The 55,586-nt window shown below is 68.9% G+C and carries 52 protein-coding genes (1 of these 52 running past the window's edge); 20 read left to right on the forward strand and 32 right to left on the reverse strand.

Features of this window, described 5'->3' with window-relative positions; genetic code table 11:
- Window positions 1–212: 212 nt before the first annotated feature.
- The 6 genes from pdeM to HFL01S_RS10985 form a co-directional block, all read right to left on the reverse strand.
- Complete coding sequence (gene pdeM / locus HFL01S_RS10960) at window positions 213–893, reverse strand: ligase-associated DNA damage response endonuclease PdeM (RefSeq protein WP_066258314.1); 681 nt, start codon at window positions 891–893, stop codon at window positions 213–215.
- Window positions 871–1,494 carry a glutathione S-transferase family protein gene (locus HFL01S_RS10965; protein ID WP_066258318.1) on the reverse strand — a complete coding sequence of 208 codons (624 nt, stop codon included), beginning with the start codon at window positions 1,492–1,494 and terminating at the stop codon, window positions 871–873. Before HFL01S_RS10965 ends, pdeM begins: the two co-directional genes overlap by 23 nt.
- Window positions 1,495–1,579: 85 nt before the next feature.
- Complete coding sequence (locus HFL01S_RS10970) at window positions 1,580–4,084, reverse strand: ABC transporter permease (protein ID WP_066258322.1); 2,505 nt, start codon at window positions 4,082–4,084, stop codon at window positions 1,580–1,582.
- Window positions 4,068–4,793 (reverse strand): ABC transporter ATP-binding protein, encoded by a 726-nt coding sequence (locus HFL01S_RS10975; RefSeq protein WP_066258324.1) that lies wholly within the window; start codon window positions 4,791–4,793, stop codon window positions 4,068–4,070. Before HFL01S_RS10975 ends, HFL01S_RS10970 begins: the two co-directional genes overlap by 17 nt.
- A 53-nt stretch (window positions 4,794–4,846) precedes the next feature.
- Complete coding sequence (locus HFL01S_RS10980) at window positions 4,847–7,393, reverse strand: ligase-associated DNA damage response DEXH box helicase (protein WP_066258326.1); 2,547 nt, start codon at window positions 7,391–7,393, stop codon at window positions 4,847–4,849.
- 94 nt (window positions 7,394–7,487) lie between these two features.
- On the reverse strand, window positions 7,488–8,393 hold the full coding sequence (locus HFL01S_RS10985; protein ID WP_066258327.1) for a DMT family transporter: 906 nt from the start codon (window positions 8,391–8,393) through the stop codon (window positions 7,488–7,490).
- Window positions 8,394–8,458: 65 nt separating this feature from the next.
- Between HFL01S_RS10985 and HFL01S_RS10990 the strand changes: the two genes are divergently transcribed.
- Complete coding sequence (locus tag HFL01S_RS10990) at window positions 8,459–9,385, forward strand: LysR family transcriptional regulator (RefSeq protein ID WP_066258329.1); 927 nt, start codon at window positions 8,459–8,461, stop codon at window positions 9,383–9,385.
- On the opposite strand, the gene HFL01S_RS10995 is transcribed toward HFL01S_RS10990, so the two are convergent.
- Window positions 9,373–11,037 carry an ATP-dependent DNA ligase gene (locus HFL01S_RS10995; RefSeq protein ID WP_066258330.1) on the reverse strand — a complete coding sequence of 555 codons (1,665 nt, stop codon included), beginning with the start codon at window positions 11,035–11,037 and terminating at the stop codon, window positions 9,373–9,375. The genes HFL01S_RS10990 and HFL01S_RS10995 overlap by 13 nt on opposite strands.
- Complete coding sequence (locus HFL01S_RS11000; RefSeq protein WP_066258332.1) at window positions 11,034–12,092, reverse strand: ligase-associated DNA damage response exonuclease; 1,059 nt, start codon at window positions 12,090–12,092, stop codon at window positions 11,034–11,036. The genes HFL01S_RS10995 and HFL01S_RS11000 overlap by 4 nt, the downstream gene beginning before the upstream one ends.
- A 150-nt stretch (window positions 12,093–12,242) precedes the next feature.
- Between HFL01S_RS11000 and HFL01S_RS25070 the strand changes: the two genes are divergently transcribed.
- The 3 genes from HFL01S_RS25070 (at window position 12,243) to HFL01S_RS25395 (ending at window position 13,838) form a co-directional block, all read left to right on the forward strand.
- On the forward strand, window positions 12,243–12,869 hold the full coding sequence (locus HFL01S_RS25070; RefSeq protein ID WP_157538844.1) for an ankyrin repeat domain-containing protein: 627 nt from the start codon (window positions 12,243–12,245) through the stop codon (window positions 12,867–12,869).
- Between the two features lie 71 nt (window positions 12,870–12,940).
- The gene (locus HFL01S_RS11010; protein WP_066258334.1) at window positions 12,941–13,318 is read left to right on the forward strand and encodes a VOC family protein; all 378 of its coding nucleotides are present in this window, start codon (window positions 12,941–12,943) and stop codon (window positions 13,316–13,318) included.
- A 265-nt stretch (window positions 13,319–13,583) separates the two neighbouring features.
- Window positions 13,584–13,838, forward strand: a complete 255-nt coding sequence (locus HFL01S_RS25395) for an energy transducer TonB (protein ID WP_169802330.1) — start codon at window positions 13,584–13,586, stop codon at window positions 13,836–13,838.
- 15 nt (window positions 13,839–13,853) lie between these two features.
- Here HFL01S_RS25395 and HFL01S_RS11020 read toward each other — a convergent pair whose 3' ends face one another.
- Complete coding sequence (locus tag HFL01S_RS11020) at window positions 13,854–14,993, reverse strand: NAD(P)/FAD-dependent oxidoreductase (RefSeq protein WP_066258338.1); 1,140 nt, start codon at window positions 14,991–14,993, stop codon at window positions 13,854–13,856.
- Window positions 14,994–15,007: 14 nt separating this feature from the next.
- Here HFL01S_RS11020 and HFL01S_RS11025 point away from each other — a divergent pair, with 14 nt between their 5' ends.
- Entirely contained in the window at window positions 15,008–15,586 is a 579-nt protein-coding gene (locus tag HFL01S_RS11025; RefSeq protein WP_066258339.1) for a flavodoxin family protein, read from the forward strand.
- A gap of 21 nt (window positions 15,587–15,607) precedes the next feature.
- Here the strand turns inward: HFL01S_RS11025 and HFL01S_RS11030 are convergent, their stop codons facing one another.
- The 9 genes from HFL01S_RS11030 to HFL01S_RS11070 all read right to left on the reverse strand — a co-directional run bounded on the left by HFL01S_RS11030 (window position 15,608) and on the right by HFL01S_RS11070 (window position 24,211).
- Window positions 15,608–15,946, reverse strand: a complete 339-nt coding sequence (locus HFL01S_RS11030; RefSeq protein WP_066258341.1) for an L-rhamnose mutarotase — start codon at window positions 15,944–15,946, stop codon at window positions 15,608–15,610.
- Window positions 15,947–15,964: 18 nt separating this feature from the next.
- Complete coding sequence (locus tag HFL01S_RS11035) at window positions 15,965–16,741, reverse strand: L-fucose dehydrogenase (RefSeq protein WP_066258342.1); 777 nt, start codon at window positions 16,739–16,741, stop codon at window positions 15,965–15,967.
- Between the two features lie 32 nt (window positions 16,742–16,773).
- Entirely contained in the window at window positions 16,774–17,658 is an 885-nt protein-coding gene (locus HFL01S_RS11040) for an L-fucono-1,5-lactonase (protein ID WP_066258344.1), read from the reverse strand.
- The gene (locus tag HFL01S_RS11045; protein ID WP_066258346.1) at window positions 17,655–18,944 is read right to left on the reverse strand and encodes an L-fuconate dehydratase; all 1,290 of its coding nucleotides are present in this window, start codon (window positions 18,942–18,944) and stop codon (window positions 17,655–17,657) included. The genes HFL01S_RS11040 and HFL01S_RS11045 overlap by 4 nt, the downstream gene beginning before the upstream one ends.
- Window position 18,945: 1 nt before the next feature.
- On the reverse strand, window positions 18,946–19,800 hold the full coding sequence (locus HFL01S_RS11050; RefSeq protein ID WP_066258348.1) for a fumarylacetoacetate hydrolase family protein: 855 nt from the start codon (window positions 19,798–19,800) through the stop codon (window positions 18,946–18,948).
- Window positions 19,801–19,864: 64 nt separating this feature from the next.
- Window positions 19,865–20,806: an ABC transporter substrate-binding protein gene (locus HFL01S_RS11055; RefSeq protein WP_066258350.1), complete on the reverse strand. Its 942-nt coding sequence runs from the start codon at window positions 20,804–20,806 to the stop codon at window positions 19,865–19,867.
- A 93-nt stretch (window positions 20,807–20,899) separates the two neighbouring features.
- Window positions 20,900–21,901: an ABC transporter permease gene (locus HFL01S_RS11060; RefSeq protein ID WP_066258352.1), complete on the reverse strand. Its 1,002-nt coding sequence runs from the start codon at window positions 21,899–21,901 to the stop codon at window positions 20,900–20,902.
- 22 nt (window positions 21,902–21,923) lie between these two features.
- Window positions 21,924–23,447, reverse strand: a complete 1,524-nt coding sequence (locus HFL01S_RS11065; RefSeq protein WP_066258353.1) for a sugar ABC transporter ATP-binding protein — start codon at window positions 23,445–23,447, stop codon at window positions 21,924–21,926.
- 2 nt (window positions 23,448–23,449) lie between these two features.
- Window positions 23,450–24,211 (reverse strand): SDR family oxidoreductase, encoded by a 762-nt coding sequence (locus HFL01S_RS11070; protein ID WP_066258355.1) that lies wholly within the window; start codon window positions 24,209–24,211, stop codon window positions 23,450–23,452.
- Window positions 24,212–24,368: 157 nt separating this feature from the next.
- Between HFL01S_RS11070 and HFL01S_RS11075 the strand changes: the two genes are divergently transcribed.
- From HFL01S_RS11075 to HFL01S_RS24690, 13 genes are all read left to right on the forward strand, one after another.
- Window positions 24,369–25,199, forward strand: coding sequence for an IclR family transcriptional regulator (locus HFL01S_RS11075; RefSeq protein ID WP_066258357.1), 831 nt, complete (start codon window positions 24,369–24,371; stop codon window positions 25,197–25,199).
- A gap of 119 nt (window positions 25,200–25,318) precedes the next feature.
- Window positions 25,319–26,038 carry a FadR/GntR family transcriptional regulator gene (locus HFL01S_RS11080; protein ID WP_066258359.1) on the forward strand — a complete coding sequence of 240 codons (720 nt, stop codon included), beginning with the start codon at window positions 25,319–25,321 and terminating at the stop codon, window positions 26,036–26,038.
- Window positions 26,035–27,048 (forward strand): L-idonate 5-dehydrogenase, encoded by a 1,014-nt coding sequence (locus HFL01S_RS11085; protein ID WP_066258362.1) that lies wholly within the window; start codon window positions 26,035–26,037, stop codon window positions 27,046–27,048. Before HFL01S_RS11080 ends, HFL01S_RS11085 begins: the two co-directional genes overlap by 4 nt.
- 43 nt (window positions 27,049–27,091) lie before the next feature.
- Window positions 27,092–28,060: a sialic acid TRAP transporter substrate-binding protein SiaP gene (locus tag HFL01S_RS11090; protein ID WP_066258364.1), complete on the forward strand. Its 969-nt coding sequence runs from the start codon at window positions 27,092–27,094 to the stop codon at window positions 28,058–28,060.
- 13 nt (window positions 28,061–28,073) lie between these two features.
- Window positions 28,074–28,685: a TRAP transporter small permease gene (locus HFL01S_RS11095; RefSeq protein ID WP_084383231.1), complete on the forward strand. Its 612-nt coding sequence runs from the start codon at window positions 28,074–28,076 to the stop codon at window positions 28,683–28,685.
- A gap of 25 nt (window positions 28,686–28,710) precedes the next feature.
- Entirely contained in the window at window positions 28,711–30,117 is a 1,407-nt protein-coding gene (locus HFL01S_RS11100) for a TRAP transporter large permease (protein ID WP_066258366.1), read from the forward strand.
- Window positions 30,114–31,637, forward strand: a complete 1,524-nt coding sequence (locus HFL01S_RS11105) for a UxaA family hydrolase (RefSeq protein ID WP_066258368.1) — start codon at window positions 30,114–30,116, stop codon at window positions 31,635–31,637. The genes HFL01S_RS11100 and HFL01S_RS11105 overlap by 4 nt, the downstream gene beginning before the upstream one ends.
- A gap of 4 nt (window positions 31,638–31,641) precedes the next feature.
- Window positions 31,642–32,727: a mandelate racemase/muconate lactonizing enzyme family protein gene (locus HFL01S_RS11110; protein WP_066258370.1), complete on the forward strand. Its 1,086-nt coding sequence runs from the start codon at window positions 31,642–31,644 to the stop codon at window positions 32,725–32,727.
- The gene (gene manD / locus HFL01S_RS11115) at window positions 32,724–33,935 is read left to right on the forward strand and encodes a D-mannonate dehydratase ManD (RefSeq protein WP_066258373.1); all 1,212 of its coding nucleotides are present in this window, start codon (window positions 32,724–32,726) and stop codon (window positions 33,933–33,935) included. The genes HFL01S_RS11110 and manD overlap by 4 nt, the downstream gene beginning before the upstream one ends.
- A gap of 8 nt (window positions 33,936–33,943) precedes the next feature.
- Window positions 33,944–35,452, forward strand: coding sequence for a mannitol dehydrogenase family protein (locus HFL01S_RS11120; RefSeq protein WP_066258374.1), 1,509 nt, complete (start codon window positions 33,944–33,946; stop codon window positions 35,450–35,452).
- A complete protein-coding gene (locus tag HFL01S_RS11125) occupies window positions 35,449–36,408 on the forward strand; it encodes a sugar kinase (RefSeq protein WP_066258376.1) in 960 nt (319 codons plus the stop codon). The genes HFL01S_RS11120 and HFL01S_RS11125 overlap by 4 nt, the downstream gene beginning before the upstream one ends.
- Before the next feature lie 14 nt (window positions 36,409–36,422).
- Window positions 36,423–37,430: a zinc-binding alcohol dehydrogenase family protein gene (locus tag HFL01S_RS11130; RefSeq protein WP_066258379.1), complete on the forward strand. Its 1,008-nt coding sequence runs from the start codon at window positions 36,423–36,425 to the stop codon at window positions 37,428–37,430.
- A 118-nt stretch (window positions 37,431–37,548) separates the two neighbouring features.
- Window positions 37,549–37,824 carry a hypothetical protein gene (locus HFL01S_RS24690; protein ID WP_245644786.1) on the forward strand — a complete coding sequence of 92 codons (276 nt, stop codon included), beginning with the start codon at window positions 37,549–37,551 and terminating at the stop codon, window positions 37,822–37,824.
- A 67-nt stretch (window positions 37,825–37,891) separates the two neighbouring features.
- Here HFL01S_RS24690 and dnaJ read toward each other — a convergent pair whose 3' ends face one another.
- From dnaJ to HFL01S_RS11195, 13 genes are all read right to left on the reverse strand, one after another.
- Entirely contained in the window at window positions 37,892–39,028 is a 1,137-nt protein-coding gene (gene dnaJ / locus HFL01S_RS11135) for a molecular chaperone DnaJ (RefSeq protein ID WP_066258593.1), read from the reverse strand.
- An 87-nt stretch (window positions 39,029–39,115) separates the two neighbouring features.
- Window positions 39,116–41,074, reverse strand: a complete 1,959-nt coding sequence (gene dnaK / locus HFL01S_RS11140; RefSeq protein WP_066258380.1) for a molecular chaperone DnaK — start codon at window positions 41,072–41,074, stop codon at window positions 39,116–39,118.
- Window positions 41,075–41,213: 139 nt separating this feature from the next.
- Window positions 41,214–41,777 carry a nucleotide exchange factor GrpE gene (gene grpE, locus HFL01S_RS11145; protein ID WP_066258382.1) on the reverse strand — a complete coding sequence of 188 codons (564 nt, stop codon included), beginning with the start codon at window positions 41,775–41,777 and terminating at the stop codon, window positions 41,214–41,216.
- A gap of 313 nt (window positions 41,778–42,090) precedes the next feature.
- Complete coding sequence (locus tag HFL01S_RS11150; RefSeq protein ID WP_066258384.1) at window positions 42,091–42,441, reverse strand: winged helix-turn-helix transcriptional regulator; 351 nt, start codon at window positions 42,439–42,441, stop codon at window positions 42,091–42,093.
- Window positions 42,442–42,566: 125 nt separating this feature from the next.
- Window positions 42,567–43,097 (reverse strand): MarR family winged helix-turn-helix transcriptional regulator, encoded by a 531-nt coding sequence (locus HFL01S_RS11155; RefSeq protein WP_066258386.1) that lies wholly within the window; start codon window positions 43,095–43,097, stop codon window positions 42,567–42,569.
- A 44-nt stretch (window positions 43,098–43,141) separates the two neighbouring features.
- Window positions 43,142–44,851 (reverse strand): acyl-CoA dehydrogenase family protein, encoded by a 1,710-nt coding sequence (locus HFL01S_RS11160; RefSeq protein WP_066258388.1) that lies wholly within the window; start codon window positions 44,849–44,851, stop codon window positions 43,142–43,144.
- A gap of 34 nt (window positions 44,852–44,885) precedes the next feature.
- Entirely contained in the window at window positions 44,886–45,569 is a 684-nt protein-coding gene (locus HFL01S_RS11165; protein WP_066258391.1) for a flavin reductase family protein, read from the reverse strand.
- Between the two features lie 32 nt (window positions 45,570–45,601).
- Complete coding sequence (locus tag HFL01S_RS11170) at window positions 45,602–47,380, reverse strand: tannase/feruloyl esterase family alpha/beta hydrolase (protein ID WP_066258393.1); 1,779 nt, start codon at window positions 47,378–47,380, stop codon at window positions 45,602–45,604.
- 41 nt (window positions 47,381–47,421) lie between these two features.
- Window positions 47,422–48,417, reverse strand: coding sequence for a Bug family tripartite tricarboxylate transporter substrate binding protein (locus HFL01S_RS11175; protein ID WP_066258395.1), 996 nt, complete (start codon window positions 48,415–48,417; stop codon window positions 47,422–47,424).
- Between the two features lie 58 nt (window positions 48,418–48,475).
- Window positions 48,476–48,895, reverse strand: coding sequence for an acyl-CoA thioesterase (locus HFL01S_RS11180; protein ID WP_066258399.1), 420 nt, complete (start codon window positions 48,893–48,895; stop codon window positions 48,476–48,478).
- 107 nt (window positions 48,896–49,002) lie between these two features.
- Window positions 49,003–49,767, reverse strand: coding sequence for an SDR family NAD(P)-dependent oxidoreductase (locus HFL01S_RS11185; RefSeq protein ID WP_066258401.1), 765 nt, complete (start codon window positions 49,765–49,767; stop codon window positions 49,003–49,005).
- Between the two features lie 24 nt (window positions 49,768–49,791).
- Entirely contained in the window at window positions 49,792–51,648 is a 1,857-nt protein-coding gene (locus HFL01S_RS11190; RefSeq protein ID WP_066258403.1) for a feruloyl-CoA synthase, read from the reverse strand.
- A 34-nt stretch (window positions 51,649–51,682) separates the two neighbouring features.
- Window positions 51,683–52,471 carry a crotonase/enoyl-CoA hydratase family protein gene (locus HFL01S_RS11195; protein WP_066258405.1) on the reverse strand — a complete coding sequence of 263 codons (789 nt, stop codon included), beginning with the start codon at window positions 52,469–52,471 and terminating at the stop codon, window positions 51,683–51,685.
- A gap of 126 nt (window positions 52,472–52,597) precedes the next feature.
- On the opposite strand from HFL01S_RS11195, the gene HFL01S_RS11200 reads away from it, so the two are divergent.
- Both HFL01S_RS11200 and HFL01S_RS11205 read left to right on the forward strand, forming a co-directional pair.
- Window positions 52,598–53,461, forward strand: coding sequence for an amidohydrolase family protein (locus HFL01S_RS11200; RefSeq protein ID WP_066258408.1), 864 nt, complete (start codon window positions 52,598–52,600; stop codon window positions 53,459–53,461).
- A gap of 56 nt (window positions 53,462–53,517) precedes the next feature.
- Entirely contained in the window at window positions 53,518–54,546 is a 1,029-nt protein-coding gene (locus HFL01S_RS11205; protein ID WP_066258410.1) for a TRAP transporter substrate-binding protein, read from the forward strand.
- 38 nt (window positions 54,547–54,584) lie between these two features.
- On the opposite strand, the gene HFL01S_RS11210 is transcribed toward HFL01S_RS11205, so the two are convergent.
- Window positions 54,585–55,586 carry the 3' portion of a 5-methyltetrahydropteroyltriglutamate--homocysteine S-methyltransferase gene (locus HFL01S_RS11210; protein ID WP_066258411.1) on the reverse strand. The gene runs 129 nt beyond the window's last position, so 1,002 of the gene's 1,131 nt are visible here — the last part of the coding sequence; the start codon falls outside the window, past its right edge — the gene reads right to left on this strand; it ends in the stop codon at window positions 54,585–54,587.

Below are 55,586 nucleotides of genomic sequence, written 5' to 3' on the forward strand. Positions count from 1 at the left end.
TAGTGCTACGGGCATGGCTGCGAATCGGGCATGGGCGCCGCTGATCGCTGGCTAACCGCCTAAGAATGACGCGATCGCTTGAGTCGTCGGGTATGACCCCGCATTCAACGGTCAAGCTCTGCGCATATGTCGTCCAGCACGTATGGCCGACCACGCAAGGAGCGCACAAACGCCCGAACGGGCTGTGTATGTCTCAGCAGACGCCTGAGTCATCAACCCCCTGGCACTTCCCAGACCCGATCACCGCCCACTGCATGAAAGCGCCGGCCCGGCGCCGCGGGCAGCGCATACCCACCAGTGAACGCGCCAAAGGCCGGCAGCACGGCCTGGCCCGGTTCGCTCACGAAGCAGGGCAGGCGCAGCGCGTCGCGCGCGGGGCCGCTGAGCTGGCAGACCGGGTGCAGGTGGCCGGCGAGCACGAAGTGGGTGGGGTGCGTTTGTGGGTGGTGGCAGCAGGCGAAGGGGCCGAGCAGCCAGGGCTCGCCCACCACCTCGATGTGCGCCTCGGGCGGCGGGTCGCCCGCGCGGTCGTCGTGGTTGCCGCGCACCAAGGTCATCGCCAGGTCGCGGTGGCGTTCGCGCCAGTCGTGCAGGGCCTTGAGCACCGGTGGCGTGCGACCGCTGGCCGCGTGCAGGAAGTCGCCGAGGAACACCAGCCTTTCGGGGCGGTGCTGCGCGATGAGCTCGCTCAGCCGCGCGAGGTTGTCGCGCGTGGTGCCGCCGGGCACAGGCTGGCCCAGCGCGCGGTAGCTGGCGGCCTTGCCCAGGTGCAGGTCGGCGATGAACAGCGCCTGGCCCGCCGGCCACCACAGCGCGTGCGCGGGCAGCAGGTGCAGCGCCTCGCCGGCCCAGTGGACGGTGGCGTGCCCGTCAGGCGTAGTCGTAGGTGCCACCTTTTTCGAGTGCTGTCTTGTAAGCCTGGCGGGCGTGGATCTTCTTGAGCCAGGCCATGGTGGCCGGGCGGGACGGGCCGAGGCCGGCGCGCGAGACGGCGGCTTCGAGCGGGAAGCTCATCATGATGTCGGCCGCGGTCATGGCCTTGCCGGCGAACCAGGGGCGCGAGGCCAGCACCTGCTCCACATAGTCCAGGTGCACGTCCACCATGGGCTGCACCTTTTTCACCGCAATCCCGCCGATCAGCGGCACCTTGCTCATGGCCAGCATCAGCAGCAGGTTGGGCATGAGCGAGCCTTCGGCGTAGTGCATGAACTGGCGGTACTGCAGCAGCCCCTCGCCCTGGTTGGCGGGGCCGAGCTTGCCGGTCTTGTCCACCAGGTATTCGCAGATGGCGCCGGTCTCCACCAGCTTGAGCTTGCCGTCTTCCAGCACCGGCGACTTGCCCAGCGGGTGCACCTTCTTCAATTCGGGCGGCGCGAGCATGGTCGCCTTGTCGCGCTCGTAGAAGCGGATCTCGTAGGGCAGTTCCAGCTCTTCGAGCATCCACAGCAGGCGCTGCGAGCGGGAGTTGTTCAGGTGGTGGACGATGAGGCTCATGGTGAGAACGGTCCTTTGCGACGGGGCCTGTGCAGGGGCGGGTGGACCCGCATTGTGCGGGCTCCGTCTCAAGCTTGCAGCCGCCTCAGCCGCCGCTGCGCAGCAGCATGGCCGGGCTCAGGCGCATCTGCGACAGCAGGTAGCGCGCGCCCAGGGCCATGCTCAGGCCGCTGACGGCCAGCGCGGTCACGCCGCCGCTCCAGTACAGGCCGGCCGGGCTCATGTCCAGCCGCCACAGCAGCAGGCCGGTGGCCAGGGCGCTGCCGGCCAGCAGGGCGAAGCCGGCGGTGACGCTGGCGAGCAGCACGTATTCCCACACCAGCACGCCGCGCAGCAGCGAGTGGCGCGCGCCCAGCGCGTGCATCACCGTCGCGTCGTAGAGCTGGCGGCTGCGGCTGGCGGCGACCACGCTGGCCAGCACCAGCAGGCTGGCCGCCAGGCACACGCCGGCCACCACGCTCAGGCCGCCGCTGGCGCGGCCCATCAGCGCGCGGGTCTCGCGCAGCATGGACTCGGTGCGCGCGGTGGCGATGTTGGGCGCGGCGGCGGCCAGCCGGTCCTGCGCGTCCAGCGTCTGCTCGGCCGGCATCCAGGCCGCGCCCACGTGGCGGGTGATGAAGGGGTCGAGCACGCCGTCGCTGAAGATGGCTTCGAGCCACAGGCGCGACTGCATGCGCCGCTGGCTGTAGATGGCGGCCAGCTGCGCTTCCACCGGCTGGCCCAGGATCTCGAAGCGCAGGCGGTCTCCGACCTTCAGGCCCAGCTCGTCGGCCTCGCGGTCTTCCATTGCTACCAGAGGTTCGCCGCGGTGGTCGGTGGGCCACCAGGCGCCGCGGTCGATGACCACATCGTCGAAGTTGCCGCTGCGGTCACTGAGCTTGTGCTCGTCGCGCGATTCGCGGTCGCGTTCGGTGTCACCGCTTTCGCGCAGCGCCGCGCCGTTGACGGCCACCAGACGGCCCAGCACCAGCGGCGCGGTTTTCACATCCTGCAGGCCGGGCGAGGCCTGCAGCGTCTCGCGCAGCAGCGGGATCTGGTCGGTCTGCACGTCGTAGAACACCAGGGCCGGCGCCTGCGCGGGCACGGTGTCGTTCACGGTGCGCAGCAGGGTGACCACCACGAGGGTGCAGGCCACCAGCAGCGTGAGCGCCGAACCCAGCGAGAGCAGGGCGGTGCGCAGCGGCGACTGCGGCTGCTGCAGGCCCGCCAGCGCCAGTTGCAGCGGCAGGGGCAATGCGCGGTGGTGCTGCAGCCGCGAGGCCCCGCGGCGCAGGCCGCGCGTGGCCATGTCGAGCACCGCCAGCACGGCGGCGGTGGCGGCCACGAAGGCCAGGCCAAAGCGCGGGTCGGGCAGGGTGGTCACCAGCAGCGCCAGCGTCAGCACGGCGGCGCCCGCGGTGGCCTGACGCGCCCAGCGCGGCACGGTCAGCGTGGCGCCCTCGGTGCCGCGGAACAACACCGCCGGCGAGACCGACAGCGCCCGCCCCAGCGCCGGCAACGAAAACGCCAGCGCGGTCAGCACGCCGAACAGCAGGGCCACCAGCGCCGGCTGCCACAGGCCGGCCAGCAGGAAGCTCACCGGCAGCTTGTCCGCCGCCAGCTGCGCGCCGGCCAGCGCCAGCCCCAGGCCGAGCGCCACGCCCACCGCGCTGGCCAGCAGCGCCAGCAGCCCGATCTGCAGCAGCACGAAGGCGGCCAGCCGCCGGTCGCGCAGGCCCAGCGCGCGCAGCGTGGCCAGGCCGGTGAGCTTGCCCTGCAGGTAGGCCTGCACGCTGTTGAACACGCCCAGGCCGCCTATGAACAGCGCCGAAAAGCCGATCAGCAGCAGGCCCGAGCCGATCTGGCCCAGCACCTCGGCCATGCGGTCGCTGCGCTCGTCGAAGCTGCGCACCTCGGCGTCCAGCGCCGGGAAGGCAGCGAGAAACGCATCACGCCAGGCGGGGGCGGCGTCGGGCGTGCGCACGCGGTAGCGGTATTCGACGCGGCTGAGCGGCTGCACCAGGCCGGTGGCCATCGGCGCGCCCTCGGCCACCAGCACCGGCGCGGCGCCCCAGTCGGCGCGCAGGCTGCGGTCGGGCTGGCGCACCACCAGCGCGCGCACGGTGAGCGGCAGGTCGCCAATGTGAATGCGGTCGCCGGCCTTGAGGCCCAGGCGCGTGGCGAGCGAGGCGTCGATGGCAGCGCCCCAGCGGCCGTCTTGCTGCGCCAGGGTGTCGGCCAGCGCGCCGGCCGGCTGCAGCGCCACCGTGCCATACAGCGGGTAGGCGGCGTCGGCGCTCAGCAGCTCGATGAGCTGCGCGCGGCCGGCCTCGGTGCGCAGCATGGTGCGCAGCTCGATCACGCGCGAGACCGTGCCGCGCGCCTGCATCCAGGCCAGGGCGTCGGCCGGCAGCGGCGTGGGCGATTCCACCTCCACGTCGCCACCAAACAGCAGGCGCGCGTCGTGCCGCAGCGCGTCGGCCACCTGGCGGTAGAGGCCACCGCCCGCGGCCACCAGCGACACGCCCAGCACCAGGCAGGCCACGAAGATCCACAGCCGCCGGCCGCTGGCGCGCAGGTCGCGCCAGGCCAGGTCAAGCAGGAAGGGCATGGGCGCTCTCCGGCTGACGGGTCACAGGCGTCTCGTGCAGCTGCCCGTCGTGCAGGCGCAGCACGCGGTCGCAGCGGGCGGCAAAGTCCAGGTCGTGCGTCACCAGCACCAGCGTCGTGCCCAGTTCGCGGTTGAGGCTGAACAGCAGCTCGCGCACCGACTCGGCGGTCTGGTCGTCGAGGTTGCCGGTGGGCTCGTCGGCCAGCAGCAGCTGCGGCCGGTGCACCAGGGCGCGGGCGATGGCCACGCGCTGCTGCTCGCCGCCCGAGAGCTGCGAAGGCCGGTGGTGCAGGCGGTCGCCCAGGCCGACGCGGCGCAGCATGTCGGCCGCGGTCTCGCGCGCGCCGCTGGCCCCGGCCATCTGCAGCGGCAGGGCGGCGTTGTCCAGCGCGCTCAGGCTGGGCAGCAGGTGGAAGCTCTGGAACACGATGCCGATGCGCTCGCGCCGCAGGTCGGCCAGGCCGTCGCTGTCCAGGCTGGCCAGGTCGGTGCCGGCGATGCGGATGCGGCCGGCCGCCGGGCGCTCCAAGCCACTGAGCAGCAACAGCAGCGAGGTCTTGCCGGAGCCGGAGGGCCCGGCGATCGCCACGCGGGTGCCTGCTGCTATGCGCAGCTGCACGTCGCGCAGCACGGTCACCTGCCGCGGGCCGAGGGCGTAGTGCATGGAGAGGCCGTCGGCCTCGATCAGGTGTGGTGTGTTTTGGGGCATGGGCGGTGTGAGGGGCGGCGGGCGATCAAGTTCCCCGGCTTTTGCGCCGCCGCTCAGCGCGGGCGCCGGGGGCGGTGTGGCCGGCGTTCGCGTTTTCCGTCCGCGGTCTTCTTCTCCGGTGCCCCCTCGCGCCCGAAGGCCAGCGATTCGCGCACCGCGTCGGCGTCGCTGGTGGCGGCTCCGCCGGCCGCCTTCTCCAGCGGGGCCAGCATGCGCGCGATGCGGTCGGCCACGCTTTCGTTGCTGAGCTTCTCGCGCAGGCGCTCGACCAGCAGCGGGAAGGCGAACGGCGTCGCGCGTTCCAGAGCCTTGAGCACCAGGGTCTGCCGCGCCATGCGGTGCAGGGAGCTGCGCAGGCGGCCGATCTCCAGCTCCTGCGCCAGCAGCTCGGCCTCGGCCTGCTGCAGCAGTCGGTTGCCGGGGTCGTACTTGCGGAACACCTCCCAGAACAGGCTGCTGGAAGCCTGCAGCTGGCGGCTGCTTCGTTTCTCGCCGAGGTGGCCCTGAAAAATCAGACCCGAGACGCGCGCGATCTCGCGGAAGCGCCGCTGGGCCAGTTCGCTGGCGTTCAGGCTCTGCAGGATTTCGTTTAGCAGTGCATCGTCGTCGGTCTGTTCCTTCAGCAGCTCCGGCAGCAGCGCAGGCCAGTCAATCTCCGTCGCGCTCAGCAGTTCGAAGCCGTAGTCGTTGACCGCGATGGAAAACGTGTTGGGCGCCCGCTGCGCCACGCGCCAGGCGATCAGGTTCGCCAGGCCCAGGTGCGCGTGCCGGCCGGCGAAGGGGTAGAGGAAGAGGTGCGTGCCTTCGCGCGAGTGCATCACCTCGGCCAGCAAAGTGTCGGGCGAGGGCAGGGCAGACCACTGTGCCTGCAGTTCCAGCAGCGGTTTGGCGGCCTGCAGTTCGGGGTCGTCACAGTCGCCGGCCTGCACCCGCGCCAGCTGCGCCACCACCGCGTCGGCCAGCGTGGTCGAGAGCGGCATCTTGCCGCCGTTCCAGCGCGGCACGGCGGGCTTGCGGCCCGTGGCGCGTTTGACCCAGGCCGTCATGTCGTGGATGCGCACCAGTTCCAGCAGGCGCCCGCCGAAGGTGAAGCAGTCGCCGGGCTTCAGGCGCGCGGCAAAGCTCTCTTCCACGTTCCCGATCTTGCTGCCGCCCACGTACTGCACCGCCATGCTGGCGTCGCTGACGATGGTGCCGATGTTCATGCGGTGGCGGCGGGCCAGTCGAGCGTCGGGCACACGCCAGACGCCGTCTTCATCGGGCACGGCGCGGCGGTAGTCCGGGTAGGCGGCCAGCGACGCGCCGCCCTGCGACACGAATTCCAGGCACCAGCGCCAGTGGTCCTCGGGCAGCTCGGCGTAGGCGGCGGTGGTTCCGATTTCCACCAGCAGTTCGTCGGGCCTGAAGCCGCCGCCCAGCGCGACGGTCACCAGGTGCTGCACCAGCACGTCCAGCGGCTGCTTCGGCGTTTCACGCGCCTCGATCAACCCGGTCTTCACGGCGGCGCGCGCCGCCGCGCCTTCCACCAGTTCCAGGCTGTGCGTGGGCACGATGCTCACGCGCGAGGGCCGGCCCGGCGCGTGGCCCGAGCGGCCGGCGCGCTGCAGCAGGCGCGCAATGCCCTTGGGCGATCCGATCTGCAGCACGCGCTCGACCGGCAGAAAGTCCACGCCCAGGTCCAGGCTGCTGGTGCAGACCACGGCGCGCAGCTCGCCCGCCTTCAGCCCGGCCTCCACCCACTCGCGCACCGCCCGGTCCAGCGAGCCGTGGTGCAGCGCGATCAGGCCCGCCCACTCGGGCTTGGCGTCCAGCAGCGCCTGGTACCAGATCTCGGCCTGCGAGCGCGTGTTGGTGAACACCAGCGTGCTGCCGCTGCTGGCGATCTCGTGCACCACGGTCGGCAGCATGGCCAGGCCCAGGTGGCCGCCCCAGGGAAAGCGGTCCACGCGCGGCGGCAGCAGGGTGTCGATGGTCAGCTGCTTGGGCGTCTGCCCGCGCACCAGCCGGCCGGTCGCGGCGGCTTGCGGGCCGAGCAGGCTGTGAATCGCTTCGTCCAGATTGCCCAGCGTGGCCGACATGCCCCAGACGCGCAGCGCCGGGTTGAAGCGCCGCAGCCGCGCGATGGCCAGCTGCGTCTGCACGCCGCGCTTGTTGCCCATCAGCTCGTGCCACTCGTCCACCACCACCAGAGCGGTGCGGCCCAGGGTCTCGGGCGCGTCGGCGCGCGCGATCAGCAGGCTCAGGCTCTCGGACGTGGTCACCAGCACCGTGGGTAGGCGCTCGGCCTGCTTGGCGCGCTCGCTGCTGGACGTGTCGCCGCTGCGCGCGCCGGCGGTCCAGGCTGGTGCCAGGTCGGACAGCGGTTCTTTCAGTGCGCGCAGCGTGTCGGCCGCCAGCGCGCGCATGGGCGTGAGCCAGACCACGGTCAGCGGCGGCGTGCGCTTGGCGTCCGCATCGGCCAGCGCCTGCAACGCACCCAGCCACACGGCATAGGTCTTGCCGGCGCCGGTGGTGGCGTGCAGCAGGCCGCTCTCGCCGCGCGCCATCGCGTCCCACACCTCTTGTTGAAACGGGAACGGCGTCCAGCCGCGCGCGCCCATCCAGGCGGCGGCGTCGGGGCGTTGGGGGGCAGGGGCGTGGGCGGGCACGGTGCGGCCATTCTGGCAGCGGGTCCGCCCCAGCGCCCGGACAGGGTCAAGCCCGCGGCCGCGTCACCCACCAGGCCGAAGCCACGATCAGCAGGCCGCCGATCCAGCCTTGCAGCGCCATGTGTTCGCCCAGCCAGAACACCGCGATCAGCGCGCCCCACAGCGGCTCGCTGCCCATCAGCAACGCCACCCGCGAGGGGCTGGTGCGCGAGGCCGCACGGTTCTGCACGAAGAAGGCCAGCACCGTGCACAGCAGCACGAGAAAGGCCATGGCGCCCCAGAACGTGGTGCTGGTGGGCAGCGGCACCCACAGCGGCGTCTGGAACGCTGCCATCAGCAGCGCGCAGCCCAGCGTCATCACGCCCATCTGCACCGCGGTCATGGTGAGCGCGGGCAGGCCGTGGCGCTGACCATGGCGGCGCGTCAGGCAGACCATGACGCCGCGCAGAAAGGCGGCCAGCACCATCAGCGCGTCGCCCCAGGCCAGCGAGGACAGGGCGCCGCCGTGCTGGAAGGCCAGCAGCCCGGCGCCCAGCAGCGACACGGCCGCTGCCGCCAGCGTCGTCCCCGATGGCTTGTCCCCGAGCAGCCACCACTCGCACAGCGGCGTGAAGGCCACGCACAGGCTGATCAGGAAGGCCGCGTTGGACGCGGTGGTGAGCGACACGCCGAAGGTCTCGCAGACGAAGATGGCCAGCAGGTTGGCGCCCAGCAGCGCCGCACCGGCCAGCGCGGCGGGCCAGGACGGCCCGGCCAGGTGGCGCAGCGCCGGCAGCAGCAGCACGAAGGTCAGGCCGAAGCGCAGCAGCAGGAACTGCAGCACCGGCACTTCGGCGGTGGCGAGCTTGGCGGCGCTGTAACTGCCACCCCAGATGACGGCGACCAGCAGGAGCAGCCATTCGACACGGGGCGCACGGACCTTGGGGGCGAGCAGGGTGTGGGAAACAGACATGCGGCGATTGTTCGGTCAGGCCTGACAGCCGACTAGACTGGCCGGCAGAACAGGAGTTGTGCGCGGTGAGAACAGATTACGTCCTTGAGGTGATGCACGAACTGGTGGCCTTCGTCCGCGTGGCCGAGGCCGGCAGCTTTTCGGCGGCGGCCCGGCAGCATGGGCAGACGCCGTCGGCCGTCAGCCGCCAGGTGGCGCGGCTGGAAAAGTTCATGGGTGTGGCCCTGCTGCAGCGGAGCACGCGCCAGCTGCGCCTGACCGAGGCGGGGCTGGAGGTGCTGGAGCGCGGGCGCGAGATGGTGGCCGCGGCCCAGGCCACGGTGCGCGTGGCGGAGGGCCATGTGGGCGAGCCGCGCGGGCGGGTGCGCATCAGCGCCCCCAAGGCCGTCGCGCGCCAGTTGCTGCACCAGCCCTTGCTGGACTTTCTGCAGCGTTACCCCGAGGTGGATCTGCACCTGATGGTGGTGGACCGCCCGGTCGATGCGCTGCGCGAGGGCGTGGACCTGGTGGTGCGCCTGACCGACGACCCGCCGCCGGGCATGGTGGCCCGCGCCCTGATGCCGGTGCGCCAGTGCGTGCTGGCCAGCCCGGCCTACTTGGCGGGCCGCGCACCGGTGCACACGCCGGCTGACCTGATCGCCCACAGCTGCATTGCGCTGGGCGAACAGGAGCGCGACAACCGCTGGCGCTTTGTGCAGGGCGACGAGGTGGTTGAGGTGGCGGTGGGCGGCCGCTACACCGTCAACCACAGCGAGATGCGGCTGGCCGCTGTGGAGGCCGGCCTGGGCGTGGGGTGTGTGCCCGACTTCGTGGCGCGCGAGGCACTGGCCGCCGGGCGCGTGGTGCGCCTGCTGCCCGACTGGGTGTTCGACAACGCCTACCAGGGCACGGCCTACCTGCTGTTCCCCGCTTCACGGCACACGCCGCCCAAGGTGCGCGCACTGATCGACCACCTGCTGGCCGCGCTCGGCCCAGCGGCTCAGCCGGGCTGACCGGGCCCGTCCGGCAACAGGGCCGCCAGCGTCTGCAGCGTGTCGGCCTCTTCCACAGGCTTGTCCTCGCGCCAGCGCAGCATGCGAGGGAAGCGCACCGCGATGCCGCTCTTGTGGCGCGGGCTGCGCGCGATGCCCTCGAACCCAAGTTCAAACACCAGTGTGGGCCGCACGCTGCGCACCGGGCCGAAGCTCTCGATGGTGGTGGCGCGGATGATGGCGTCCACCTTCGCCATCTCGGCGTCGCTCAGGCCCGAGTAGGCCTTGGCGAAGGGCACCAGCTGCCGGCCTTCGGTGCCGGGCGGTGCGTTCCACACCGCGAAGGTGTAGTCGCTGTAGATGCTGGCCCGGCGGCCATGGCCGCGCTGGGCGTAGATCAGCACCGCGTCCACGCTCATCGGGTCGATCTTCCACTTCCACCAGGTGCCCGCGGCCTTGGTGCGGCCCACGCCGTAGGCGCTGCTGCGCTGCTTGAGCATGAAGCCTTCGGTGCCGCCTTCGCGGGCTTCTTCTCGCAGCGTTGCAAGTTCCGTCCAGGTGGCACCGGTCAGCAGCGGGCTGGCGATGAGCAGCGGGTGGTTGAGGTCTTGTACCAGCGTGTCCAGCGCCGCGCGGCGGGCGTGGAGCGGCTGTTCGCGCAGGTCCTGGCCGCCGTGTTCGAGCAGGTCGTAGGCGAGCAGGGCCACCGGCAGCTCGCGCAGGATCTTGGGGCCGAGGGTCTTGCGGCCGATGCGCTTCTGTAGATCGGCGAAGGGCTGCGGTTTCCCATCTCTCCACACCACGATCTCGCCGTCCAGCACCGTGCCTTCGGGCAGGGCCTCGCCCAGCGCGGCCAGCTCGGGGAAACGTTCGGTTACCAGCTCCTCGCCGCGCGACCACAGCCAGACCTGGCCCGCCCGCGCCACCAGTTGCGCGCGGATGCCGTCCCACTTCCATTCCACCTGCCAGTCGGCGGTGGGACCAAGCAGCTCGTCGAAGCGGTCCAGCGCTTCGTTGAACGGGTGCGCGAGGAAGAAGGGGTAGGGCTGGCCGCTGGTCTGCTGGTTCTGCTCGGTCGCGTTCTCGGGCGCCACCAGTGCCGCGTAGTCGGCGGCAGACGGCTGGGCGCCGATGTGGGTGTAGCCCATGAGCCGTTGGGCCACGCGCTTGGGGTCCACACCCGCCACGGCCGCCAGTGCCTGTGTCACCTGCAGCTTGGACACGCCGACGCGGAAGCCGCCGGTGATGAGCTTGAAGTAGACGAAGCGCTGGTCGTCGGGCAGGGCGTTCCACTGCTCGCGCAGGCGTTCGGCCAGCGCCTCGGGTGGCAGACCGCGCAGCGGCAGCAGGTGCCGGGTCAGCCACTCGGCCAGGCCACGGTCCAGCGGCGCCGTGGCCGGCGGCAGCAGCAGCGACACGGTCTCTGCCAGGTCGCCCACGGTCTGGTAGCTCTCTTCGAACAGCCATTCGGGCAGGCCTGCGGCTGCTTGTGCCAGTTCGCGCAGCGCGCGCGTGGGCACGGTCTGACGCGGTTTGCCGCCGGCCAGGAAGTACACCGCCCAGGCCGCGTCCTCGGCGGGCGCTTCGCTGAAGTAGCGCTGCAGCGCGGCCTGCTTCTCGCGCGTGGCGGTGCTGGCGTCCAGCTCGCGGTAGAGGGTGGCGAAGCGCTTCATTGAGCAGGCCCCGCAGGCGCAGCTTCAACGGCCTTGTCCGCCGCGTCCTCGTCGCCGTACTCGGTCTCGAAGGCCTGTGCGTCCAGCCCCTGCTCGGTCAGCCAGCGCACCAGCACCGGCACGCTGCCGTGCGTCACGCGGATGTGTTCGGCGCCGGTGGCTTTGATGGCGCTCATCAGCCCGGGCCAGTCGGCGTGGTCGGACATGACGAACCCCCGGTCCACGCCGCGCCGCCGCCGCGTGCCGCGCACCAGCATCCAGCCGCTGGCGAACGCGTCCACCGCGTCGGCGCCAAAGCGCTTCATCCACGGCGTGCCCTGGGCCGAGGGTGGCGCGACCACCAGCGAGCGCTGCAGCGCGGTCTTGTCGAGTTCAGTCACGCGGTGCGTCGGCGGCAGCGCCACGCCGGCCGCGCGGTACACCGCGTTCAAGGGCTCCACCGCACCGTGCACGACGATGGGGCCGATGCTGGTGTCCACCCTGTGCAGGATGCGCTGCGCCTTGCCGAAGGCGTAACACAGCAGCACCGAGGCGCGGCCTTCGTCGGCGTTGCGCCGCCACCAGGCATTGATCTCGTCGAACAGCACCGCCTGCGTCGGCCAGCGGTAGATGGGCAGGCCGAAGGTGGATTCGGTGATGAAGGTGTCGCAGCGCACCGGCTCGAAGGGCGCGCAGGTGCCGTCGGCCTCGGTCTTGTAGTCGCCCGACGCCACCCAGACCCTGCCGCCGTGCTCCAGCCGCACCTGCGCCGAGCCCAGCACGTGCCCGGCCGGGTGCAGCGACAGGCGCACGCCGTGGTGTTCGATCACCTCGCCGTAGTCCAGCGTCTGCAGGTTGATGTCCGCCCCCAGGCGCTGGCGCAGCGTGCCGGCGCTGTGGGTGTGCGCCAGGTAGTGGGCGTGGCCCCAGCGCGCGTGGTCCGAATGGCCATGCGTGATCACGGCCCGTTCCACCGGCCGCCAGGGGTCGATGAAGAAGTCGCCCGCTGGGCAGTACAGGCCTTCGGGGCGGGCGACGATGAGGTCGGCGGCAGGGGCGGTGGGGGTGGCGGCCATGGCGCACGCCAGTGTGCCGCAGGCGCCTTGCGGCGCCCTCTCGGTCCCCGCAGAAACCCCAGGGATGTCGACCTGGGGCGGGCGGGTCTCTGTCAGACTGCGCGTCGGCCGAACGCTGCGGGCCGCAACCGTCAAAAAAATAGGAGGCGTATGTCTGGGGGTGACTGGAAGGAGATGTTCAACGCCGGTTGCGCGGGCGACCTGGCGCTGGTGGAACACCATGTGAAGTCGGGCGTCGACGTGAACTACGCCCACCCGGAGTTCCTGTCCACGCCGCTGGTCGCAGCGATCCTGGCGGGGCAGGAGGCGGTGGCCCTCTACCTGCTGGACCATGGCGCCAACCCGGCCCTGCCGTCCGAGTTCGATGCCGCCACACCGCTGCAGGCCGCCCGGCAGATGGGCCTGGTGGCGGTGGAGGAGAGGCTGTACGCGATGGGCGTGCCCCGGCCGCCTGCGGACGTGGGCCTTGCGCTGGAGCGCCCGCCTTCGAGAACGCTGGCGCTCACCGGGGCGGTGGTGTACGGGGTGCTGTTCGTCGCGCTGGCGGTGGGGGTGGCCTATGGCCTGGGCCTGCGCTGCGAGGGCTTTGGCTGCATGGGTCTGGGGGTTTACTGGTTCGCCTGGTCGGTGGTGTACGCGGTGTCGGGCCTGATCGGCCTGTGGGCGCGCTCGGTCGGCCGGCGTGCGGGCGTGGCGGTGGGGCTGCTGAGATGGCTGGTCCGCCTGCACCTGCTCATGGGGCTGGCGCTGCTGGCGCTGTGGTGGTTCGCTTCCTGAGGCCGGCGGCCGGTTGACCGGCCCGCCACCGCCAGGCACAGTCACCAGCCTGTTCTTTCAAGGAGGTCACCATGTCCGCGAGTCCCCACGCCATCAGCTGGTTCGAGATTCCCGCCAACGACTTCGCCCGCGCCAAGGCGTTCTACGAGGCCGTGCTCGGCCGCCCCATCGAGACCATGACCATGGGGCCGTCCACCATGGGCTTTCTGTCCACCAGCCCGGAGGCCATCGGCGGCGCCATCGTGCACGGCGACGGTACCGCGCCGTCAAAGAGCGGCACCCTGATCTACCTCAACGGGGGTGACGACCTGGCGGTGATGCTGGCCCGGGTGGAGCCGGCCGGCGGCATGGTGGCCGTGCCCAAGACCGACATCGGCAGCGGCTTCGGCTTCTTCGCCCACTTCATCGACACCGAAGGCAACCGCGTCGGACTGCATTCGATGGCGTGACGGGCGTTTTTTCGGTACGGCGCCCCTTGGGTGGGGCGCTGGCTAAGTGGTGAAAAGGGAGTGGTTTGCCGTGTGTCTGCGACGAGATTTTTTGGGGCGAAGCCTCGTGTGGGCTGCAATGGGCCTCGGTTTGCAGGGTTGCCGATCTCCTCTGCTGCGCTATTCAATGCCTTCGGCGGCAGAGGGTGAGTTCAGTCCGTCTGAGGTGGACCGTCTCCTCGCGAAAGAGATCGAGAAGTTGTCCCCACCATCGCTCGACAAACCCTTGAAGGCCATCACCGTGCTAGCGCCAGACTACCCCCACTGGATTTCGAGAGTGCACTCCGGCAGCGTCCTGATCCGGTTCACGATCAATCCGCAAGGGCTGGTGACTGGCGTGACGCCTAGGCCGGATGACAACCCGGAGCTGGTCCGGTTGATGACCGAAGCGCTGGAGACCTGGCGGTTCGAGCCGCCGCTGCGCGACGGCAAGCCCACGTCCGTTCGCATGAACCTGCCATTCCGCTTTGCCGTGCAATGACCGTGGCCAGACGGTTCAGCCGCGCAACGTCGTCCGCGCGGGCGACAGCATCTCCTCCGTCAGCCCGCAGTCGCTGATGTGCGCAGGCAGCGGCAGACCGCGCGCCAGCGCCGCGCAGGCCTCGCCCATGGCCGCGCTGGTCTGGATGCCGTAGCCGCCCTGCGCCGCGCACCAGAAGAAGCCCGGCGCCGTCGCGTCGAAGCCTCCCACCAGCTCACCATCGGCCACGAAGGAGCGCAGCCCGGCCCAGGTGTGGGTGGGGCGTGGTGTGAGCGTGGTCCAGGTTTCGAGTGCGTGCAGGCCCAGCGCGATGTCCAGCTCTTCGGGCTGCACGTCCTGCGGGTGCGTGGGGTCCTGGTTGACCGGCGAGGCGAGCAGGGCGCCCGCGTCGGGCTTCATGTAGAAGCTCTCGTCGGCCGCCAGCAGCAGCGGCCAGTGCGCGGTGTCGGTGCCGGCCGGCGGCAGGAAGGTGAAGGCGGTGCGGCGTTTGGGCACCAGGCCGATGGGGGCCAGGCCCGCCAGCTGCGCCACCGCGTCGCACCACGCGCCGGCGGCGTTGACCAGCACGGGCGCTGCGAACTCGGCACCCGCCGCCGTGCGCACCCGCCACAGCCCGTCGCGGTGTTCGATGGCCACCACCTCGGCATCGCACACCAGCGTGCCGCCCGCATGCCGGAAGCCGCGCAGGTAGCCCTGGTGGATGGCGTGCACGTCCATGTCAAAACTGTCGGGCTCGTAGATCGCCGCGCTCACCTTCTCCGGCCGCAACGCCGGCACCATGGCCAGCGCATCGTTGGCGTCCAGGCGGCGCCCGCGCGGGCTGGTCTGCTGAAGGGTGGTCCAGGCCTCATCCAGGTGGTGCATTTCCTCCGGCCCGGCCACCGTCAGCAGCCCGCGCGCCGTGAGCAGCGGCGCCTCGGCGAAGCCCGGTGGCGGGTTCAGGAAGAAGGGCTCGCTGGCGCGCGACAGCGCCCGTACCTGCGGCGGCCCGTAGCTGGCGATGAACTGCGCCGCCGAGCGCCCGGTGCTGTGGTAACCCGGCTGGCTCTCGCGTTCGAGCATGAGGCAGCGGCCGTGTGGCGCGAGGAAGTGGCCGATGGACGCGCCCGCGATGCCGGCGCCGAGGATGAGGAAGTCGTGTGTGGTGGCGGTCATGGCAGGATGTTGCCATGACCGACCCGAAACGCTTTCTCTTCCTCGTCGCCTCCACCCGCGAACCGGGCCACGTCGGCAACACCGAGTGGCTGGCCCGACAGGCCGCGGCCAGCCTGCCCGCCGACACCGCCCAGACCTGGGTGCACCTGGCCCGCGCCGGCATCCCCGAATTCGTCGACCAGCGCCACACCGAGGGCAGCTACCCCATGCCCGATGACGGCAGTGTGATGCGCGGCCTGCTGGACCAGACCCTGGCCTGCACCGATCTCGTCTTCGTCGCGCCGGTCTACTGGTTCAGCTTCCCGAGCACGCTCAAGGCCTACCTGGACCACTGGAGCGCCTGGCTGCGCGTGCCGGGGCTGGAGTTCAAGGCACGGATGAGCGCCAAGCGCCTGTGGCTGATCACCACCAACGGCGACCGGGCCAAGGCCCAGCCCATGATCGACTCGACCGCCATGTGTGCCAAGTTCCTGGACATGCCGCTGGCCGGGGTGCTGTGGGGCAAGGGCGGACCACCCGACGCGGCGAAGGGCGACGAGCATGCAGTGGCCGCCGCTCCGACGTTCTTTCTCGGGGTGCCCGACCGCGACTGACGGCGGACCGCCCGATGGGCGTCACTGGGTCGAGAGGTCGAAGATCCGTTTCATCTCGACCCATTTTTCGCCGTCGGGCGTCCAGGGCGTGGGCGCCTGGTAGGTCCACATCAGCGTCTCCCAGCGCTGAATGTGCGGGTTGGCGAGCGAGGCCTCGGCCATCGCCTGCGCGCTGTACACCGCCGGGTCCACTTCCATCACCATGAACAGGCGCGTGCCCAGGCGGTAGATCTCCATGCCGCGCACGCCCTGGGCGCGCAGGTGGTCGCGCACCTCGGGCCAGATGCGTTCATGGGCTTTCTCGTAGTCGGCGATGCGCTGGGCATCGTCGACCAGGTCCAGTGCCAGTGCGTAGCGCATGGGGGCTCCGGGAGAGGGTCAGGTCAGGGCTCGGTCCAGATGGGTGTAGCCGCCGTCGACAAACACCCACTGCCCGGTCGTGTGCGACGAGGCGTCGGAGAGCAGGAACACGCAGGTGCGCGCCATTTCTTCCGAAGTCGTCATGCGGTGGCCCAGCGGAATCCTGGCGGTGATGGCGGCCAGCTTCTCGGCGGGGTTGTCGAAGGTCTGGATCCAGCGCTCGTACAGAGGGGTCATCACCTCGGCCGGAATCAGCGCGTTCACCCGGACGCCGTCGGCCAGCAGCGACGCCGCCCACTCGCGCGTGAGCGACAGCTGGGCGCCCTTGGACGCGGTGTAGCCGCTGGTGTTGCCCTGGCCGGTGAGCGCGGTCTTGGACGACACGTTGACGATGGCGCCTTTGGTGGCCTTGAGGTGGGGCACGCAGTAGTGCGCCATCACGTAGTAGTGGACCAGGTTGCGCTCCAGCGAGGCCATGAAGGCCTCGCGGCCTGCGTCCAGGCCGATGCCGTCGTTTACGCCGGCGTTGTTCACCAGGCCGTCGATGCGGCCGAAGCGCGCCACCGTCTGCTCCACGGCCGCGCGGCAGGCCGCGTCGTCCGAGAGCTCGACCTGCACGAAGAGGTGCTGCGCCGTGCGGGCCTTCAGCTGCGCCATGAACTCCTCCGTCATGGGGCTCTTGCCCAGGATGACGGGGATGGCGCCTTCGTCGGCCAGGGTGAGCGAGATGGCGGCGCCGATGCCGCTGGCGCCACCGGTGACGATGACAACCTTGTCTTTCAGATGCAGGTCCATGGGAGGGAATGGGGTGGGGAAGGGTGGGGCCGTCAGGCCGTGGTCGCCGGTGGGTTCAGGCCGTAACAGCGGATGGCGTTGCCACTCCAGAACGCCTCCTGTTCCGCGGCGCTCAGGCGCGAGGAAGCCCATTGCTCGGCCAGCTCGTGCACCAGGTCGTAGGGCGCCGCCAGCTGGCACACCGGCCAGTCGGAGCCGAACATCAGGCGCTGCGGGCCGAAGGCCTCCAGCGCCTGGTCGAAGCACACGAGGATGTGGTGGGCGTCCTGGCGCGTCAGGTCGGGCCGGTGCGGCCAGTCGGTCTCGGTCACCAGGCCCGAGAGCTTGCACATCACGTGCGGCATCGCGGCCAGTTCGCGCAGGCCCTGCCGCCAGGCGGGCGAGGCGGTGTCGTCCCGCCACTCGCGCAGCGCGGGTTTGCCCACGTGGTCCAGCACCAGCCAGTGTGCGTCGTGGCGGGCGCACAAGGCCACCGCGGCGGGCATCTGGTGTTCGAACACCAGCACGTCGTAGACGCGCTGGTGCCGTTGCAGGGTCTGCAGGCCTTGCCGGTGGGCCGGGGCTTCCACCCAGGCCATGGCATCGGCCTCGTCCTGCAGGATGTGGCGCAGGCCCTTGAAGGCCGGGTGGGCGCACCAGGCCTGCAGCCGTGCTTCCAGATCGGCGGCCGCCAGATCGGCCCAGCCCACCACGCCCAGCACCTCGGGGTGGCGCTCGGCCTGCTGCAGCAGGAAGTCGGTCTCGTCGGGCCGCGTGCGGGCCTGCACGGCCACCACCGCGTCCACGCCCGCCGCCCGCAGGGCCGCGCGGTTGTCCGGCGGCAGGCAGTCCCGCCGCAGGGCGGGCATGGCCTCGCTGATCCAAGGGAACTCCGGCGCGTTGTAGTGCCAGAAGTGCTGGTGGGTGTCGATCTTCATGCGGCGGCTGGCCTGAACTCGTACTGCTTCAGGGATTCAGGCTTCATCTCGATCGAGAAGCCCGGCGCCGTGGGCGGCATGTACGCGGCACCGCGGACCACGCAGGGGTCCTTGAAGTGTTCGTGCAGGTGGTCCACGTACTCGATCACCCGGCCTTCGTGCGTGCCGGCAATGCACAGGTAGTCGATCATCGACAGGTGCTGCACGTACTCGCACAGGCCCACGCCGCCCGCGTGCGGGCACACCGGCAAGTTGTACTTCGCGGCCATCAGCATCACGGCCAGGATCTCGTTCACACCGCCCAGGCGGCACGAGTCGATCTGCACCACGTCGATGGCGCCGCGCATGATGAGCTGCTTGAAGATGATGCGGTTCTGGCACATCTCGCCCGTGGCCACCTTCATCTTGCCCAGCATCGCCTCGCGGATCTGGCGGTGGCCCTCGATGTCGTCGGGGCTGGTGGGCTCTTCGATGAACCACGGTTTGGCAAACGCCAGCTCTTCGAGCCATGCAATGGCCTGCGGCACGTCCCAGACCTGGTTGGCGTCGATCATCAGGTGGCGGTCCGGCCCCAGCACCTCGCGCGCGATGCGCAGGCGGCGGATGTCGTCGGCCTGGTCGCGCCCCACCTTGAGCTTGATGTGGTGGAAGCCCGCGTCGACGGCCTCCTGCGCCAGGCGGCGCAGCTTGTCGTCGGGGTAACCCAGCCAGCCCGCCGAGGTGGTGTAGCAGGGGTAGCCCTCGCGCTGCAGCCGTGCCCGGCGCTCGTCCTTGCCCACGGCGCGCTCTTTCAGCAGCGCCAGCGCCTCCTCGGGCGTGATGCAGTCGGTGATGTAGCGGAAGTCGATCAGCTTGACGATTTCTTCCGGGCTCATGCGCGCCACCAGTTCCCACACCGGCACGCCTTCCTGCTTGGCCCACAGGTCCCACACGGCGTTGACCACCGCGCCCGTGGCCAGGTGGATCGCTCCCTTGTCGGGGCCGATCCAGCGCAGCTGGCTGTCGGAGGTGATGTGGCGCCAGAAGCGGCCCATGTCCTCGGCCACCCAGGCCATGTCCAGGCCCACCACCAGGTGGCGCATGGCCTCGATGGCGGCGCAGCAGATCTGGTTGCCGCGCCCGATGGTGAAGGTCAGGCCGTGGCCTTCCAGTCCGGGCCGGTCGGTTTCCAGGACCACATAGGCCGCGGAATAGTCCGGGTCCGGGTTCATCGCGTCCGAGCCGTCCAGATGCTGGGACGTGGGAAAGCGCACGTCCACGACGCGCAGGTCGGTGATCGTGGTCATGTCAGGCCTGCACGGTCTTCTGGGTCTGGGTTCCGAGGCCGTCGATGCCCAGGCGCATGGTCTGCCCGGCGCGCAGGTAGACCGGCGGCTTCTGCCCCAGGCCCACGCCGGGCGGGGTGCCGGTGGAGATGACGTCGCCCGGCTGCAGGCTCATGAAGCGGCTCAGGTAGCTGATCAGGAAGGCCACGCCGTAGACCATGGTGGCGGTGCTGCCGTCCTGGTAGCGCTTGCCGTCCACCTCCAGCCACATGCGCAGTGCCTGCGGGTCGGGCACCTCGTCGGCGGTCACCAGCCAGGGGCCGGTGGGGCCGAAGGTGTCGCAGCCCTTGCCCTTGTCCCAGGTGCCGCTGCGGTCGAGCTGGTACTCGCGTTCGGACACGTCGTTGACCACGCAGTAGCCGGCGACATGCGACATCGCGTCGGCCTGCTCGATGTAGCGGCCGCCTTTGCCGATCACCACGCCCAGTTCCACTTCCCAGTCGGTCTTGACCGAGCCGCGGGGGATTTCCACGTCGTCGTCGGGCCCGACGATGGCGCTGGTCCATTTGTTGAACACCACCGGCTCGGGCGGCACCGGCATGCCGCTCTCGGCCGCGTGGTCGGAGTAGTTCAGGCCGATGCAGATGAACTTGCCCACCTGGCCCACGCAGGCGCCCAGGCGCAGGTCCTGTTGCGGTGTGCCGGCCACCAGCGGCAAGCTGTTGAGGTCGAGGCCGCGCAGGCGCGCCAGGCTCTCCGGCAGCAAGGCCGCGCCGGCCACATCGGCGATCACGCCGGAGAGGTCGCGCACGCGCCCCTGGGCGTCGAGCACGCCGGGTTTTTCCTGGCCGGGGGATCCGTAGCGCAAGAGTTTCACTTTTAGTCCTTGAGGTGTTGGCTCCCCGCGCCGCGCCAGCGGTGCGGGGAGGGTGGGTGGTGGATCAGTCGTACAGAACAGCGGCGACCTTGGGGTCGTTCATGTTCGATTTGTCGTAGTAGTAGAAGCCGGTGTCGATGATCTTGGGCAGCTTCTCGCCTTTGAGCGTCTTCACCGCGGCTTCCACGGTCTTGTAGCCGATGCCCACCGGGTTCTGGGTGATGGCGCCGGCGATGGTGCCGTCGTTGATCATGTCCTTCTGGGCCTTGCCCGAGTCGAAGCCGATGATCACGAGGCCAGTCTTCTTGGCTTCCTTGATGCCCTTGCCCGCACCGATGGCGCCGGGTTCGTTGGTGCCGAAAATGCCCTTGAGCTTGGGGTGCGCCTGCAGCAGCGCCTTGGCGATCTCGGCCGACTTCAGCTGGTCACCACCGTACTGCACGTCCACCACCTTGATCTTGGGGTACTTGGCCTTGATCTGGTTCAGGAAGCCGTCGCGGCGGTCCACGCCGGTGCGGCTGGTCTGGTCGTGGGCGATCACCGCCACCTCACCTTCGCCACCGATCTTCTCGGCCATCTTGTCGGCGGCCAGGGCGGCGGCGGCCACGTTGTTCGTGGTGGCCGTGGTCACCGGGATGTCGCTGTCCACGCCGGAGTCGAACGCGATCACCGGGATCTTGGCGGCCTGGGCCTTCTTCAGCAGCGGAATGGCGGCCTTGCTGTCCAGCGCGGCAAAGCCGATGGCGGCAGGCTTCTTGGCCATGGCGGCCGACAGCATGTCGATCTGCTTGTCGACCTGCTGTTCGGTCTCCGGTCCTTCGAAGGTCACCTTGACCTTGTACTCCTTGGCGGCCTGGTCGGCGCCCTGCTTCACGGCCTGCCAGAACTGGTGCTGGAAGCCCTTGGACACCAGGGGGATGTAGACCTCCTGGGCCGATGCGAAGCTGGTGAAGCCGGCCAGTGCCAGGCCCGCGGTCAGTGCCAGCAGGGTTCTCTTGGTGTTCATGTTTGTCTCCGTTTGAAATAGCTTGGGTTGGGGGGAATCACGAAAGAGGGAAAGGGGTGCAAGGTCAAAGGCTTGTGGCGTGGTGCGGCCTCCTCATGGCTTGTTGCGGCGCAGGTTGTCGGTGTAGACCGCCAGGATGATGATCAGACCGGTGAGCACCATCTGCCACTCCTGCGCCACCGACATGATGCGCAGGCCGTTGATCAGCACGCTCATGATGAAGGCGCCGATGATGGTGCCGAGGATCGTGCCCACCCCGCCGCTGAGCGAGGTGCCGCCGATCACCACCGCGGCGATGGCGTCCAGCTCGTAGCCCTGGCCCAGCGCGGGTTGCGCCGAGTTCAGGCGCGAGGCGATCAGCAGGCCGGCGATGCCGCAGATGCCGCCGGAGAAGGAGTAGATGATCACTTTCCAGCGGTCCACGTTCACGCCCGACAGGCGCACTGCTTCCTCGTTGCTGCCCAGGGCGAAGGTGTAGCGGCCCAGGGCGGTCTTGTTCAGCACCACAGCACCGACCACGGCCACCAGGAACATGATGATCACGCCGTTGGGAATGGGCAGCGCCGGGATCAGGTCGCCCAGCAGCGAGCCCAGCGAGATCTGGTCGAAGCCCTCCGCGTCGCTGAAGTAGATCGGGCGGGTCTGCGTGATCAGCAGGGACAGGCCCTTGAGCAGCATCATCATGCCCAGCGTGGCAATGAACGGCGGCACCTTGAGCTTGGTGATGGCCAGCCCGGAGACGCAGCCCGAGAGCGCGCCCATGCCGATGGCCAGCACGATGCCCAGCGGCATGGGCAGGCCCAGGTTCACCATGAACACGCCGGCCATCACTGCGCAGAAGGTCATCAGCACGCCCACGGAGAGGTCGATGCCCGAGGTGATGATGATGAAGGTGCTGGCAATCGCCAGTACGCCGATCACCGTGGTGGACTGCAGGATGCCGATGATGTTGTCCTGCGTCATGAAGGCATCGGGCTTGAGCACGCTGAACACCACGATCAGCGCGATCAGGCTGGCAAAGGCCAGCAGTTTCTGTTTGGCCTGGCCGCCGGAGAGGCGGGCCAGCCAGGAGGGAGCGGTGTTTTTGTCGGTCATGGCGGGGTCTGGTTGTCTCTGGTCAATCGCGCCGGGTGGCCAGGGCCATCAGGCTTTCCTGTGTGGCGGCATCGCCCGGCACCTCGCCGGTGATGCGGCCCTCGCACATCACCACGATGCGGTGGCTCAGCAGCAGCACCTCGGGCAGTTCGCTGGAGATGACGATGATGGCGCGCCCCTGCGCGGCCAGCTCGTTGAGCAGCTTGTAGATCTCGCTCTTGGCGCCCACGTCGATGCCGCGCGTGGGCTCGTCGAAGATCAGCACCTCGCAGTCCTGCACCAGCCACTTGGCGATCACCACCTTCTGCTGGTTGCCGCCCGAGAGCAGGCGCGCCGTCTGCGTGAGCGAGGGCGTCTTGATGCGCAGCTTTTCCACCATCTGCTGCCCGATGGCGCGGATGGCCGGCTGGTTCAGGAACACGCCCCACTTGAGCCAGCGCCGCAGGCTGGGCAGGGTGATGTTGGACTCCACGTCCATGCCCGTGGCCAGGCCGAAGTGCTTGCGGTCTTCGGAGAGGTAGCCGATGCCCGCGCGCACCGCGTCCTGTGGCGAACGCAGCCGGATGGGCTCGCCGCGCACCCGCACCTCGCCCGAGTCGATCGCATCGGCACCGAACACGGCGCGCGCCACCTCGGTGCGGCCGGCGCCCATCAGGCCCGCAAAGCCCAGGATCTCGCCGCGGCGCACGCTGAAGCTCACGTCCCGGATGGCGCGGCCCCGGTTGAGGCCACGCACGTCCAGCAGCACCTCGCTGGCCGAGGTGTCGGGGATGTGCTTTTCCGCCTGGGTCAGCTGGCGTCCGACCATCATCGCGATCACCTCCGCCATGGGCGTGGTGGCCGGCACGGTGGCGACATAGGTGCCGTCGCGCATCACGGTGATGCGGTCGGCGATGCGCTGGATCTCGTCCATCTTGTGCGAGATGTAGACGATGCCCACGCCCTCGCTGCGCAGCTGCCGGATGATGCGGAACAGCTCCTCGATCTCGGCGTTGTTCAGCGCGGCGGTGGGCTCGTCCATGATCAGCACGCGCGACCTGTGCGACAGCGCCTTGGCAATCTCCACCATCTGCTGGCGAGCCACGGTCAGATCGCCCACCACGGTGGTGGGCGCCAGCGCCAGGTTCATGCGGTCGAACAGCACCTGCGCATCGCGGTTGAGCTGCTCGTCGTCCAGCAGCAGGCCGCCGAGCTTGCGCGGTTCGCGGCCGAGGAAGATGTTCTGGGCCGCCGTGAGGTGCCCCATCAGGTGCAGCTCCTGGTGGATGATGCCGATGGCCAGCGACTGCGCGTGCGCCGGGCTCTCGATGTCCACCGGCTGGCCGTCCAGCAGCACCTCGCCGCTGTCCTTGCGGTAGACACCGGCCAGGATCTTCATCAGCGTCGACTTGCCCGCGCCGTTCTCGCCCATCAGGGCGTGGACCTCGCCGGGGCGCAGGTCGAACTGCACCCGGTCCAGCGCCTTCACGCCGGGAAACGACTTGCTGAGGTTCTGGACCGAGATCAGGGGCGCCACGGAACGACCTGGTGGGCTGGGCCGGTCCATCGTCAGATCGTCACGCCGCCGTCGACCAGCAGCGCCTGCCCGGTCACGAAGCGCGATTCGTCGCTGGCCAGGTACACCACCATCGGGGTGATGTCGTCCACCGTGGCCAGGCGGCCCATGGGCTGGCGGGCGATGAAGTCCTTCTCGGCCTGCACCGGGTCGGCCGCGGAGGCGATGCGCCCGCGCAGGGACGGGGTGTCCACCGTGCCCGGGCACAGCGCGTTGGCGCGCAGGCCCTGCTTGACGTAGTCGGCTGCGAGCGATTTGGTCAGGCCGATCACCGCGGCCTTGGTGGCGCCGTAGGCGCAGCGGTTGGCAAAGCCCTTGATGCTCGACGCCATGGAGGCCATGTTGATCACGGACACGCTGCCGCCCTGGGTGCGGGCGTGTTCCAGCATGCCGGGCAGGAAGGCGCGCGTCATGCGAAACATGCTCTTGACGTTCAGGTCGAAGCTCAGGTCCCAGTCGGCCTCGGAACAGTCCAGCAGGCTGCCGTTGGCCACCATGCCGGCGCAGTTGAACAGCACGTCCAGCGCCGGGCTGCGCTGTGCCAGTGCCTGCACCGCGGCGTCGTCGCGCACGTCCAGCGTCACCACCTCGATGCCCGCGTGTTCGGCGGCCAGCTGTTGCAGCAGGGGCGCGTTGATGTCGGTGGCGATCACGCGCGCCCCCTCGGCGGCGCAGGCCAGCGCACTGGCGCGGCCAATGCCTTGCGCCGCGGCGGTGATGAGCACCGTTTTGCCTTTGAGTCGACCTTCATGCATGGGGTAAGTCCCGGTTGTTGAATTCACAGATAAACAGAAAATCCATGTATGAACAAAATCATAGGTGCATGTCCGCGGGGCCTGGCTCGGTACTTTCCCTAGCCGGACCCTGCGGTACAAACCAGCTCCACGCCCCATGCCCAGTGAAGAGAACCCCATGCCGACCACCACGCCCCGACCCCGCGGACGCCGCCCCAAGGCCGATCCCGCCCCCGACAGCGACGACCGCTACCGCGCCCCGGCGCTGGACAAGGGGCTGGACATCCTGGAGCTGCTGGCCACCCAGCCGCACGGGCTGACGCGGGCGGAAATCGTGAAAGAGATGGACCGCAGCGCAAGCGAGATCTACCGCATGCTCGAACGCCTGGTGGCGCGGCAGTACGTGATGCGCACGCGCTCGGGCGACCGCTACGCGCTCAGCCTCAAGCTGTTTGCGCTGGCCAACATGCACCCGCCGCTCAGCCGCCTGATCAACCAGGCGCTGCCCGTCATGGACGAGTTCACCCGCAAGGCCGAGCAGTCCTGCCACATGGGGGTGTACGACCGGGGCAACGTGCTGATCAGCGCCCAGGTCAACAGCCCCAGCGGCTGGAGCTTCGCGGTGCAGCGCGGCGCGCGCGTGGGCCTGGTGGACACGGCCTCGGGCCACCTGCTGCTGGCCCATGCCGACGAAGGCCAGTTCAACCGCATGCTGGCCGAGCACACGCCGCTGGACGGGGAGGTGCCCATCACCCTGGAGGAGCTCCAGGCCACGCTGGCCGCCATCCGGGCCCAGGGCTACCTGGAGCGCGAGAGCGCGCAGACCCTGGGCGTGGTGGACATTTCTTTCCCCATCCTCGGCCCCGACAACACCGCGCTGGCCACGCTGACCTGTCCCTACATCCGCCGGATCGACCGCCACGTCGGTCCGGACATGGCGCAGGTGCGCGAATACCTGCGCGAGGCGGCGGCCGCGCTCTCGCTGACGCAGGGCATGGGCGCCGCGTAGTCCGGGCGCCCGCCGTTCGCCGTCCGGCCGCCGACCCCGTGTAAACCCTCGGACACCTGCGGGTGCCTGCGGCCTACACTTCGGCCAAGTGGTCAGACCAATTTACCAACTTACCAGCCATGCCCTTTCAACCCATCGAGCCGAGACGGCTGTACCGCCAGATTGCCGACCAGCTGCGCCAGCTCATCCAGAGCGGCGAGTTCGCGGTGGGCTCGCGCCTGCCGGCCGAACGCGACCTGGCGGCCAAGATGGGTGTGTCGCGCCCCTCGGTGCGGGAAGCGCTGATCGCGCTGGAAGTGCAGGGGCTGATCGAGGTGCGCGGTGGTTCGGGCATCGTGGTCGTCCGCCGCGAGCCGGTGCAGCTGCTCGACAACGCGCACGGCCCGCTGGAAATCATCCGGGCGCGGCAGCTGATCGAATGTGAACTGGCCGCAGTGGCCGCGGGCAGCGGCGACAACACCCTGGTGCCCGACCTGGAAGAGGCCCTGCGCGAGATGGAGAGCGACATCCTTGCCAGCACGCTGCCGATCAAGGGCGACCGCAACTTCCACCTGCGCATCGCCCAGGCCAGCGAAAACAGCCCCTTGCTGGCGGTCGTCACGCAGCTCTTCGACGAGCGCAACGGCCCGCTGTTTGCCCGCCTGGGCAGCCACTTCGAGCGCGAAACCACCTGGCGGCAGGCGGTGGCCGAGCACCGGGCCGTTGTCCGGGCCATCGAGCGCAACGACGCGCAGGCCGCCCGCCAGGCCATGAGCCACCACCTCGAACGTTCGCACCAGCGCTTCTCGGCCGGCTGGATGGCGCCCACTGACACCGAAACCCCCAAGAGCACCGCATGAGCCTGGCCTGCACCCTGCACGGACCCCTGCAACTGAGCGTGGAAACGCTGGCGCCGGTCGAGCCGGCCACCGGCCAGGTGCGCCTGCGCCTGGGCGCCGGGGGCATCTGCGGCTCCGATCTGCACTACTACCAGCACGGCCGCGCCGGCGCCTTCGCCATCCGCGCGCCCTTCGTGCCCGGCCACGAGGCTTCCGGGGTGGTGGAGGCGGTGGGGCCCGGGGTCACGCGGGTGCGCCCGGGCCAGAAGGTGGCCGTGAACCCGGCCCACCCCTGCGGCGTGTGCCCGGCCTGCCGCGCCGGCCGCAGCAACCTGTGCGAAAAAATGGTCTTCCTGGGCAGCGCCGCGATCTTCCCGCACCTGCCGGGCCTGTTCCGGGAACAGTTCGTGGTCGCAGAGTCGCAGCTCACCGCGGTGGACGAAGACGTGTGCCTGGGCGAGATCGCCTGCGCCGAGCCGCTGTCGGTCGGGCTGCACGCGGTGCGCCGCGCGGGTTCCGTGCTGGGTGCCACGGTGCTGGTCACCGGCGCAGGCACCATCGGCTGCATGTCGGTGATCGCCGCGCGGCTGGCCGGGGCGGGGCGCGTGCTCTGCAGCGACCCCAGCGAGCGGGCACGCGACATGGCGCTCACCGTCGGCGCCGACGATGTCCAGCCCGACACCAGCGCCTGGAAGGGCCAGGTGGACGTGGCGATCGAGGCGGCGGGGCACCCCTCCGCGCTCGCCGGCTGCCTGTCGGCCGTGCGCCGCGGCGCGCGCATCGTGCAGGTCGGCACGCTGCCGCCCGAGCTGCCGTTCCCGGCCAACGACATCATGACCCGCGAGCTCGACTACGTGGGGGCCTTTCGGGCCGACATCGAATTCGACTGGGCCGTTCAGGCCATCCGCAGCCGGCGCGCCGACGTGCGCCCGCTCATCAGTGCACAGATCCCGATCAGCGAATCGAAGGCGGCCTTCGATTTGGCTTTGGACCGCAGCCGCAGCACCAAGGTGCAGCTCATCCCCGGCTAGGCGCCGGTTGACTCACTTTTTCTACAACGACAGGAGACACCGAATGAACACCCAACGCATCACCCTGACCCTGGCCGCCGGTCTGATCGCCGCCGCCCCCGCCTTCGCCCAGACCAAGCTCAAGTGGGCCCACGTCTATGAAACCACCGAGTCCTTCCACACCGCGTCCGTGTGGGCGGCCGAGGAGATCAAGAAGCGCAGCGGCGGCCGCTACCAGATCGACGTGTACCCCGCGTCGCAGCTGGGCAAGGAAAACGACATCAACCAGGGCCTGTCCCTGGGCACGGTGGACATCATCATTTCCGGCTCCAGCTTCGCGGCCAAGGCCTTCCCGCGCATCGGCGTCACCTACTACCCCTACACCTTCCGCGACGTGGACCACCTGCTGGCCTACACCAAGAGCGACATCTACAAGGAGCTGACGGCGGGCTACGAGCAGAAGAGTGGCAACGAGATCATCGCCACCACCTACTACGGCACGCGCCACACCACCAGCAACCGGCCCATCGCCAAGTGCGCCGACATGAAGGGCCTGAAGATGCGCGTGCCCGACGTGCCGGCCTACCTGGCCATGCCGCGTGCCTGCGGTGCGAACACCTCGCCCATCGCCTTCGCCGAGGTCTACCTCGCCCTGCAGAACGGCACCGTGGAAGCGCAGGAAAACCCGCTGCCCACCATCGATGCCAAGAAGTTCTTCGAGGTGCAAAAGCACATCGTGCTCACCGGCCACATCGTGGACCACCTGAACACCGTGGTGGCCGGCGGCCTGTGGAAGAAGCTCTCCGACGCCGACAAGAAGATGTTCACCGAGGTGGCCCAGGAGGCCGCAGCCAGGGCCTCGAAGGAAGTGGCCGCCCGCGAGAAGGAGCTGGCCGCCGTGTTCCGCAGCAAGGGCGTGAGCGTGAACGAGGTCAACACCGGCGAGTTCCGCGACACCGTGCTGAAGAACGTGCCCTTCGAGCAGTTCGGCTACCAGAAGGCCGACTGGGACCGCATCCAGGCTGTGAAGTAAGGCGGAGGACGGCATGTCGCTTCAGAGCGCTCTGCCCGATGCCGTGGGTGCGTCGGCCTCGCACCCGGTGGAAACCAGCGTGGAAGCGCTGGCCGCCAGCTTCGCCGAGGCCGACCGGCACCCGGTGGACCTCTCGGGCTACGGCATCGAGGACTGGGTCTGCCTGGGCTTCTTCTGGACCATGGCCGGCCTGGTGTTCCTGCAGTTCTTCACCCGCTACGTGCTGAACGACTCGTTCGCCTGGACCGAGGAGCTGGCCGTGTACTGCCTGATGCCGGTGGTCTTCATCGGGGCGTCCATGTGCGTGCGGCGCATGCGCCACATCCAGGTCAACCTGCTGTACGGCCACCTGCCCGCATTCGCGGGCCGGGTGCTGTCCACCGCGGTGGACCTGGCGGCCATCGCCTTCTATGGCTACGCCAGCTGGCTGGTGGCGCGCTACGCGCTGGCGGTGGACAACGAGCCCATGACCACCATCGACTGGAACAAGAGCTATGTGTACTGGCTCGCCTTCGCCGGCTTCGCCCTGATGACCGTGCGCGGCGTGCAGGTGGCGGTGGAGAACTGGCGGCGCGGCTTCTCGCCGCTGCAGAACCCCGCCCACTTCGAAGACGCGACCCACTGACGCCCGCCCACACGGAATCCTCTCCATGCTCATCCTGATTCTTTCCTTCGTGGGGCTGATGCTCTGCGGTCTGCCCGTGGCCGTGGCCATGGCGGGCGGCTCGCTGATCTACATCCTGGTCTCGGGCAGCGTGCCCGACATCGTGCTGGCCCAGCGCATGATCTCCGGCATCGAGTCGTTCCCGCTGCTGGCGGTGCCGTTCTTCATCCTGGCCGGCAACCTGATGAACATCGCCGGCATCACCGGCCGCATCTACAACTTCGCGATCGCGCTGGTGGGCTGGATGAAGGGCGGCCTGGGGCAGGTCAACATCATCGGCTCGGTGATCTTCTCGGGCATGTCTGGCACGGCCATCGCCGACGCGGCGGGCCTGGGCACCGTCGAGATCAAGGCCATGAAGGAGCACGGCTACTCCACCGAGTTCGCGGTGGGCGTGACGGCCGCTTCGGCCACGCTGGGCCCGATCTTTCCGCCGTCGCTGCCCTTTGTCATCTACGGGATGATGGCCAACGTCTCCATCGGCGCGCTGTTCGTGGCCGGCATCCTGCCGGGCATCGTGCTGACCGTGCTGATGATGCTCACCGTCGCCTACTACGCCCGCCGCCAGGGCTGGGGTGGCGACGTGGCGTTCCACTGGGGCCGCCTGGGCAGCGCCGGACTGGAGATCCTGCTGGTGCTGGCCTTCCCCATGGCCGTGTGGCTGGCGGTGAAGGCCGGGGCCTCGGTGAACGTGGCGGCCCTCTCGGCCTTCGTGGTGCTGCTGGTGCTGGACTGGCGCTACAACTTCTCGGCCGTGCTGGCCCTGATGGCCCCGGTGATCCTGATCGGCGGCATGACCATGGGCTGGTTCACCCCCACCGAGGCCGCCGTGGCCGCGGTGCTCTGGGCGCTGTTCCTGGGCCTGGTGCGCTACCGCTCCATGACGCTCAAGACGCTGGCCAAGGCCACTTTCGACACCATCGAGACCACGGCCTCGGTGCTGTTCATCGTCACCGCCGCGTCCATCTTCGCCTGGCTGCTCACCACCACGCAGGCCGCCCAGGCGCTGGCCGACTGGATCCTCTCGATCACCAGCAACAAGTGGGTGTTCCTGCTGCTGGCCAACCTGCTGATCCTGTTCGTGGGCTGCTTCATCGACACCATCGCCGCCATCACCATCCTGGTGCCCATCCTGCTGCCCATCGTGCTCAAGCTGGGCATCGACCCGGTGCAGTTCGGCCTCATCGTGACGCTGAACCTGATGATCGGCCTGATGACGCCTCCGCTGGGCATGGTGCTGTTCGTGCTGGCGCGCATCTCCAGGCTCTCGGTGGAGCGCGCCACCATGGCCATCCTGCCCTGGCTGATTCCGCTGCTGCTGGGCCTGGTGGCCATCACCTACATCCCGGCCCTCACGCTGTGGCTGCCGCAGCAGATGGGCTTGCTGAAATGAACCCGGTCATCCGCATCCACCCGAACGACGACGTGGTCATCGCTCGCCAGCAACTGCTGGGCGGCACGCGCCTCGAATCCGAAGGCATCAGCGTGTCGGGCCTGGTCCCGCCGGGTCACAAGATCGCGGTGCGCGCCATCGCGGCCGGCGAGCCGGTGCGCCGCTACAACCAGATCATCGGCACCGCCACCCAGGCCATCGCGCCCGGGCAGCACGTGCACACCCACAACCTGGCCTTCAGCCGTTTCGACCGCGGCCACGACGTGGGCGGCGATGTGCGGCCGGTGGCCTATGTGGACACCCCTGCCACGTTCGATGGCATCGTGCGCAGCGACGGTCGTGTGGCCACGCGCAACTACATCGGCGTGCTGACCAGCGTGAACTGCTCGGCCACGGTGGCGCGCGCCATCGCCGACCACTTCCGCCGCGACATCCATCCCGAGGCGCTGGCCGCGTTCCCGAACGTGGACGGCGTGGTCGCACTGACGCACGGCGCCGGCTGCGCCACCGACAGCGAAGGCGAGGGCCTGCACGTGCTGCGCCGCACGCTGGCGGGTTACGCGCGGCACGCCAACTTCGCCGCCGTGCTGGTGGTGGGGCTGGGCTGCGAGACCAACCAGATCCAGGGCCTGCTGGCGCAGGAAGGTCTGCGCGAAGGCGCCCAGCTGGTCACCTTCAGCATCCAGGACACCGGCGGCACCGCAAAAAGCGTGGCGCGCGGCATCGAGGCCGTGCGGGCCCTGCTGCCCGAGGCCAATGCGGTGCAGCGTCAGCCCGTGCCCGCCAGCCACCTGGTGGTGGGCCTGCAGTGCGGCGGCTCCGACGGCTACTCCGGCATCAGCGCCAACCCGGCACTGGGCGCCGCGGTGGACCTGGTGGTGCGCCACGGTGGCACGGCCGTGCTGTCCGAGACGCCCGAGATCTATGGTGGCGAACACCTGCTGCTGCAGCGCGCGGTGTCGCAGGCCGTTGCCGACAAGCTCGAAGCCCGGCTGCGCTGGTGGACCGACTACTGCGCCCGCCACCACGCCGAGATGGACAACAACCCATCGGCAGGCAACAAGGCCGGCGGCCTGACCACCATCCTGGAAAAGTCGCTCGGCGCCATCGCCAAGGGCGGCACCACGCCCCTGGTGGACGTCTACGAATACGCGCAGCCGATCGCTGCCAAGGGTTTCGTCTACATGGACACCCCGGGCTACGACCCGGTGTCCGCCACCGGCCAGGTGGCCGGCGGTGCCAACCTCATCTGTTTCACCACCGGGCGCGGTTCGGCCTACGGCTGCGCGCCGTCGCCCTCGCTCAAGCTGGCCACCAACAGCGCGCTGTGGGCCCGGCAGGAAGAGGACATGGACATCAACTGCGGCACCGTCATCGACGGCAGCGAGAGCGTGGAGCAGCTGGGCGAACGCATCTTCCGCGACATGCTGGCCGCCGCCTCGGGCCGCAAGACCAAGAGCGAGCTGCACGGCTACGGCCAGAACGAGTTCGTGCCCTGGGCACTCGGCGCGGTGATGTGAGGCCATGACGAACACCACGATCCGCGAGCTGCGCTTCTTTGAAGCCACCTCCACCCTGTCGCGCCCCATCGCCGATGCGACGCACCAGATTCCCGCCATCGAGTTCATCGTGGCCGAGATCGTGCTGGCCAACGGCGTGCGCGGCCAGGGCTACCTGCTGGCCTTTCACTACTCGCGCGCGGCCATCCGCGGTGCGCTGCGCGACATCGAACCCCTGGTGCTCGGGGCTGACGCGGCGGCGCCGGGTGCCTTCATCGCACAGGCCGAACGTGAGCACGAGTACTTCGGCCACGAGGGCGTGCAGCGTTGGGCGGTGGGGCTGATCAACATCGCGATGTGGGACGCCTGGGCCCGCACGCTGGGCGCGCCCATGCACCGGCTGCTGGGGCAGACGCGCGCCAGCGTGCCGGTGTACGGCTCGGGCGGCTGGCTGTCCTACAGCGACGACGAGCTGCTGGACGAGGTGCGCGGCTACGTGGGCCGCGGCTTCTATGCCGTCAAGATCAAGGTGGGCTCGCCCGACGTGCAGCGCGACCTGGAGCGCCTGCGCCGGGTGCGCGAGGCCGTGGGGCCCCGGGTGCGCGTGATGATGGACGCCAACCAGGGCTGCGACCTGGCCGGCGCGCTGACCCTGGCGCGCGCGGCCCTGCCGCTGGGCATCACCTGGTTCGAGGAGCCGCTGCACCACCACGACGTCGCGGGCTACGCCACGCTGCGCCGCCAGTGCGGCATCAGCCTGGCCATGGGCGAGCGCGAGTACGACACCCGCACCCTGCAGGCCCTGATCGCCGCCGACGGCATTGACCTCTGGCAGCCCGACCTGCTGCGCATCGGCAGCGTGGAGGCCTGGCGCGCGTCGGCCGCCCTGGCCCAGGCGCACCACCTGCCCGTGCTGCCCCACTACTACCGCGACTACGACGTGCCGCTGCTGTGCAGCATTCCCAACGGGCTGGCGGCCGAGAGCTTCGACTGGATCGACGCCCTCATCGACCAGCCCCTGACCATCCACCACGGCCAGGCCCTGCCCCGGGAGGGCGCGGGCTGGGGCTTCCGCTTCCTCGAAGCGCATCTGAAAGAAATGGCGCCATGAAAATCACCTCAGCCAAAGTCATCGTCTGCGCACCCAGCCGCAACTTCGTGACCCTGAAAATCGAGACCGACGAGGGCCTGACCGGCATCGGCGATGCCACGCTCAACGGCCGCGAACTCGCGGTGGCGAGCTACCTCACCGACCACGTCATTCCCTGCCTGATCGGCCGCGACCCGCAGCAGATTGAAGACATCTGGCAGTACCTCTACAAGGGCGCCTACTGGCGCCGCGGTCCGGTGACCATGAGCGCCATCGCGGGCGTGGACACGGCGCTGTGGGACATCAAGGCCAAGGCCGCCAACATGCCGCTGTACCAGCTGCTGGGTGGCAAGAGCCGCACCGGCGTGATGGTCTACGGCCACGCCAATGGCAAGGACATCACCCAGACCGTCGAGGAAGTGCTGCGCTACAAGGAGATGGGCTACAAGGCCATCCGCGCGCAAAGTGGCGTGCCGGGGCTGGAGAAGGTCTACGGCGTGGGCCGCGGCAGCATGTTCTACGAACCCGCCGACGCCGACCTGCCCAGCGAACACGACTGGTCCACCGAGAAGTACCTGCGCCACACGCCCGAGCTGTTCGACAAGGTGCGCGCCGCCGTGGGGCCCGACATCCACCTGCTGCACGACGCGCACCACCGCCTCACGCCCATCGAGGCCGCGCGCCTGGGCAAGGACCTGGAACCCTACCGCCTGTTCTGGCTGGAGGACACCACGCCGGCCGAGAACCAGGAGTCCTTCCGCCTGATCCGCCAGCACACCACCACGCCGCTGGCCGTGGGCGAGATCTTCAACACCATCTGGGACTGCAAGGACCTGATCCAGAACCAGCTGATCGACTACATCCGCACCACCGTGGTCCACGCCGGCGGCATCACCCACCTGCGCCGCATCGCCGACCTGGCCGCGCTCTACCAGGTGCGCACCGGCTCGCACGGCGCCACCGACCTCTCGCCCGTGTGCATGGGCGCGGCGCTCAACTTCGACCTCTGGGTGCCCAACTTCGGCATCCAGGAGTACATGCGCCACACCGACGAAACCGACGCTGTGTTCCCCCACGCCTACAGCTTCAAGGACGGCCTCATGCACCCCGGCGAGGCGCCCGGCCACGGCGTGACCGTCGACGAGGCGCTGGCTGCGAAGTACCCCTACAAGCGCGCCTACCTGCCGGTCAACCGCCTGCAGCACGACGGCACCCTGACCAACTGGTGAGCGCACCCATGAACCGACTCGACGACCGCACGGTGGGCGCCTTGCCCGCCACCGTGACTCGCCCACCCTACGACCGCCAGCGCCTGCAGCAGGGCATCGTGCATCTGGGCATCGGCGCCTTCATGCGCGCCCACCTGGCGGCCGCCACCGAAGCAGCCATCGCCGCCGGGGACCTGCGCTGGGGCATCGTCGGCGTGTCGCTGCGCCAGCCCGACACGCGCGACGCGCTGCAGCCGCAGGACGGCCTTTACACTCTGGCGATCCGTGACGCCGACGCCCAGGGCCAGCCGCGCCAGCGCCTGCAGGTGATCGGCGCGGTGCGCAGTCTGCTGGTGGCGCCCGAGAACCCCGGCGCGGTGCTGGACGCCATCGCCGCTGCCGACACCCGCATCGTGAGCCTGACCGTGACGGAGAAGGGCTACTGCCACGACCCGGCCACCGGCGCGCTGCGGCTGGACCACCCGGACATCGTCCACGACCTGGGCCACCCGCACACGCCGCGCTCGGCCATCGGCATGCTGGTGTTTGGTCTGCAGCGGCGCTTCGCGCAAGGCCGCGGCCCGCTCACGCTGATGTCGCTGGACAACCTGCCCGCCAACGGCCGCGTGCTGCGCGGTGCGGTGCTGCGCTTCGCCGAAGTGGTGAGCCCGGCGCTGGCGAAGCGCATCGCCGACGACTGCCGGTTTCCCTGCTCGATGGTGGACCGCATCGTGCCCCGCACCACCGACGCCGACCGCGCCGCCGTGTCGCAGGCGCTGGGCGCCGAAGACCGCTGGCCAGTGCTGGGCGAACCCTTTTTCGACTGGGCGGTGGAAGACCACTTTGCCGCCGACCGACCCGACTGGACGCTGGGCGGCGCGCGCTTCGTGGCCGCCGCCGAACCCTTTGAGCGGCTCAAGCTGCGCATGGTCAACGGCACGCACTCCAGCCTGGCCTACCTGGGCGCCATGGCCGGCTGGCAAACCGTGGACCAGGCGATTGCCCAGGCCCCGCTGCGCACGCACATCGAAGCGCTGATGCGCGACGAGATCGAGCCCACCCTGGCCGACCTGCCCGGGCTGGACCTGCCCGCCTACCGCGCCAACCTGCTGGCCCGCTACGCCAACCCCGCGCTGGCGCACCGCACCCACCAGATCGCCATGGACGGCTCGCAGAAGCTGCCGCAGCGCCTGCTCGGCACCGTGCGCGACCGCCTGGCGCGGGGCCTGCCTGTGCCGCGCATGGCCCTGGGGGTCGCGGCCTGGATGCACTACCTGCGCGGCGTGGACGAGCAGGGCAACGCCTACGCCATCGACGACCCCCACGCGGCCGACCTGACCGCGCTCCACCAGCGCACGCTGGGGCAGGGCGCCAGCGCCGCGGCCGTGCAGGCCATGCTGTCCTATGCGCCGGTGTTCGGTGACCTGGCGGGCAACGAGGCACTGGCCGACGCGCTGCTTCCTGCCCTGCAATCGCTGCAGACGCGTGGCGTGCGGGCCACGCTGGAGGCGGTGAACCACAGGGAGCTGGGCGCATGACGACGGTTCCCGAACCACTCGATGTGCTGACGCTGGGCGAGACCATGGCCCTGCTGGTGGCCCAGGAGCCCGGACCGCTGGAGCAGGTGCAGACCTTCAGCAAGCGGCTGGCGGGCGCCGACAGCAATGTGGCCATCGGTCTGGCCCGCCTGGGCTTCCGCGTGGGCTGGGTCAGCCGTCTGGGTGCCGACTCGTTCGGCCGTTACGTGCGACAAGCCATCGAGGCCGAAGGCGTGGACACCTCGCAGGTGGAGATCGACCCGAACCGCTCCACCGGCTTCATGCTCAAGTCGCGCAGCCTGGACGGCAGCGACCCGGCCATCGAGTACTACCGCCGCAACTCCGCCGCCAGCCAGCTCGGGCTGGCCAACCTGCCAGCTGCCTACGCGCTGCGCGCACGGCACCTGCACGCCACCGGCATCACGCCCGCGCTGTCGCCCGCGGCCTGCGAGGTGGTGGCGCACGCCATGCAGAGCCTGCGCGCCGCGGGCCGCAGCGTCTCCTTCGACCCCAATCTGCGCCCGCGGCTGTGGCCCGACACCGCCACCATGCGCGACACCCTGAACGACCTGGCCCGCCACGCCGACTGGGTGCTGCCCGGCATCGAGGAAGGCCGGCTGCTCACGGGCCAGTCCACCCCCGCCGACATCGCCGCCTGGTACCTCGACCGGGGCGCGAAAGCCGTGGTGGTCAAGCTCGGCGCCGAGGGCGCCTACTTCAGCACCGCCGATGGCGCGCAGGGCACCGTGCCCGGCTTGCCGGTGCCTGTGGTGGTGGACACCGTGGGCGCGGGCGACGCTTTCGCGGTGGGCATCATCAGCGCCCGGCTCGAAGGCCTGGGCTGGCCCCAGGCACTTAGGCGCGCCAACTGGATCGCCTCGCTCGCGCTGCAGGTGATCGGCGACATGGAAGGCCTGCCCACGCGGCGCGAACTCAACGAACAGAACATCGACTGAATACAAGGAACACCATGCTGACCGTTGTCTGCGAAACCCCTGGCACCCTGCTGGCCCAGGACCGCCCCATGCCCGAACGCGGTGCCGACGAGGTGCTGCTGCGCGTCAAGCGCGTGGGCGTGTGCGGCACCGACCTGCACATCTTCACCGGCAAACAGCCCTATCTGAGCTACCCGCGCGTGATGGGCCACGAGCTCTCGGGCATCGTGGACGCCGCGCCGGAAAGCAGCACTCTGCGCGCCGGCGACACGGTCTACGTCATGCCCTACCTGTCCTGCGGCCATTGCATCGCCTGCCGCGCGGGCAAGACCAACTGCTGCACACAGATCCAGGTGCTCGGCGTGCACCGCGACGGCGCTTTCACCGAATACCTCAGCGTGCCCCAGGCCTTCGTGCACAAGGCCGAAGGGGTGACGCTCGACCAGGCCGCCATGGTGGAGTTCCTGGCCATCGGCGCCCACGCGGTGCGGCGTTCGGGCCTGAGCGCGGGGCAGCGCGTGCTGGTGGTGGGGGCCGGCCCCATCGGCATGGCCGCCATGATCTTTGCGCAGCTGCGCGGCGCCACCGTCACCGCGCTGGACGGCCGGCAGGACCGGGTTGATTTCTGCACCCGTTCGCTGGGCGTTCACGCGGGCGTTCCGCTGGGCGAGGGCGACGAGGCCCAGCTGGCCGCGCTGACCAGCGGCGAGTTCTACGACGTGGTGTTCGACGCCACCGGCAACCCCCAGGCCATGGAGCGCGGCTTCAAGTTCGTGGCCCACGGCGGCAGCTATGTGCTGATCTCGGTGGTGAGTGCAAGCATCAGCTTCTCCGACCCCGAGTTCCACAAGCGCGAGATGACGCTGATGGGCAGCCGCAACGCCACCACCGAAGACTTCCGCACCGTGCTCGACGCCATGCGCGCGGGCCAGATTCCCGACAGCCTGAACACCCATCGTCTGGCCCTGGCCGAGGTGCCCACCCGGTTCCAGAACCTGCTCGACCCCACCGCGGGGGTGATCAAGGCCATCGTGGAGTGCTGACAGTGGACCTGCTTGGACCACCGCGCCATGCTGCACACGCCGGGACTGCATGAGCTGTCCGATCGCACCGTCCGGTCCTGCCCGATCTGGACATATGCTTCGGTCAAAGGAGGTTTGCATGAAACGCGTGATTGCTTTGTGTGTCGTTGGATTGGTAGCCTGTGCCAACACAGGCGTTGTGCCCATGGACAAAGGCACTTACCTCATCGCCAAAAAGAGCCCCCAGGTTGGCTTTGGGCCACCTATTGGTATCAAGGGAGAGGCATACACCGAGGCAAACGAGTTCTGTTCGAAGGACGGCAAGGCCGTCGAAACCATCAAGCTTGAAGAAACAAACTCCGGGTTTGCCAGATCGGCTGCCGTATCGCTTGAGTTTCGTTGTGTGCCGAAGTAGATGCAGAAATGCGAAGGGGCGACGGTCACCCGTCGCCCCTTCGCATTTCTGAACCCCTCAGCGGCAATCAGCTGAAAAAGCTCTTCGCCTTCTCGAACCAGCCCTTGTCGTTCGGGCTGTGCTTGTGGCCGCCTTTCTTGAACGACTCGTCGAGTTCCTTGAGCAGCTTGCGCTGGTGTTCGGTCAGCTTGACCGGCGTCTCCACCGCCACGTGGCAGTACAGGTCGCCGGGGTAGCTGCTGCGCACCCCCTTGACGCCCTTGCCGCGCAGGCGGAAGGTCTTGCCGCTCTGCGTGCCTTCGGGCAGGTCGATGGTGGCCTTGCCTTGCAGCGTGGGCACGTCGATCTCGCCGCCAAGCGCGGCGGTCGTCATGCTCACCGGCACCTGGCAATGCAGGTCGTCGCCTTCGCGTTCGAAGATGTCGTGCTTGCGCAGGCGGATCTCGATGTAGAGGTCGCCGGCCGGGCCGCCGTTCTGGCCCGGTTCGCCGTTGCCGCTGGAGCGGATGCGCTGGCCGTCGTCGATGCCCGCGGGGATCTTGATTTCCAGCGTCTTCTGCTTCTTGATCTTGCCCTGGCCGCTGCAGGTGGTGCAGGGCTCGGGGATGATCTTGCCGCTGCCGTGGCAGTGCGGGCAGGTCTGCTGCACGCTGAAGAAACCCTGGCGCATCTGCACCACGCCCTGGCCATGACAGGTCGAGCAGGTCTTGACGCTGGTGCCCGGCTTGGCGCCGGTGCCCTTGCAGCTTTCGCAGTCGTCCCAGCTGGGAATGCGGATCTGCGTCTCCTTGCCGGTGGCCGCTTCTTCCAGCGTGATTTCCATGGCGTAGGACAGGTCCGCGCCGCGGTACACCTGCCGGCCGCCACCGCCGCGGCGGGCGCCGCCGAAGATGTCGCCGAAGATGTCGCCGAAGGCCTCGCCGAAGCCGGCAAAACCTTCTGCGCCGGGGCCGCCCGGGCCGCGCATGTTCGGGTCCACGCCGGCGTGGCCGTACTGGTCGTAGGCGGCCTTCTTCTGCGGGTCCGACAGCATCTCGTAGGCCTCTTTGGCCTCCTTGAACTTCTCTTCGGCGCCCTTGGCAGCATCACCCTGGTTGCGGTCCGGGTGGTACTTCATCGCCAGCTTGCGATACGCCTTCTTGATCTCGTCGTCCGAAGCGTTCTTGGGCACGCCCAGCACTTCGTAAAAATCGCGTTTGGCCATGGTGGTCAATCGGGGTTCTGTTGAGTACGAACGCCGCGCCAGGTTGCCCCGGCGCGGCGGTCACGGTTGCTCGGCCGGGGCCGCCGATCAGCCCTTCTTCACTTCCTTGACTTCGGCATCGACGATGTCGTCGTCCTTGGCGCTGGACGAGGCGCCGGCGCCGGCCTGCTCGGCACCACCAGCGGCACCACCGGCGGCTCCCGCTGCTGCGGCGGCTTCGGCCTGCGAGGCGGCGTACACCTTCTCGCCCAGCTTCTGGCTGGTGGTCATCAGGGCCTCGGTCTTGGCTTCGATGGCGGCCTTGTCGTCACCCTTGGCGGCTTCTTCCAGGGCCTTGATCGCGTCCTCGATGGCGCTCTTTTCAGCGGCTTCGAGCTTGTCGCCGTGTTCGCCCAGGCTCTTCTTGACGCTGTGCACCGAGGCTTCGGCCTGGTTGCGGGCCTGCACCAGCTCGACCTTCTTGTGGTCTTCGGCGGCGTTCAGCTCGGCGTCCTTCACCATCTGCTGGATCTCGGCCTCGGACAGGCCCGAGTTCGCCTTGATGGTGATCTTGTTTTCCTTGCCGGTGCCCTTGTCCTTGGCGCCCACATGCAGGATGCCGTTGGCGTCGATGTCGAAGGTCACTTCAATCTGCGGCATGCCGCGCGGTGAAGCGGGGATGCCTTCGAGGTTGAACTCGCCCAGCAGCTTGTTGCCCGAGGCGATTTCGCGCTCGCCCTGGAACACCTTGATGGTCACGGCCGGCTGGTTGTCCTCGGCGGTGGAGAACACCTGGCTGAACTTGGTCGGGATGGTGGTGTTCTTGCCGATCATCTTGGTCATGACGCCGCCCATGGTCTCGATGCCCAGGGAGAGCGGGGTCACGTCCAGCAGCAGCACGTCCTTGCGGTCACCCGAGAGCACCTGGCCCTGGATGGCGGCGCCCACGGCCACGGCCTCGTCGGGGTTCACGTCCTTGCGCGGGTCCTTGCCGAAGAACTCCTTGACCTTCTCCTGCACCTTGGGCATGCGGGTCATGCCGCCGACCAGAATCACGTCGTGGATGTCGCCCACGGCCACACCGGCGTCCTTGATGGCCATGCGGCAGGGCGCGATGGTGCGTTCGATCAGCTCTTCCACCAGGGCTTCCAGCTTGGCGCGGGTGAGCTTGATGTTCAGGTGCTTCGGACCCGAGGCGTCGGCCGTGATATAGGGCAGGTTGATGTCGGTCGCGGCCGAGCTGGACAGCTCGATCTTGGCCTTTTCAGCGGCTTCCTTCAGGCGCTGCAGGGCCAGCACGTCCTTGCTCAGGTCGACGCCCTGTTCCTTCTTGAACTCGCCGATGATGAAGTCGATGATGCGCTGGTCGAAGTCTTCGCCGCCGAGGAAGGTGTCGCCGTTGGTGGACAGCACCTCGAACTGCTTTTCACCGTCGACGTCGGCGATCTCGATGATGGACACGTCAAACGTGCCACCGCCCAGGTCGTACACGGCGATCTTGCGGTCGCCCTTGTCCTGCTTGTCCAGGCCGAAGGCCAGGGCCGCGGCGGTGGGCTCGTTGATGATGCGCTTGACTTCCAGACCGGCGATGCGGCCGGCGTCCTTGGTGGCCTGGCGCTGGGCGTCGTTGAAGTAGGCCGGCACGGTGATCACGGCTTCGGTCACTGGTTCGCCCAGGTAGTCCTCGGCGGTCTTCTTCATCTTGCGCAGGATGTCGGCGCTGACCTGCTGGGCCGAGATCTTCTTGCCGCGCACTTCCACCCAGGCGTCGCCGTTGTCGGCGGCCACGATGGAGTAGGGCATCAGGTCGATGTCCTTCTGCACTTCCTTCTCGACGAACTTGCGGCCGATCAGGCGCTTGATGGCGTAGAGCGTGTTCTTGGGGTTGGTCACGGCCTGGCGCTTGGCCGAGGCGCCGACCAGCACTTCACCGTCTTCCTGGTAGGCCACGATCGACGGCGTGGTGCGCGCACCTTCCGAGTTCTCGATCACCTTGGTGGTGTTGCCTTCCATGATGGACACGCAGCTGTTGGTGGTGCCCAGGTCGATGCCGATGATTTTTCCCATGTTCTGCTCCGTTTTCGAAAGTTTGAATAAGTGTGTGGGGTGGGTGTGGACCCGCTGTGGAGGAGGTGTGGATAACCGGTGAAGATTTCAAGTCCGGCCAGCCAGGTTTTCTGCCCCTTCCGCTGTTTCTTCGCTGTCTTTATTTGGGGGCGGCGACCGTGACCAGCGCCGGGCGCAGCACGCGATCAGCGATCAGGTAGCCCTTTTGCAGCACGGTCACCACGGTGTTGGTGGGCTGGTCGGCCGGCACGAGGCTGATGGCCTGGTGCTGGTTGGGGTCGAACTTGGCGCCCGCTTCCGGTGCGATGGAGACCACCTTGTGGCGTTCCAGCGCGCTGCGCAGCTGCTTGAGCGTGGCTTCGGAGCCTTCGCGCAGCTGCTCCAGGGTCGCCTCCTGGATGGACAGACCGGCTTCGAAGCTGTCGAGCACCGGCAGCAGGCCCTCGGCAAAACTCTCGACCGCGAACTTGCGCGCCTTGGCCATTTCTTCCTCGGCGCGGCGCATGGTGTTCTGGGCTTCGGCCTTGGCGCGCAGGAACTGCTCGGCCAGGTCGGCGTTCTTGGCCTTGAGCTCGCTGACCTCGTTGGTCAGGGCGGCCAGCGCGTCGGCTTCCGCGACCGCAGCCGCGGCCAGGGCCTCTTCGGTGCTCATGGGGTGCTGGGGTGTCGGGGTGGTGTCGGCGGGAGGCGTGTTGGAACTCATGGCGTCAGGGGGGTGTTCTGGATGGCAAAAACAAACCGTGCGCGGCACATGGGGGCGCCGCAGCGGAATTCAAGGGAGGCCTCGCGACCGGCCGCCGGGCGGTGGAAATCGGGCCTTTGTCACGGGAACACCCATGAAACGGGTCCGATTCGGCCCCGAGGGCCGCGAAAAACCCGGTCTGGTCGACGCCGTGCTGGGGCGTGATTCTATGCGCCCGAAGGTCGTGCCAACCCCTGAGTCGCTGCGTGTCGGCCCCTTTGACGGGGCCCCCGCCCGTGGTCTGGCAGAGCCAGTTCCGCGGGGTGTGCGGGGCTCAGGGTGCGTGCGCGGCGGTGGGTGTGGCCACCGCAACCGCCATCGCTGCGCGCGCCTGCTGTTGCGCCCAGCGGCCGGCGAACTGCTGCACCTCGCCCATGCGCCGCGCCAGGTCGGCGCCCTGGTGGGTCAGGCGGTAGCCGTCGCCGGTGTGGTCCACCAGGCGGGCGGCGCGCAGTTCCTTGAGGCGGGTGTTGAGGGTGTTGGGCGTGACGCCACCGACGCTGTCCTGCAGCAGGCGGAAGGTCTGCGGGTGCCCGTCGCTCAGGGCCCAGATGACACGCATCGCATAGCGCGACTCAAGCAGGTCGAACAGCTGAATGATCGCCGCATGGTCTTTGGCACTCATGGTTTGTCTCCTGGACCAGCCTTCTGTGTCGAGGCCTGAAACCACTATACGGCGGGCGCTAGCAGTTCGCTAGCTGGAAAGCGAGCGCCAGCGGGAAAGCTCGCTCGGGATTTACCCGGATTGCGTCACTTGGAATAGACGCGCTGAAGCAGTTCCTTGAGCAGGTCCAGCTCCTGCTCCGAGAGGCGGCTGGCGACGTCTCTTTCGAGCTTCGTGGCCGTGGTCTGGGCGTCTTTCTGCAGCTTCCTGCCCGCAGGCGAGAGGTGCAGGCCCTGGGCGCGGCGGTCGGTCGGGTGCGGCCGGCGCTCGATCAGGCCGCGCTTGTCCAGGCTCTTGACCATGCCCACCAGGTTGGGCGGCAGGATGTCCAGCGCGGCGCAGACCTGGCGCGAGGTGATGCCAGGGTTGTGGGCGATGAGTGTCAGCACCGAGAAGTCCACCGGGCGCAGGCCATACGGCGCCATTCGCTGCAGGAACACGCCGATCACCGCCAGTGCGGCGCGCCGGGCGTTGTAGCCCAGCAGGGATTCGAGGTAGCTGGTGTCGATGCCGCTGTCGGTCTCAGCCGCCGGATCGGCCCTGGACGGCGCCGGGGCCGCGGTTTTCCGTGGGGTGCGCGGTCGGCGCAGGGCGTTGGCGACAGTCGTTTCGGGCATGGATGCAGAGGATAACGGTATCGCCGACGTGGCCCAGCGGGCGATCAGCCGGCCAGCGTGGCTTCCATCATGGCCGTGCGCATGGCGAACTCGGGCCAGACCCAGCGCCAGAAGCCGGTCTGCGCCGTTTGCCAACGTTCTGCATCGGCGCCGGGCGTGGCGCCAATGCGGGCCCAGGCCCAGGCCATGAGCAGCAGGGCCACGGCGCGCAGGAAGTCGTCGGCCAGCCAGTGCGGCAGGTCGGCGGGCGCGTCCTTGGCGGTGGCGCGCGGCAGCAGGCGCTCGCGCAGGAAGCTGGCGAAGCCGTCGAGTTGTGTCTTCGCGCGCACCGCCTGTGCGCCGCCGCCGAGTTCGGCGGACAGTTCGCCCAGCAGGGTCAGCAGCGCCGCGCCGCCGTCCGGCAGGGTCTTGCGCAACAGCAGGTCGATGGCCTGGATCTCGTTGGTGCCCTCGTAGATCATGGCCACGCGGGAGTCGCGCACGATCTGCTCGATGCCCCATTCGCGCACGAAACCGTGGCCGCCAAAGACCTGCAGGCAGGCGCTGGCGCCGTGGAAGGCCTGGTCGGTCCAGGCGGCCTTGAGCACCGGCGTCACCAGCGTGCACCAGCGGCTGGCGAGGTCGCGGCGCGCGGTGTCGCCGTGGTGTTTGAGGATGTCGAGTTCCAGCGCGGTGCGGTAGGCGACCACGCGGCCGGCATCGATCCAGGCGCGCTGCGCGTCGAGGATGCGGCGCATGGCGGGGTGCTGTTCGATCAGGTCGGCCTCGCCGGCTTTCGCCGAGCCACCGGGCGCGCGCATCTGGCGCCGCTCCTTCGAGTACGCGTCGGCTTTCTGCCAGGCGGCGTCGAGCAGGCCCACGCCCTGCAGGCCCACGTGCAGGCGCGCGGCGTTCATCATCACGAACATCGCGTTCAGGCCCTTGCCGGGCTCGCCGACGATCCAGCCCGGTGCCTCGTCGAAACGCATCACGCAGGTGGGGCTGCCGTGCAGGCCCATCTTCTCTTCGATGCGCTCGCAGATCACCGCGCTGCGCGTGCCGTCTTCATAGAACTTCGGCACCAGGAACAGCGACAGGCCTTTCGGGCCAGGCGGGCTGTCGGGCAGGCGGGCGAGCACCAGGTGCACGATGTTGTCGGTGAGGTCGTGTTCGCCGCCGGAGATGAAGATCTTGGTGCCGGACAGGGCGTAGCGACCGTCGGCCAGAGGGGCCGCCTTGGTGCGGCACAGGCCGAGGTCCGATCCCGCGTGCGGCTCGGTCAGGCACATGGTGGCCAGCCACTCGCCGGTGGCCACCTTCTCCAGGTAACGTGCCTTCAGCTCGGGCGAGGCGTGGTGCTTGATGCATTCGTAGGCGCCGTGCAGCAGGCCGGGTGCCATGGTCCAGCCGTGGTTGGCGGCGCTCAGGTTCTCGTACAGCATGGCCTCCAGCGCGGCCGGCAGGCCCTGGCCGCCGTCTTCGGTGGCGCAGGCCAGCGACGGCCAGCCCGCCTGCCAGAAGGCCTGGTAGGCGTCGCGGAAACCCGGCGGCATCGTCACCGATCCGGCTTTCCATTGCGCGCCCACCTCGTCGCCCTCGCGGTTCAGCGGGGCGATCACCTCGCCCACGAACTTGCCAGCTTCGTCGGTCACCTGCACCAGCAGATCGCCGTCGAAGTCGGCGTAGGCGGGCAGGGCGGCGAGCTGCTGCGGAGCCTGCAGCACATCGCACAGGATGAAGCGTTGTTCGGCGGGCTGGGGCTGGTAGGCATTCATGGGGCGGTCGGGGCGATGCGTTGCAATGGGGGATTCAGCGGGCGCGGGTTTCCTGCTGGGTCTTGTCGGGCGAACCTTCCAGCCCGGCCAGCAGCGCTTTGTTGCTGCCGGGAATGACCATCTGGAACTTGTTGTCGACCACGGTGTAGTCGTAGTAGCCCATGCGCGCGATGGGCTGGATCTTGAGCACGTCGATCAGGCCGTTGCCGTCGATGTAGTCGTCGTCGATGTGGATGCCGACCACGCGGCCGAACACCACGTCCACCGTGCCCATGGGCGGGCGGCCCGGGAAGCGCACGGTGTTCAGGTACTCGCACTCGAACTGGATCGGCGAGCCCTTGACGCGCTTGGGCTTCACGAGGCGGCTGTCCAGCTTCTCCAGCCCGGCGCGCTCGAACTCGTCGACGCCGGCCGGCAGCTCTTCGGCGCTGACGTTGACCGCCTCGCGCAGCGCATACGTCGCCATGTTCCAGACGAACTGGCCCATCTGTTCGGCGTTGCGCACCGAGTCCTTGCGCTCGCCTTGCGTGCTCTGGTTGGCGCTGAACATGACGATGGGCGGGTCGAAGGTCACGTTCTGGAACTGGCTGTAGGGTGCGAGGTTGTCGCGGCCCTGCGCGTCCACCGTGGAGATCCAGCCGATGGGGCGAGGGATCACGCAGGACTTGAACGGGTCGTGCGGCAGGCCGTGGGGGGTCTTGCCCGGCTCGTAGTACATGGCGGAACTCCGTTCGGTGGACGCGCGGGGAATCAGCGGCAGGCGAAACTGGACGCGTCTTCCATCGGCCCGGACCCCTTGTAGGTCGCGACCGTGGGGTAGGCGCACAGCGGGCGGCTGCGGTTGGGCGCCCAGCTGGCCGGCACCTCGCTGTTGGCGCCGCCGGCGTTGCCCACGCCGCGCGCGGTGGCCAGCACGGCCTGCGGCGCCTGGCCCTGCTCGACCCACTTGACCAGCGGCGAGAGCAGGTCGAACTGGTCGGTGGACGGGCCGCCGCTGCAGTGCGCCATGCCCGGCACCGGGAAGAAGCGCGCGAAGCTGTCGGCCTTGCCGCCCAGCGCCTGGTCCAGGCGCAGCAGCCACTGGCGCGTGTCCTCGGCGGAGAAGATCGCGTCGGCCACGCCGTGGTAGACGATCATCTTTGCGCCGCGGCCCTTGAGCTTGGCCAGGTTCACCGGGTTCTCGTGGCCGGGCGGCGTCATCAGCGACATTCCGGATTCGCGGTAGACCTCGTTGGTGGCGCTGAACATCGGCAGGCGCGCGTTGATGTCGACCTTGAGCGGGTCGAACATGCCCGGCGGCACGCTGAACACGGTGCCGACCGACAGCGGATCGAGCGCGACCGAGTTGGCGAACTTCCAGGTGGCCCAGTTGTCACCGGCCAGGCCCGGATCGAACGGGAAAGCCGAGTAGATCGCCTGGCCCGAGCTGGTGCGGCCACCGGCGAACACACGGGCGACCACGTCCTTCTGCGCCGCGCTCAGGCACTGGCCGTTGCGCTCGCCGGAGCAGGTGGGCACGTCGGTCTTGAGGTTGAACGCCGCCTGGCAGGCCTGCATGGACTGCACCATGCCGTCCTTCGCGCCGTCCAGCGCGTCGCACTTGGCCAGGATGGCGTCGGCCACCAGTTGGCGCTCGGCCTTGGTGAAGGCGCCGCTCAGGTCCGGGATCTTGGCGGTGGGCACCAGCGGGTGCTGGGTGGTGGCGCCGGCCACGGCCAGCGGCGCCCACTGCTGCGCCCCCCAGAGCTGGGCCAGCGCGGCGTTGGGCAGGCGGTAGCCGGGTGCGCCGACCAGGTAGCCGTCGTAGGCCTGGCCGCGCGCAGCCTCGACCAGTGCGTGGCGGCCGCCGTTGGAGCAGCCACCCAGATAGGAGCGGTCCGGCCCCTTGCCGTAGGCGGTGGCGATCAGCGCCTTGGCCATGGGCGTGAGCTTGGCCACCGCCTGGTAGCCGTAGTCCAGCCGCGACTGGGGCTCCAGACCGAAGTAGGGCGTCTGCGGGCCCGAGTGACCGGCGTCGGAGCTGATCACGGCGAAGCCCTGCATCAGCGCACCGGTCAGCGGACCGCCGCCCAGCGCGCCTTCGGCCGGACGCACGTTGCCGTCCAGTCCACCGTTGCCCTGGTAGTAGAAGCGGCCGTTCCAGGCCTTGGGCAGGCGCATCTCGAAGCCGATGGCGTAGTCGCGCCCGTCGCTGCCCTTGCGCTTGTGCATGGACCCCTTGACCAGGCAGTGCTCGGCCACCGGGTTGCCACCCGTGGGCTGCGCCGGTGCGGCACCCTGCGGCAGCGGGCGAGAGTGCTCGTGCCCGCCGAGCCGCAACGTTCCCGCGGCCACCACGGTCGCCGAGTCGATGGCGGTCTGGTCGTGCCGGAAGCTGGCCGCCAGGGTTTCACATTGCTGCAGGGCAGCGCCTTTGGCGATGGTGGATGCGCCGCCAGCGGGCGCCGGGCCCATCTGGGAGCAGGCGCTCAGGGCCAGGGCCGGCAAGGCGACCAGGGCCAGGCGTGCGGATGCGTTCGGATGCTTCATGGGGATGCCTCGTGCAAGGGGTTGGGCGTGCGATGCTGCGATCAGGACTCGGCGGTGAAACCGATCTTCTTGACCAGCGGGCCCCAGAAGTCGAAGTAGTGCTTCATGCTCTTGGCCATCTCCTGAGGCGTGCCACCGACCGGCACCATGGCCGAGAGGGCCAGGCTGTCGATGACGGTCTTTTCCTTGAGCGCGGCGTTGATGGCCTGGTTGGCGTTGGTGATCACCTGGGTCGGTGTCTTGGCCGGCGCGTAGAAGCCGAACCACTCCTCGACCACCAGATCGGGGAAGCCCTGTTCGGCGAAGGTGGGCACTTCGGGCACGAAGGTGGAGCGCTGCTTGCCGGAGGTGGCGATGATGCGCAGCTTGCCCGCCTTGTGGTTGGGCAGGAAGTCGCCATGCGGCGTGAACATCGATGCGAGCGCACCACCGATCACGTCGGTGATGCCCGGGATGGAGCCGCGGTAGGGCACGTGTTTGAGTTCGACGCCGGCCTCGATGCCCAGCAGGGCGCCCAGGAAGTGCGGCGTGGAACCGGCGGCGGGCGAACCGTAGTTGGCCAGGTTGGGGTTGGCCTTGCACCAGGCCAGGTAGTCTTTCACCGTCTTCACCGAGGCCGGCACCATGGGGCCGACGGCCAGGCCGTGCGCCAGCATCGAGGCCATCGCCACCGGCGCCAGGTCCTTGAACGGGTCGTAGCTCAGTTGCTTGTAGATGTGCGGGTAGATCGACATCATCGAATACGGGGTCAGCAGCAGTGTGGACCCGTCGGGCGCGGCGTTCTTCACGGTCTCGACGGCGATGCGGCCGGCCGCGCCGGTCTTGTTCTCCACCACGGCGGCGTTCTTCGTGTAGGCGGTGCCGCCCAGCTTGTCTCCGATGCGACGGCTGGTCACGTCGGCGCTGCCGCCGGCGGGAAAGCCGTTGACGATCTTGACCTGTTCCAGCCCCTGGGCGTGGGCGCTCTGCAGGCCCAGGCTGGCCAGCAGGGTGGAGGCGGCGGACGCCTGGATGAACTGACGGCGGGCAATGCTCATGGTGTTGTCTCCGGTGGTGGTGGTTGAAAAAGCGGACCCTTCTGCGAGGGCTTCGGAATCAGGTGCACAGCGCCCGGATGTCGGGCGGTATCGGGACGGCCTTGATGCGGTCCGGGTTGGCCGGGTCGCGCATGCAGAAGGCACGGGTCTCTTCGCCTTCGCACAGCAGGTCGTCGCCGCGCTTGACGATGTGTTTGTGGATCAGCACCTTCTCGCGCCACTCGGTGACGCTGGTGTGGATCTGCAGGCGTTCGCCGTAGGTGGCGGGCTTGAAGAACTTCGTGTGGATCTCCAGCAGGGGCGTGCCGATGATCCCGGTCGTCTTCTGCAGCTCGCGCCAGGGCGGCACGCCGCACTTCACGAAGAAGTTCAGCGACGAGGCGTCCATCCACTTGCTGAAGTTCGGAAAGAACACGATGCCGGCGGGATCGCAGTCGCCGAACATCACTTCAACTTCATACACAACGGTTTTGGACATAGACGTTTGAGAGAGAAGTGTCTGACCCAGGGCGCCGCGGAACTGGCTCTGCCAGGCCGCCAGCGCCGCCCCCTGGGGGGTGACGCCGCAGGCGGCGCAGGGGGGACTTATCTCAGCGCCATGCGCAGGGCGCCGTCCAGACGGATGACCTCGCCATTGAGGTGGCCGTTGCTCACGATGTGCGCGGCCAACTCGGCGAACTCCTCGGGCTTGCCCAGGCGGTTGGGGAAGGGAATGCTCTTGGCCAGCGACTCCTGCACCGGCTCAGGCAGTTCCTTCATCAGCGGCGTGGCGAACAGGCCGGGGGCGATGGTGCAGACGCGGATGCCGTGCTGCGCCAGGTCGCGCGCCATGGGCAGCGTCATGCCGACCACGCCGGCCTTGGACGCGCTGTAGGCCTGCTGGCCCACCTGGCCGTCGAAGGCCGCCACGCTGGCGGTGAACACCATCACGCCGCGCTCGCCGTCTTCCATCGGGTCGAGCTTGGCGCAGGCCGCTGCGAACAGGCGGGCCGCGTTGTAGGTGCCGATGAGGTTGACGTTGATGACGCGGGCGAAGTCGGCCAGCGGCGCGGCGTTGCCGTCCTTGCCGACCACGCGCTTGGCAGAGCCGATGCCGGCGATCTGCATCAGGATGCGCGCCGGGCCGTGGGCCGCGGCGGCGGCCTCGATGGCGGCCTGCATGCTGGCCTCATCGGAGACGTTGCACTGCACCGCCACACCGCCGATGTCGGCCGCCACGCGCTGCGCGTTCTCCAGGTTCAGGTCGAGCACCGCGACCTTGGCGCCCAGGCGGGCGAGTTCGCGGGCCGTGGCCTCACCGAGGCCGGAGCCACCACCGGTGACGAGGGCGGCGTGTCCTTGGATGTTCATGTGTCGCTCCTGAAGGAAGTGGATTCAGACCGTTGGCTTGAGGATGTAGCGCAGCTCGTCCGCATGCAGCTTGGCCACCGTGTCGGCGCGGTGCGTGAGCACGGCGCGCTGGTTGATCGAGCCCTTGTCGGTGATCTCGCCGCGGTCGATGGTGGGCGGGTCGGCCAGCAGGCACAGGCGCGCGATGCGGTTGGCCGAGCCGGTGGCGTTCTTGGCCAGTTCGTCCACGATCTTCTGGAACTGCGCCAGCACGCCGGGGGTGTCCAGCACGTCGTGCATCGAGGCGTCTGCCGGCAGGCCCGAGAGCTGGCGCACCGCCGCGGTGGGGAACACCATGGCGCCGACTTCCTTCATGTTCAGACCGGTCAGCACCACGTCCTGGATATAGGGCGCACCGGCGGCGATGATCTTGCCGCGCAGCGGGCCGACGCTGACGAAGGTGCCGGTGGCCAGCTTGAAGTCCTCGGCGATGCGGCCGTCGAACTTCAGGCCCTGGTGCACATCGGTCTCGTCGATCCACTTCACCGCGTCGCCGGTCTTGAAGAAGCCTTCGTCGTCGAAGGCCTCGGCGGTTTCCGCGGGCTGGCGCCAGTAGCCGGGTGTGATGTTCGGGCCCTTGTAACGGACCTCGGTCTTGCCCTGCATGTCGACCAGCTTGAGCTCCAGGCCGGGCGTGGGCAGGCCCAGGTCGCCGGCGTTCACGTTGGGGCTGGTGACGAAGATGCCGAACGGGCCGGACTCGGTCATGCCCAGGCCGGTGCCCATGACGATGCGCTCGCCCACCTCACGCTCGGCGCTCTCGAACAGGCTGTCCCAGATCGGCTGGGCCAGGGCGGCGCCGGCGTAGAAGAACATGTTGACCTTGGCCAGCAGCGTCTTGCGCAGCAGGTCGTCGGTCTTCATGGCATCGGCAATCGCCTCGAAGCCGGTCGGCACGTTGAAGTAGACCGTGGGCGAGATCTCGCGCAGGTTGCGCAGGGTCTCGTGCATCAGCGCGGGCGTGGGCTTGCCGTCGTCGATGTAGAGCGTGCCGCCGTGGTAGATCACCATGCCGAAGTTGTGGTTGCCACCGAAGGTGTGGCTCCAGGGCAGCCAGTCGACCAGCACCAGGGGCTTCTCGGCCAGCACCGGCATTGAGGCCGTCATCTGGGCCTGGTTGGCGCACCACATGCGCTGCGTGTTGATCACCGCCTTGGGCAGCTTGGTCGAGCCCGAGGTGAACAGGAACTTGGTGATGGTGTCGGGGCCGGTGGCCGCCATCACGGCGTCGATGGCCGGCGTCGGCTCGGTCGCCATCAGGGCGGCGAACGAGGTTGTGTCGCGGCCCGGCACGGTGCCGTTGGTGCAGACCAGCTCCACGTCATCGGCCACGGTGGCGAGCATGGCGCGGCTGTAGCGCAGCGCGTCGCTGGCGAACACCAGGCCCGGCGTGAGCGTCTTGATGACGTGCTTGAGCTTGTCGTAGTCCTGGCTGACCAGCGAGTAGGCCGGCGAGGTCGGGCACCAGGGGATGCCGGCGTACAGGCAGCCCAGTGCGAGCAGGGCATGTTCGAGATCGTTCTCGCTGAGGATCAGCACCGGGCGCTCGGCCGAGAGGCCACGGTTGAGCAGGCCCTGGCCGATGCGGCGCGCCGCGTCCAGCGCCTGTGCGAAGCTGATGTGCTTCCAGTCGCCGCTGCTGCCGTCGGCGTTCTTGACGCGGCGCGCAAACAGGGTCTGGTCGGGGCGCTCCTTGGCCCAGTGCACCAGCCGGTCGGTCAGGCGCTCGGGGTAGGGGCCCAGGTCCTGGTCGGCGCGCAGGTAGTGCACGCCGGTCTCGCCGTCGCGCAGGATGGCGCGGGTGACGCCGAACTTCAGGGGGCGGTATTTCGCTGTGCTCATGCTTGTCTCCTCGGGTTTTGCGGCACGCCGTAGGTCAGCTCTTCTTGACTTTCGCGGCCTTGCCTTCGAGGAAGGCGCGCACGCGCTCCTTGGCCTCAGGCGCCGACTGCGCGATGGAGGCCATCAGCGCTTCGGTGAACAGGCCGTGGTCGGTCGGCTGCTCGGCGATGCGGGGCAGGGCGTGCATGAGCGCGAAGTTGGTCATGCGCGCGTTGGTGGCAATGCGCGTGGCCAGTTCAATCGCCTTCTCGCGCGCGGTGCCGGTGGGCACCAGGTACTGCGCCAGGCCCACACGCTCGCCGTCGGCGGCGTTGTAGACGCGGCCTGTCAGCATCATGTCGGTCATGCGGGCGGCACCGATCAGCTTGGGCACGCGCACCGCGCCGCCGCCGCCGACAAAGATGCCGCGCGTGCCTTCGGGCAGCGCGTAGAAGGTGGTCTCGTCGGCCACGCGGATGTGGCAGGCGCTGGCCAGCTCCAGGCCGCCGCCCACCACCGCGCCGTGCAGCGCGGCGATCACGGGCACGGTGCCCTTCTCGACGCAGTCCAGCGCCGCGTGCCACATGCGCGAATGAAAGACGCCTTCGGCGGCGTCGCGCTCGCTCAGTTCGGACAGGTCCAGGCCAGCGCAGAAGTGCTCGCCCTCGCCGTCGATCACCGCCGCCTTCACGCTGGCGGGCAGGTTCTGGAAGGCGTCGCGGATGGCCAGGATCAGGCCATCGTTCAGCGCGTTGCGCTTGGCCGGACGGGTCAGGGTGACGATGGCGATTTCCTGTTGCTCGCCGTGCAGCTGTACGCTCAGGTCAGGGTGTTGGGTGGTCATGGTGGTTCGGGTTTTGGAGCTTGTTGGGTGGTGGAATTATTGTTATAAACAATAACCAAATCAAGCAATACCCTGCAACATAGACCCCCGTACTTACCCTAGTCCCACCTTCATAAGGAGACCATGATGGACCACCAGAACCTGATCGCGATCGATATCCACACCCACGCCGAAGTGAGCTGCTGGAACCCGTTCGACAACTACGGCGAAGAGTACGACCGCGCCGCCGACAAGTACTTCGGCAGCAACCGCCGGCCCACCATCGCCGAGACCATCGCCTACTACCGCGAGCGCAAGATCGGCCTGGTGATGTTTACCGTGGACAGCGAGTCCAAGCTGGGCCGCCGCCGCATTCCCAATGAGGAGATCGCCCAGGCCGCGCGCGAGAACAGCGACATGATGATGGCCTTCGCCAGCGTCGATCCGCACAAGGGCAAGATGGGTGCGCGCGAGGCCGAGCGCCTGATCAAGGAAGAGGGCGTCAAGGGCTTCAAGTTCCACCCCACGGTGCAGGGCTACCACCCCTACGACAAGATGGCCTGGCCCATCTACGAAGTCATCAACGCGCACAAGCTGCCGGCCATCTTCCACACCGGCCACAGCGGCATCGGATCGGGCATGCGCTGCGGCGGCGGGCTGCGGCTGGAGTACAGCAACCCGATGCACCTGGACGACGTTGCGATCGACTTCCCCGACATGCAGATCGTCATGGCGCACCCCAGCTTCCCCTGGCAGGACGAGGCGCTGTCGGTGGCCACGCACAAGCCCAACGTCTGGATCGACCTCTCGGGCTGGAGCCCGAAGTACTTCCCCAAGCAACTCGTGCAGTACGCCAACACCCTGCTCAAGGACCGCATCCTGTTCGGCAGCGACTACCCGCTGATCACGCCCGAGCGCTGGATGAAGGACTTCGAGGTCGCCGGCTTCAAGCCCGAGGTGATGCCCGGCATCCTCAAGGGCAACGCCGTGCGCCTGCTCGGCCTGGCCTGATCCGTTTTCCGTTTCTATTTCAACCATCCACCCTCTCAGAAGAAGGAGACAAGACCATGTCCGCATGGAAGTTCAGACTGGCCGCCGCTGCGCTGGCCGCCGCCACCAGCATGGGCGCGTTCGCACAGGAAGTGACGCTGCGCCTGCACCAGTTCCTGCCGCCGCAGGGCACGGTGCCGTCCAAGGCGCTCGTGCCCTGGGCCAAGAAGATCGAAGAAGACTCCAAGGGCCGGATCAAGATCCAGATGTTCCCCTCGATGCAGCTGGGCGGCACGCCGCCGCAGCTGTACGACCAGGCGCGCGATGGTGTGGTGGACATCGTCTGGACGTTGCCGGGTTACACGCCGGGCCGCTTCCCGAAGTCCGAGGTGTTTGAGCTGCCGTTCATCTCCGGCCTGTCGGCCGAAAAAACCTCGCGCGCGCTGTGGGACTACATCCAGAAGAACGCGCTCGACGAGTACAAGGATGTGCACGTTCTCGCGGTCCATACCCATGGCCCGGGCCTGTTCCACACCAAGCAGCCGGTGGTCGGGCTCGAAAGCCTGCGCGGCATGAAGATCCGCGGCGGCACGCGCGTGGTCAACAACATGCTGGTCAAGCTGGGCGCGACCCCGGTGGGCATGCCGGTGACGGGTGTCACGGAAGCCCTGTCCAAGGGCGTTCTGGACGGCACCACGATCCCCTGGGAAGTGGCGCCCGCGCTGAAGGTGCAGGAACTGGTGAAGAACCACACCACCTTCGCCGGTGACCGCGCGCTGTACGTGACCACCTTCGTGGTGGCGATGAACAAGAACGCCTACAACAAGCTGCCGGCCGATCTGAAGAAGGTGATCGACGACAACTCCGGTGCGGAGTTCAGTGCCCTGATCGCGCGCACGCAGGACGTGGGCGACGACGTGGGCCGCAGCCTGGCGCTCAAGAACGGCAACAAGATCACCGAGCTGGAGCTGGCCGAGGTGCAGCGCTGGAAGCGCACCGCCGGTGTGGTGGAGTCAGACTGGATCAAGGAGATGCAGTCCAAGAACGTTGACGGCGCCCGCCTCGTCTCCGAAGCCAAGGCGCTGATCAGCAAGTACGACAAGTAAAACCCCCCTGCGCCGTCTTGCGGCGGCGCGTGGGTGGTTCAGAGGCTGCCCCAGACCTCGCGCGCGGTTTCCACCACCAGCGCGAGCTTCCTGCGCTGGTCTTCCACGGCGATGTTGTTGCCGTGCACGGTGGACGAGAAGCCGCACTGCGGGCTCAGCGCCAGCTGGTCCAGCGGCGCGTACTGCGCAGCCTCGGCGATGCGGCGCTTGAGGTCGTCCTTGCTTTCCAGCTGTCCGAACTTGGTGGTGACCAGACCCAGCACCACGGTCTTGCCGGGCTTGAGGAAGCGCAGCGGACGGAAGTCGCCCGAGCGGTCGTCGTCGTACTCCATGAAATAGGCGTCCAGGTGCATCTCCGAGAGCAGGGCCTCGGCCACCGGTTCGTAGTTGCCGGCCGCCGCGTGGGTGCTCTTGAAGTTGCCGCGGCACAGGTGCATGCACAGCGTCATGCCCGCCGGCTTGCGCGCCACCACCTTGTTGATGAAGGCCGCGTAGCGGTGCGGCAGCTCGTTGGGGTCGTCGCCGCGCTGGCGCGCCGCCTCGCGCATCTTCTCGTCGCAGAGGTAGGCCATGTTGGTGTCGTCCATCTGCACATAGGTGCAGCCCGCGTCGGCCAGGCTCTGCAGCTCGTCGCCGTAGGCCTTGGCCACGTCGTCGTAGAACACCGGGTCCAGCTCGGGGTAGGCCTCCTTGCTGATGCCGGCGCGGCCGCCGCGGAAGTGCAGCATGGTGGGCGAGGGGATGGTGACCTTGGGCACCAGGCCGCTGATGCCCAGCGCCTCGACCTGCGACTTGAGGTACTGGAAGTCGGCCAGCTGGATGTTCTTGGCGTGGCGCACCTTGTCGATCACGCGGATCACCGGCGGTGCCAGCTCCTCGGTGCCGTCGGGCCGCACGATGGTGACCGGGATGTCGGTCTTCACGCCGCCGAGCTGCTCCAGGAAGTCGATGTGGAAGTAGGTGCGGCGGAACTCGCCGTCGGTGATCGACGGCAGGCCCACGTCGGCCTGGAACTTCACGATCTCGGTGATGGCCTTGTC

This window comes from Hydrogenophaga flava NBRC 102514, assembly GCF_001571145.1.
In the GTDB taxonomy this organism is placed as follows: domain Bacteria; phylum Pseudomonadota; class Gammaproteobacteria; order Burkholderiales; family Burkholderiaceae_C; genus Hydrogenophaga; species Hydrogenophaga flava.

Excerpts from the sequence above, each read along its gene's own strand:
- HFL01S_RS10965 (WP_066258318.1), bottom strand. The coding sequence starts at position 1,494 with ATGAGCCTCATCGTCCACCACCTGAACAACTCCCGCTCGCAGCGCCTG.
- HFL01S_RS10970 (WP_066258322.1), bottom strand. The coding sequence starts at position 4,084 with ATGCCCTTCCTGCTTGACCTGGCCTGGCGCGACCTGCGCGCCAGCGGC.
- HFL01S_RS10975 (WP_066258324.1), bottom strand. The coding sequence starts at position 4,793 with ATGCCCCAAAACACACCACACCTGATCGAGGCCGACGGCCTCTCCATG.
- HFL01S_RS10980 (WP_066258326.1), bottom strand. The coding sequence starts at position 7,393 with ATGGGCGCGCGCGGCTGGACGCCGTTCCCGTTTCAACAAGAGGTGTGG.
- HFL01S_RS10985 (WP_066258327.1), bottom strand. The coding sequence starts at position 8,393 with ATGTCTGTTTCCCACACCCTGCTCGCCCCCAAGGTCCGTGCGCCCCGT.
- HFL01S_RS10995 (WP_066258330.1), bottom strand. The coding sequence starts at position 11,037 with ATGAAGCGCTTCGCCACCCTCTACCGCGAGCTGGACGCCAGCACCGCC.
- HFL01S_RS11000 (WP_066258332.1), bottom strand. The coding sequence starts at position 12,092 with ATGGCCGCCACCCCCACCGCCCCTGCCGCCGACCTCATCGTCGCCCGC.
- HFL01S_RS25070 (WP_157538844.1), top strand. The coding sequence starts at position 12,243 with ATGTCTGGGGGTGACTGGAAGGAGATGTTCAACGCCGGTTGCGCGGGC.
- HFL01S_RS11010 (WP_066258334.1), top strand. The coding sequence starts at position 12,941 with ATGTCCGCGAGTCCCCACGCCATCAGCTGGTTCGAGATTCCCGCCAAC.
- HFL01S_RS11020 (WP_066258338.1), bottom strand. The coding sequence starts at position 14,993 with ATGACCGCCACCACACACGACTTCCTCATCCTCGGCGCCGGCATCGCG.
- HFL01S_RS11025 (WP_066258339.1), top strand. The coding sequence starts at position 15,008 with ATGACCGACCCGAAACGCTTTCTCTTCCTCGTCGCCTCCACCCGCGAA.
- HFL01S_RS11030 (WP_066258341.1), bottom strand. The coding sequence starts at position 15,946 with ATGCGCTACGCACTGGCACTGGACCTGGTCGACGATGCCCAGCGCATC.
- HFL01S_RS11035 (WP_066258342.1), bottom strand. The coding sequence starts at position 16,741 with ATGGACCTGCATCTGAAAGACAAGGTTGTCATCGTCACCGGTGGCGCC.
- HFL01S_RS11040 (WP_066258344.1), bottom strand. The coding sequence starts at position 17,658 with ATGAAGATCGACACCCACCAGCACTTCTGGCACTACAACGCGCCGGAG.
- HFL01S_RS11045 (WP_066258346.1), bottom strand. The coding sequence starts at position 18,944 with ATGACCACGATCACCGACCTGCGCGTCGTGGACGTGCGCTTTCCCACG.
- HFL01S_RS11055 (WP_066258350.1), bottom strand. The coding sequence starts at position 20,806 with ATGAACACCAAGAGAACCCTGCTGGCACTGACCGCGGGCCTGGCACTG.
- HFL01S_RS11060 (WP_066258352.1), bottom strand. The coding sequence starts at position 21,901 with ATGACCGACAAAAACACCGCTCCCTCCTGGCTGGCCCGCCTCTCCGGC.
- HFL01S_RS11065 (WP_066258353.1), bottom strand. The coding sequence starts at position 23,447 with ATGGACCGGCCCAGCCCACCAGGTCGTTCCGTGGCGCCCCTGATCTCG.
- HFL01S_RS11070 (WP_066258355.1), bottom strand. The coding sequence starts at position 24,211 with ATGCATGAAGGTCGACTCAAAGGCAAAACGGTGCTCATCACCGCCGCG.
- HFL01S_RS11075 (WP_066258357.1), top strand. The coding sequence starts at position 24,369 with ATGCCGACCACCACGCCCCGACCCCGCGGACGCCGCCCCAAGGCCGAT.
- HFL01S_RS11080 (WP_066258359.1), top strand. The coding sequence starts at position 25,319 with ATGCCCTTTCAACCCATCGAGCCGAGACGGCTGTACCGCCAGATTGCC.
- HFL01S_RS11085 (WP_066258362.1), top strand. The coding sequence starts at position 26,035 with ATGAGCCTGGCCTGCACCCTGCACGGACCCCTGCAACTGAGCGTGGAA.
- HFL01S_RS11090 (WP_066258364.1), top strand. The coding sequence starts at position 27,092 with ATGAACACCCAACGCATCACCCTGACCCTGGCCGCCGGTCTGATCGCC.
- HFL01S_RS11095 (WP_084383231.1), top strand. The coding sequence starts at position 28,074 with ATGTCGCTTCAGAGCGCTCTGCCCGATGCCGTGGGTGCGTCGGCCTCG.
- HFL01S_RS11100 (WP_066258366.1), top strand. The coding sequence starts at position 28,711 with ATGCTCATCCTGATTCTTTCCTTCGTGGGGCTGATGCTCTGCGGTCTG.
- HFL01S_RS11105 (WP_066258368.1), top strand. The coding sequence starts at position 30,114 with ATGAACCCGGTCATCCGCATCCACCCGAACGACGACGTGGTCATCGCT.
- HFL01S_RS11110 (WP_066258370.1), top strand. The coding sequence starts at position 31,642 with ATGACGAACACCACGATCCGCGAGCTGCGCTTCTTTGAAGCCACCTCC.
- manD (WP_066258373.1), top strand. The coding sequence starts at position 32,724 with ATGAAAATCACCTCAGCCAAAGTCATCGTCTGCGCACCCAGCCGCAAC.
- HFL01S_RS11120 (WP_066258374.1), top strand. The coding sequence starts at position 33,944 with ATGAACCGACTCGACGACCGCACGGTGGGCGCCTTGCCCGCCACCGTG.
- HFL01S_RS11125 (WP_066258376.1), top strand. The coding sequence starts at position 35,449 with ATGACGACGGTTCCCGAACCACTCGATGTGCTGACGCTGGGCGAGACC.
- HFL01S_RS11130 (WP_066258379.1), top strand. The coding sequence starts at position 36,423 with ATGCTGACCGTTGTCTGCGAAACCCCTGGCACCCTGCTGGCCCAGGAC.
- HFL01S_RS24690 (WP_245644786.1), top strand. The coding sequence starts at position 37,549 with ATGAAACGCGTGATTGCTTTGTGTGTCGTTGGATTGGTAGCCTGTGCC.
- dnaJ (WP_066258593.1), bottom strand. The coding sequence starts at position 39,028 with ATGGCCAAACGCGATTTTTACGAAGTGCTGGGCGTGCCCAAGAACGCT.
- dnaK (WP_066258380.1), bottom strand. The coding sequence starts at position 41,074 with ATGGGAAAAATCATCGGCATCGACCTGGGCACCACCAACAGCTGCGTG.
- grpE (WP_066258382.1), bottom strand. The coding sequence starts at position 41,777 with ATGAGTTCCAACACGCCTCCCGCCGACACCACCCCGACACCCCAGCAC.
- HFL01S_RS11150 (WP_066258384.1), bottom strand. The coding sequence starts at position 42,441 with ATGAGTGCCAAAGACCATGCGGCGATCATTCAGCTGTTCGACCTGCTT.
- HFL01S_RS11155 (WP_066258386.1), bottom strand. The coding sequence starts at position 43,097 with ATGCCCGAAACGACTGTCGCCAACGCCCTGCGCCGACCGCGCACCCCA.
- HFL01S_RS11160 (WP_066258388.1), bottom strand. The coding sequence starts at position 44,851 with ATGAATGCCTACCAGCCCCAGCCCGCCGAACAACGCTTCATCCTGTGC.
- HFL01S_RS11165 (WP_066258391.1), bottom strand. The coding sequence starts at position 45,569 with ATGTACTACGAGCCGGGCAAGACCCCCCACGGCCTGCCGCACGACCCG.
- HFL01S_RS11170 (WP_066258393.1), bottom strand. The coding sequence starts at position 47,380 with ATGAAGCATCCGAACGCATCCGCACGCCTGGCCCTGGTCGCCTTGCCG.
- HFL01S_RS11175 (WP_066258395.1), bottom strand. The coding sequence starts at position 48,417 with ATGAGCATTGCCCGCCGTCAGTTCATCCAGGCGTCCGCCGCCTCCACC.
- HFL01S_RS11180 (WP_066258399.1), bottom strand. The coding sequence starts at position 48,895 with ATGTCCAAAACCGTTGTGTATGAAGTTGAAGTGATGTTCGGCGACTGC.
- HFL01S_RS11185 (WP_066258401.1), bottom strand. The coding sequence starts at position 49,767 with ATGAACATCCAAGGACACGCCGCCCTCGTCACCGGTGGTGGCTCCGGC.
- HFL01S_RS11190 (WP_066258403.1), bottom strand. The coding sequence starts at position 51,648 with ATGAGCACAGCGAAATACCGCCCCCTGAAGTTCGGCGTCACCCGCGCC.
- HFL01S_RS11195 (WP_066258405.1), bottom strand. The coding sequence starts at position 52,471 with ATGACCACCCAACACCCTGACCTGAGCGTACAGCTGCACGGCGAGCAA.
- HFL01S_RS11200 (WP_066258408.1), top strand. The coding sequence starts at position 52,598 with ATGGACCACCAGAACCTGATCGCGATCGATATCCACACCCACGCCGAA.
- HFL01S_RS11205 (WP_066258410.1), top strand. The coding sequence starts at position 53,518 with ATGTCCGCATGGAAGTTCAGACTGGCCGCCGCTGCGCTGGCCGCCGCC.